Genomic DNA, 57,671 nt, shown 5'->3' on the forward strand with positions numbered 1-57,671 from the left:
AGAGTTTGACACCCGGGTTAGGCCCTGTCCATACAGGATTAGAAGTTCCTGTAGCATACCAATTGTCACCTACTTTGCTGATCATATAATCCCGCATAGAAAGTATGGAATCTCTCGTTATGGGATTGGTATATTTAAATACTTTTTCGACGTTATTGGTTTTCAATCCTTTGGTCATGTCTTTTTTTTGCGCAAATGAAACAGCGCAAAAAATCATAAACAATGTAATAAACTGGTTTCGCATATTATTATTTTTAATCGTTTACAATTCTTAATTGATAAAACATGGGGCTGTTGATCAGGTTTTTGGCTATTATTTTAATATTTACTACTTCCATTTTATTTATATTTAACCGGATTACTTTGTTTTCTGCCGCAACTATCTGAGCGGGTTTTTCATTTATAAGAATTGAAATGTTATCCATTTTAAGCTCTTCTAAAACCGTTATATCCAAAAAATTACCCAACTTGTTTTTATTTAATAACTGGTACGAAATATATGAACTCGTATTTCTCCAGAACTTCCCGTCCTCATAGCCAAAATTACTTTTCTCGCCTTTATAGAGATGATCTGCTTCCGACTGCTGTTCCCCACAATTAATCTTGTCTATTGTTTTCGCTTCAAGAGCCCTTGCCTCAATTTCCTGCCGGATCAGTAAATCATGTTTTTCTTTGAACTGCTCTTTGGAATAGTTCTGAAAATACATCTGATAACGTGTGTCATGTACTTCAAAAAAAGGTTCTAACTCTAATGAATCCAGACGAAAATGCAGGTTGCCTAATTCCTTAAGTCTTGAGAGATAATCTGCCTTTTCCCCTATAAATGTGTAAGCCTGATCCAGGGGATAATATTTACCGGCTGCGATATGTCCCATACGGCTGTCATCGGCAAATAATCCGTCTAAATCTTTATTGGATGTTTTCGCAGCCAATACAATAGGCCCGTTTACAAAAGCACTCCAGTTGGAACCGTCTGGCAAATTTTCCAGATGTGTCGAAGTTTTAAATGTAACCCTGATCTGATCTCCGGATTTCCATTTTCTATTGAGCATTATATAACTGGATGGCTTTGCTTCTGTTTTTTGAATTTTTCCATTAATTGAAATTTCAAAATTTTCTGCCCATTCCGGGCAGCGGATATTCATCGAAAATGTCTCGCTTTTCTTTAATTTCAAAACAAGATCTGTACTATTTTGATAGGGAAATTTTGTGCTTTGTTCGATGTAAATATTCTTTTCTTTCCAATCTAAAACAGACGGAATAAAAAGATTTACAAAAACATCATTTTCCGCATGGCTGTAAATTAATTCTCCATATTTAGAATGATTTTCAAGCCCTGACCCCACACAACACCACATGCTTGTTTCGGGCTTGGAATAAACGCGATAATGATTGGGTCTGATGGGCGTAAAATAAACAAAACCGCCTTTTCCAGGATGCTGGCTCGAAAGAATATGATTGTAAAGCGTGCGCTCATAAAAATCAAGGTAACTTACCTTGTTTTTATCCAAAAATAAAGCTTTGCTCAAACGCTCCATGTTATAAGAATTACACGTTTCCGGTCCCTGATTTGATTTTAACATACCGCTAAAATCCTCGGTTGGATTAAAATGCTCGGCAAAACTGTTTCCACCAAAAGCTACGCTTCGCTTCTGAGTAACATTTTCCCAGAAAAACTGTGCAGCATCTGTCATGTCTTTGTTTCCGGAAAGTACGCCAATTTTCTCAAAACCAATCACTTTTGGTATTTGGGTATTGGCATGCAATCCTGTTAGTTTATCTTCTTTTTTCTCCAGCGGATTTAATATGGCTAAGTGAGAAACTTTTTCGGCAGTTTCCAGATATTTTTTGTCCTTGGTGATAATGTATAAATCGGCAAAAGATTCGCTTATTCCACCGTGTTCGGTTTTTAATATATTTTGAATCTGCTCATCAGAAAGCGGACGAATTAATTCGATAAACCAATCGCCTAGTTTTATTAAAACCTCTTTTGCTTTTTCATTTCCTGTGTAATGATATGTATCGGTTAAACCGGCAAAAAGCTTGTGAATATTGTACAGCGGAACCCAGGTATTGTTTAATCCAAAATTGCTTCCGTCAATGTCTCCGTTATGAATTCGGTCCCAAAAAACTTTTCCCTGCGGAATTCCTCCCACATAACCATTACCGTTTTTTTGCTGACATTTCTCCAATTCCGAAATCATATAATCCAATCGGTTTTTAACTTCCATATTTCCTGTCGAAGCATACATCATAGCCAAAGCAGAAAGATAATGTCCGGCAATGTGCCCGTCAAGTCCTATGCTTTCCCAATTGCCGTAACGTTCTGCTTTTACGGGTATTCCAGACGTGATGAGATACGGCGCTAAAAGCCGGTCTGGATTGAGTTCTAAAATATACTTGAGATCTACATCCTGAGCATTTTTAAAAGGGCCTTCTTTTAGTCTTACCTCTTTTAAATCAAACAATTGCATTTGAGCTTCTGCCACATGGGACAGTAACAGTGTACAAAAACAAAATATAAAGCTGTATTTCATTCTAATTTTTTTTTAATCTTTTAGATATTTTTCCTTTTTCTTAATAACAGATTGACCCTATTTATTTTTTAAAACAAGAATAAGACTAAAGAATACTATTCTTAAAACTAGAAAATGAACTAGTTCTATCGGTTGTTTGTTAAAAGTGTAAAAATAACACTTTTTAAAACGTGAAAAATAATTCTTCAATAAAAAAGCTATATTTTTATCATTTATGTTTTTAAATCAAATATTTTCAAGAAAACAACTCAAAATAAAAAGAAATCATTTATATATTACATTTTAATTCAAATACCAGGCAAATAAAATTTTGCTTCCTGCGCAGATAATGAAAATCCGAAAACCTACGATAATTTAATATCGCAGGGTAAATATTCTTGTAGTCCAGCTCTAAAGCCACCATTATTTTAGGAGGCTTTGCAACTCTTTTCTTATCCTGTTATCCTGAATTCTAATCTTATTTTTTTACAAATTTTCTACTTATTTTAGATTTATCGTTTGTTCCATTAATAAAATAAACTCCTGCAGGCAGTGATTCTATTTTTATTCTGGTATTACCGTTTTTCAAAGTCCCTGAATTCACTAAAGTGCCCTGAACATTAAAAATTTTATAATCAAAATCAGCAGTCATCTTATCAACAAAAATTTCCTCCACCGCAGGATTTGGATATAATGTGAAACTAGCTTCATTCAATTCATTTTGAACAATGCCTAATGTGGTAAACTCCAACGGAAGCACAGTCGCATTATATCCGCTTTTTTCACTTAAGTAAAAATTAAATGATGAAATTAAAGGTTCACTTCCTGCAGTTACAGGATAAAATGCAGTAACATTATTTACTGTCTTCAATGTATAACTTCCTGCAGGCGCTTTAACCCCAATGTAAACCGGATTCATTTGATCAACTGTTAAGGCTTTTGGTGTTGAAACATTTCCTGTACCACTAAAAACAAATGTACCGGAACCACTCAGTAAAACAGGTGTATTTGCCGGAATTACACCTTCAATTTTATTACAGATTATTTTAGCAGAGGAAGGTTGTAGCGTGTACGCTATTACCCCTTGAGGTATACTGGCTTCATATGGAAGAACCAGAACATCATTACCTGCAATAGTTTTGGTAAAAGACGCCGCTAAAGCTGAAAAACCGAAAGGAACATTAAAATCTCCTCCCTGATCCATAAGTTTTAGATTGTTACACGTTGTTCCTGATATTACATTGTTAGCAGTATTATTATCAGCCACATAAAAAATACTGTTTTTATTTACTGATTTGGCATGCCAATCGGGAGAGGAACTGATACCGGTGGCGTTTCTAAAATCTAATGATACATAGTTGGGGCTTTGCAGTGCGTCCATCAAAAGGCTATCATCATCTGAATATATTCCTCCAAATTCGGCTGCTTTTTCATCGGCAATATTAAAATATACATCACCCAAATTTAAAGTAAGTACCGAACTGTAATTTGAATTTCGCAAACCAATAATTCCGGTACATCCATCTGTAAGAACGGATTTAGAAATATCAAATGTCAAATCAAATTCGACCCCGGTTGGGAAATTAAATTTTCCATAATTTTTAGATTTTACTTCGCCATTGTCATTGATATAATATAGTGTTGTATTATCAGTATTGGCTTGATTTGCAGTAGTAAAACTTTTAACATGCAGTATAAATTTATTGTAACGGTTGTCTAATTTCAAATATCCGTTAGAACCGTCCATATTGGTACTTATCAGAGGATTTGCGTTTGCAAATGTCACTGTTTTACCGCTCATCTGATGGGTTGTTCCAAATGCAGGACTTGTAACAGGCTGATTTTCAATTTTAGCATAATGCACTTCTTTACTGGTCATTTGTGAAGGCACTCTTTCCTTACTTTTTTCAAATATTAAAGTAATAAAACTGGAAGGGTTAATACTCACTACCGGACGAAATGTTTCTGCGAAACCTATTGCAGTACTTTGTATATCAATACTTTGGCTAGTAATGGTTTTAGTCCCTTTTACAGAATAAAATGGCAAATCTACAGTAAGATTATAGTTGTTTTGTGATGGATTAATTATAGTAAGAACAATTTTATCACCTGCATCATTTATGTATGAGGAACCTTTAAGCTGTGCAGTGGCATCACTCCACGTTGATTCTACACGTGTTGTACCTGTAGTGAATTTTGCATATTGCGAAAGTATATGCCCTCTTTTTGTCATTTCTCCGGATACCGTTCCGTTTGTTCCATCACCCATTAATGCGTAATATCGCTTAGTGGCATAATGAATCCAGGCATTGACATTTCCTAACATGGCATCATTTACACTGTTTGCGAAACTAAAAGCATCAATTCCCCAGTTAAAATCACGAACCGTGCCTCCGGAATTCCAGTTAATAAGGTATTCTGTCATCCAGATCTCCTTGTTATAATTCTGGAATTGTTTGTATTTAGACTGAATACCACCATACTGATGAACTCCGTAAACTTCAAAATTCTGCATGACATCAGTATCCAGAAAAGCATTTGAAAAAGTATCTGAATAGCCAACACTTTCAGGCGCAATAACCTTACAATTAATAAGATGACCGTAATTTTTAACAAATGTAGCTATTTGTACAGGTGTCCATATACAGCCTTGATAAGTCGCTTTTTCATCAGGTTCATTTTGAATTGAAATATAATCGAGTTCTACTCCATTATCATGAAGATAAGTTACATAACGATTAAGATACAAAGCATAATCTTCATAATGTTCTTCTTTCAGGTAGCCAATTTGCTGAACTCCATTTTCATCTGTGTAAACTGCAACTTCACTGTTGTTCGTTTTCCATTCTGCAGGCATTGTCCAGGGCTTGCAAAAATCTTTAATTCCAAATCATTTTTGGCTAATTTTGCAGTTTCAAGCGTTGAGGACCAGTTAATCTCTCCCGGAATGTAAAGACGCATAATGTTATAACCGCCTTCACTGTTTGTTCCCCACATTTTTTTGATTTCGTCAGTAGACATGTAATTATAACCAAACTGGGGACTGCATACAAAACCTCCAAAACCAGTAACTTTTTGATATGTCTTATTTTTATCAATTTGTACTTTCGCATTTTGTGCACTTAACTGAGCAGATGACACAAATAAAACTGCAAACAATATTGAACTTAATTGGTATAATTTTTTCATATTCTTTCCTATTGTTAGTTAGTAAAATTTAATCAATTAAAAAATTTAGAATTTATTCTGGTGAAATAATATTACTCTCAGGCGGACCGAGATAAGACGGTTTTAATCCTCCCGTATTGATTACAATTTTCTCCAGCACAATTCCAGGATCTAAAACACGAAAGCGTAAAATATGTTTTCCGGGTTTCGAAATGGTATGTTTAGTGTTCGAATGAATTAAATGTTCGGCCTGCCATTTTCCTAATTCACCACGGTAATGTCCGTTAAAATTTATTATTTGCGGTTTTTCTCCATCAAAAGAAACTTCATAACGAAGGCCTTTGTTGCTGTTAAAATTAAGTGTAGGAGCCAAAAGCAGTTCTACATTAAATTCTCCGGTTGAAGCAAAATCAATTTCATATTCCACAAAAACATTCTCGTTTTTGTCCGGATATTTATTCTGCGGAAAAGTAGTAATCCCGCTTTTTGTTTTTCCAAAATCAGGAATCACTTCCCAGTGAATAGTATTTGAATTATTTACTTTAGAAAAATGTTCTGCTTCGATGGAAACATAACCGTCTTTTTCTGCGAATACTTTTCTTTTAATCTGCTCTTTTTCTGCAACATAACTGATTTCAGGCAAAATGTTTTTCGGAGTATCGTGCCATGCCTTATATCCAATTCGCATCTGATCCATAATATGTGTCCATTTTCCTCCAGAAATTTCATTGTTGTATTTGTTTTGAAGCACAGAATCTCTGGCAAAATTGGTTTTCACCTGATCTGCAAAAGCATTAGCAAGAGTGTTTTTCTCTGCCGCCAGTTTTCTGTTATTGGCTTGTGCAAAATACATTTCATAAAGATTGCTGCAGGCATCTATAGGATACAAAACCAATTGAAAATAAGCATCCTGATATTCTTTTGGAATATCATCGTAAATTCGATACGCATCAAGTGCCAGATTTTTATACTCATTGACAACCGTCTGAAATTCATTGTAATTCTCCAGACTGTAGGTTTCGCTGTCCAGCATTTCGGGCGTCACTCTTCTGTTGAATTTTGGATAGGTGTTTAATAATCTTGCGATTTTTTTGGCATGTTTTGTTCCGAATTGATCAGCCGCCCATTTTTCTGTAAATTCAAAAAGATTCTGAGAATTGAACTTTTTAGGATTCCACGCCATTTCTAAAAAGAAACTAATTGGAAATTCCATCGGTTTAAGATCTCCAACATTTACAATCCAGATCTTATCAACGCCATGTTCGTAGCTCAGATTCATCTGTTCCCAAACTCTTTGTATCGGACTAATATTGATCCATTTCGAATTTCTTGGCCCTCCCACATAATCAAAATGATAATACATACCGTAACCCCCTTTGTGCAAAGGTTTTGTGAGGTCTGGAAGCTTGCGCACATTTCCCCAATTGTCATCACAGAAAAGCAAAATTACATCATCGGGAACACGCATTCCCTGATCATAATAATCCTGAACTTCTTTATACAGAGCCCAAACCTGAGGTGTTTTTCCGGCTTTTTTTTGTGTAACGTCAGCAATAATTTTTCGTTGTTCTTTTACTATATTTTCCAGCAAAGCGATGTTGGTTCCTTCGCTCATGGCTTCATCGCCGTCGCCGCGCATTCCTACCGTTACCATCTTTTCCCAATTTTTGCTGCGCTCTATTCCGCCTTTCCAGAATTCATCGAGAACGGTTTTATTTTTAGCATAATCCCAAACATTCGGGAGATTATTTTTTTTAATATACCGATGCCAGTCTGTTTGCGCCAAAGCCATTGGTTCGTGATGCGATGTACCAATGACAATTCCCATTTCATTGGCAAGAGGTCCGCTGGCGGAATCATCATCATAAAATGCATTTCCCCACATCGCCGGCCAGATGTAATTGGCTTTTAACCTAAGCAGTAATTCAAAGACTTTTTCGTAAAACTTACTGTTAAAGCCACCAAATGTTGCTTTCGACCAGCCACTTAATGCAGGTGCTTCATCGTTGATGAAAATTCCCCTGTATTTTACTGCAGGTTCGCCATCGCTATAAATTCCTTTTACAAAATAAAGATTCTCTTTTTTATCGACAGGCACATCAGCCCAATAATACCAAGGTGAAACACCTATTTGCTTCGATAATTCGTAAATGCCGTAAATCGTCCCGCGTTTGTCGCTTCCGGCAATTACAATGGCATCTTCTACTCCGCTAAATGGATTTTTAATGTTTTGAATACTAAATTTTTCATTTTTGCCTTTGAGCTGTTTTCCGTCGATTTTATTCGCTTTAATTAAATGATCAATAACAGAATTGGTTCCGACTGTTCCAATAATAATTAATGGTGATGAAGCATTTGGTTTCTGATTTAAGATTGATGGTTTTTCTCCCGTAACTTTCTCAAAATCAAATTGTAAATTAGTTATAGCGCGAAAAACACCTGCATCAGATCCGTTGCTAACAAGGAAAGACAACTGTGAAGATTTCTCTTTCAGTACAATAACGTTGTCCGCTTTTTGAGTTGTAATAAACGACTGCGCTTTTAAAAAAGTACAACTAAAAACGATAAGAAGTGTGAAGATATATTTTGAAAATGTATTCATGAACTTTATTTATTATACGATTCAATTAGTATTTTTTTCTTGAAATTATCGTTTTTAATTTGAAGATATTGTGTGACGTAGTAAGTCTCACAAAATAGTATAACATGCAAAATTTGACGGATCGACAGGCTTAAATAAAAACTGCGAAAACATATACAAACCATTTTTCCAGACCTTAAAATCATGCACTCCGGGTTCGATATAATAGATGTGCGGAACATCATTTTTATATAAATAATCGTGCGTTCTCTTACTATTTTCGATAAGCCAGTCTTTATCTCCACACGAAATCCAAAGTAATTTTAATTTCTTTTTTGCTGTTTCCGGATCAGGAAGTAATTCTTCCGGTATTTTAGTATTTGGAGCCGCTGAGAAAGCACCAACCCAGGCAAATTTATCTAAATTCCCTAATCCGAAATTTAACGATTGCCCGCCTCCCATTGACAATCCGGCGATGGCGCGGTGTTCTCTGTCTTTCAGAACCGGGTATTTTTTTTCGATAAACGGAATCAGGTCGTTTAATAAATCTTTTTCGAAAGCAGCAAAAGCCTGCACTTTATCGGGTGCCATTATGTTCCCGGCTGCACTGTCAGCTTTCATTGCCCTTCCGTTTGGCATGACCACAATCATAGGTTCAATTTTTCCTTCTGCGAAAAGATTATCTAATATAATCTGTGGATTTGCTCCGTTTAGCCATTCTTTTTCATCGCCGCCTATTCCGTGTAAAAGATACAATACAGGATATCTTTTCTTTTTAGTGAATCCCGCAGGTGTATAAACCGTTGCTTTTCTTGCAGAACCAACCGTTTTAGATTCATAACTGATCGTTTCTATTTTTCCTGCCGGAATAGTAACGTTTAGCTGATCAAAACCAAGGGGAGCCTGAACTATAAAAGGCGTTTTTCCGTCAAAGAATTTATATCCCAATAACGAAAGCATTTTATCGGCATAACGGCGTCCTAATTCTCTGTAACCTGCGGCATTAAAATGTAAAAAATCAGGTTCAGCTGTGCATCCTTTCGATGAAATAACATAAGAATTGGGAATCGTTTTTGGCAGTGTCGCAATAATTTTATTCATGCTTCCGCATTTACCGTTCTGGTCTTCGTTTACGGTTTCTCCCGATAGCAACGGCACTTTTTTCGGATCCAGATTTAAATCTTTCATTAAATTATCGTAGACAATTTTGACCTTTTTTGTCCAAAGTGTATCTCCTGTATTCGATTCTCCCTGGTGCAGTAAAATGCCTTTAATGACGCCTTTTTTCTGTGCTATTCTAGCCAGCTCCACCAGTCTTTCATAAGGATTTCCTTCGTATTCCTTAAGAATTACTTTCATCCAGTCTGGCGCTGTTGCTACATATTCTGCTACTTTATTTTTATCAAAAAGTTCAATTTTACAGCCTCCAACCGCTACATTGATAACGCCTACTTTCACATTTTCAGGGAGATTGGACACCAGATTTCTACCAAAATAATCAACCGGTGTTAGTCCCGTATTACAACGACACAATGGCGGGATGGCGGTATACCAATTTCCTTTTTCCCGTTTAAGATCAGGGCAATTGACTGCCTGTAAAACCTGAAAACGATCATCGACGCCCACTTTATCCTGTGTTTCTATTTTGGCATATCCTGCCATATTGGACTGACCAAAACTCAGATAAACATGAAAATCAGGATCTTGAGAATATCCTTTTTGGACTATTGAAAAAAGAACTACAAATGCGCAAAACCTAATTATTGATTTCATTATTGATCTGTTTTTTATTATCAAAAAATAATTTAAATCTGGGATTGAAATTGGTAAAGAATTGAAAGAAAAGCAATTATTTAAATAAATCGAGGTTGATTGCTTCTCCCATTTTAACATAACCTGCTTCGTTTGGATGTAAAAAATCACCGTCGTGCAGGTTAGATAAAATTGTTTTGGAACCTTCTTCTGAAACCATTTCTTTATCAAAATCAATCACGGCATCAAAGGCTTTACTATTTCGAATCCAGGCATTTACAATATCACGAGCTTCTTGTTTGTATGGAGCATCATAAAATGATTTGGCAAATGGCAAAATGGTACAGCCGTAGACTTTAATTCCTTTTGCATGCGCTTTGTTAATCATGACTTTATACGCTTCAATAAGTTCCTGCGCTTTTATTGGTGCATCTTCGGGATTTTTAATTCCTCCAATATCGTTTATGCCTTCCAGAAGTATCAGCCATTTTACCCCTTTTTGGGAGAGTACATCTCTGTTAAAACGATTTAAAGCCGTAGGACCTAATCCGCCTTTAACGACACAATTCCCTCCAATACCCAAATTCAAAACACCTGTTTTTTCTGTTTTTTTATTAGCCGATAATCGTGCCGATAAAATATCTGTCCAGCGATTTTGTTTGTTGGTTCCTGAGCCACGGCCGTCTGTAATGGAATTTCCCAAACAAACGATATTCGCACCCCATTTATCAGCCACAACATTCAATCCCATAATGGAGTACCAATGATCTGTTTTTATGGCACCATCAAAAGCTGCATTTTGAATTTGATCCCCTTCAAGAATATAAGAAGTGGTGCGTGAACCGGGATGTCCCGATATTTTTTGGGATGTATTTCCGTAATGAATAGTAATCGCTAAAAGCTGTCCGGATTGTAATTCAAAATCAAAAGCATCTGAAAAAACTTCTTGTTCGTGATTTATGGTGATGCCGGGTTTTCCATTAAAACTAAGTTCTTTTTGTGTTTTAAGATCAACAATCGGCGCATTGACAACATTGGCCACGCTAACCGATTTTAAAACCGTTGACTGATCGCTGAAAATATTAGAAAAACGCAATCTCATACGTTTTCCGCCAATTGAAACCCTGATAATTTGTCGAAGTGTATTTTCTGAAAGTCCCGGAGCGGGCGGCATATTGTTGGGTTCGACCAGCATTTGCGCGCAGGCCCAGGTACCGACCCAATTCTCCGTTTTTGATTTGTCCTGCGCCATTACCAGCGACTGATTGGACTGACAACCCAAAACCAAAAAGAAGAGTTGTACAAACAACAACCATTTAAAATGTTCCTTTTTCATATTTCATTTTTATTGTGGCTGAGCATCATTTGCAGCCGTTGCATACAATCCAACCAAAGCTCCTGTAAAACCTCCGGCCATGTTTGTTGAAAGAATATCGCCTGAAACACTTTCGCCTAAATTTTTAAAATCAGTGCCGTTTAAAGCATAACTAAATTCGTAATTGTCTCCGTTGGCTTTTACCTGAAGTCGAATGTTTTTTTTGATTTCGATTTTAGCGCTTACAATTATTTTAGATTGTCCTTTTTCTGTTCTTTGTAATAAAATATAAGTGTCTTTTCCTTTTTTTGTGATGCCAAATACATAATTAAAACGCTCGTTTTGCAGACATACAATTCCGGCAAGATCTTTTTCAGATTCTGGCCTGTAATCTATTGTTGTGGCAAAAGAAAACGTGTTGTGCATTTGTCTGTAAAAAAGTGTCGAAGTGGGTTTAACTTCTTTAATATTGACTTCGAAAGGATTAATCTGAAGTCCTTTTTTAGTTATTGAAATAAAATTTTCACGAGGGCCTCTCAATCCGATCCATCGATAATCTAATTTATCAGAGGTAAAATTTTCGGTAAACGTAAAATTCCCATTTGGGAAAAATCCGTCTTTGCCTGTTTTGTTTTCGGTAACGCCTTTTGGCATTTTAATTTTTGGTTCTAAAGGCACTAATCCGTTTTCAAAAACGGGAAAAGTTCCTGACCAGTCTACCGGAAGCATAAAAGTTTCACGTCCTGTATTTACTCGGTCTTTATCATTCGGGCGAATGCCTAAAAATACACCATAATATTTATTATCAGGTCCAAGTACTAAATCGGCATGTCCGGCCCAGTCTACTTTATCGGTTCTGTTTTGAGGAAAATATCTTTGGGTAAGAATCGGATTGTTTGATGCCGGTTTAAAAGGCCCTTTCGGACTGTCACTGATAAAAATAACTTCACTATGATTTCCTCCTGTCCCGCCTTCGGCACACATTAAATAATAATGACCGTCTTTTTTATACAAATGAGGCGCTTCTATCCAGATTGGTTTTTTAGAAAGATCTACTCCACCATCTACAATAATTTTATCCGTTCCCGGAATGACCTGATCTTTTTCCAGATCATATTCCCAAACTTTAATAACACGATGTCCCTGATAGCGTTCTTTTCCTTTATCGGGAGCGTCATTATGAACGATGTATCCTTTTCCGTTATCATCAAAAAAGATACAAGGATCAATTCCGTCAAAACCTAATTTTATCGGACTTCCCCAGCCTCTCATGGGATCTTTTGTTTTTACTATAATATTGCCCAAACCTCCTGAAAATGCTGTTACAATCATATAGAAAGTGTCATTGTGAGGATTATAGGTTATTCCCGGAGCATATACACCCTGGCTGATACCTGTGTCATGCGGATTGAATTCTGAAACGTTATTTAATACCCCTCCCATGTCAGTCCAATTGACTAAATCTTTAGAATGGAAAATGGGTACCCCTGGAAACATAGCAAATGAAGAACACACCATAAAATAATCATCGCCTTTTCTGGTAATGGCCGGATCCGGATAACATCCCTGTAAAACGGGAGAATAAAACTCATCTGGTTTTAAGGGATTCTTTTTATAAATGTCGTCGTTTCCCTGATAAATAACATTAGAAAAAACAGGCGGCTTTTTGCTTTGTTTTTTTACAAGAGTGTCATTTGCACCTATTATTTTGAAAGAGAAAAGAAACAATAATGGTAATAAGAAAAATATTTTTTGTGGCTTCATTTGTAACTGTTCATTAATTATTAAAAGCTCTTAAAAACTAAAATGTAAATTTAAGAGACCTGAATATTGTAACTGAATTCATAATTTAAAAGCCGAGGGAATTCCCCCGGCTTCAAACTAAAGCAAATTTACAAACCAACTTATAAGCTATTCTGTAAAATTAACACCTATAATTACTGTAAAATTTGCTTCTTTTACCAAGATATTAATATCCTGGATTTTGATAAGCAGTCTTGTCTGCTGCTGACATTTCCATACCATCTATCTGACCCTGAGGTATTGGGCGCAAGTAATGATACGGTTGTATAGTTCTTGTAACAATCTCTGGTGTATGCTGACCGTAGTTAGATCCTCCAATTGAATATTTACCTGCAATTTCATTCCATTTTTGAGTTCTTACCAAATCGTACCAACGGTAACCTTCACCATAAAATTCACGCGAACGTTCAGCCAGAATATAATTTATATCGATTAATGCCGGAGTTGCGCTGGTTAATACATTACTATAGTCTGTAGTTTTTGCCTTTTGACCATTATTATCCCAACGCCATTTTCCTGCACGGGCTCTTATTACATTGATAAGAGCTCTGGCACTCATAGTACCAGTTGCTCCTTTTACTGCAGCTTCTGCGGCCACAAAATAGAGTTCTGAAAATTTAGCCACCGGATAAGGTCTTGTGCTTCCTGCATTTGGCTGTCCTAAACCTCCTGCATTATCTGTACGGTATGGTCCTAACTTCCATAAACCAGGGTATACTATTCTGCTTATTCCATTTGGAGAAATTACATAATCTGATCTGCCTGGTAAAACTCCGGCACCCACACCATTATCGCCTGCTCCTGCAGGATATGTAATGGGTGTCGCTGGCTCATCATTAAGAAACGTTACAATGGCATCGCCTGGTTTTACCGCCAATCCGTTTGCATTATACAAGGTTGCTACATCTGTTAAACCAGTTCCCTGTAAATTCCAATTTCCACGATATACGGCTGCAAATGTTCCGTCGTATCTTGAATCGTTTGTTTTATCTGCAAATGTTTTGGTAAAGACTTCGATAGGTGGTACCATTCTCACCCAGGGACGTCCTAAAAACTGATCTGCTGCTCTTTGTACAGTCGAAACTGCAGCTCCCGAAGCATTTTTACTTCTTATCGAAGTGTAATTAAAAGTTCCCATCCAGCCTGCAAAATTATCAGGCGAACCGCCACTTCCGTACGTAAGACTTGCTCCATTGTAATATTCGCTTTCCTCGGTATGATCTGCGTAAAGCATTACTTCTTTGTTACGATCATTAGATCCCAGGTTTACATCATAATAGTAAGGTAACAATCCATAAGAACCCGGATTATTGATTCCTTCTAAAGCGATGTTGTAAGCTTGTTGAAAATACCATTGAGCGTTGTGTCCATCAGGATCTGTTCTTGGTGTATCCGGATAGGTTGGAATATTGTTTGGATTTTCTAACCACCAGGCATATGTTAGATATGCTTTTGATAACATTAAACGAGCCAACGTTTTAGTTGCTGTTCCTGTTAATCTTGAAGCATCTGGCAGTTCGTTTACTGCTGCTACTAAATCTGGAAAAATAGCTTTGGTGTAAACCTCAGGTACGGTATTTCGTTTTGAAGATCTCGATGGTCTGCTGTTAAATTTTAACTCGCCAGCTCCTAAATCTAAAGGAACTCCTCCAAAATTTTGTACCAATAAAAAGTAATCAAAAGCTCTAAAGAATTTAGATTCTGCAATTAAGTTACTGGCGATACCTACTGCGGCAGCGTTTTCGATAATTCCGCTTGCGGTGTTAATATCGTTATACGAATTATTCCATACCACATCGGCTCTGCTTGAGGTAGCATTTATAACCCCAACTCCGGATAAATCATGATCTTTGAAATTTCCGTCGGCTTGCTGCCCATATGTATTTTCATCTGTACCGGTTTGAACTGAGTTGTAGTAATAAGCCTGCCCGTATATCCAGCGTAAATGTGCGTAATGTGACGTTAATCCCTGTATAACTCCCTGTTCAGTTTTAAAATAGCCAGGTTCATAAAAATCATGTGGTTTTTCTTCTAAAATATCAGAGCAGCCCGCAAAGGAGAACAAAACTGCTGATCCTATAATTAATCTTTTAAAAATATATCGTTTCATAGTTCTTTTGATTAAAATGTGAAATTAAGTCCGAATAAAAAGTCTCTGGTAGAAGGTGTATTGGTTCCAATAACCAAAAACCTGCGTTGGTAAGTACCTGTTACTGCCTGGTTTTCATCTCCAAAAGAATTGGTTTCAGGATCCATCCCTGATTTTCTGTTGTAAGGAGAGAAAAGTACAAACGGATTTTGAGCTGTAAAATAAAGTCTCAGTTTCTGAATCCCTAAATTTCTCATAAATTCCTGATCTAAAGTATATCCAAGCGTTAAGGCTCTAATTTTTACATAAGATGCATCAAAATATCCCATTGTAGAAATGTATTTTGGATTATCACTGCTTCTGATACCTCTTGGGTTAGGAAATTCTGCATCTCTGTTATCCGGTGTCCAGTAATCTACATCGACATTACTTCTTCTTCCGTTAAGAAGATTCAGGTAACTGTTCCCTCCGTAAAGTGTACTAATTAAAACACCGCCACTTTTAAAGGCTCCAACAGCAGAAAAATCAAAACCTTTATACGTTAAGTTCGTATTAAAACCTCCCTGAAAATCAGGATCAGTTTCAATGATTTGTCTGTCGGTTGCGTTAATAGCACGCGTTGGTGTACCGTCCGGGTTAAAATCTCCTGTATATTTCACTTTGATAGATCCTACTACTGTTCCTTGCTGGTTTACACCAGTTGGTCCAGGTTCTAATGTAGACATGTACGGATCGCCTTCCTGCCAGATTCCTACTTTTTCATAATCGTAAATTGAGTTGATATTATAACCTACAAACCAAGAGTTTGCCTCATCTCTTTGTGCTCCGGAAGCCAGTTTAACTAACTTGTTTTCGTTGGCATAAAAGTTAACTCCAACCGTCCAGCTTAATCCTTTTGGATTATCCAGAATTACTCCGTTTAAAGCAATTTCGTATCCTTTATTTTCAGTTTCACCAACATTGCCAACATAACTGCTAACTCCTGATGTTGCGGGAAGATTTACGCGTTGCAGCAAATCTTTTGTATTTGTTTTGTAATATTCGATTGTTCCTGATAAACGATTATTAAGAAATGCGAAATCCAATCCGTAATTCCATGTTGTCGAATATTCCCATCCTAAATCCGGATTAGGCAATGTTGTAACATATACACCTGTAGAATTTGTAGTTCCAAAATTATAAGGTCTTGTACTTAAAGCTCCCAAAGTTTGATAAGGATCTACGGCCTGATTGGATGTTTCACCATATCCTGCGCGTAATTTTACTAAATTAACCCATGAAAGTTTTTTCATAAAAGATTCATTTGAGACTGTCCATCCTGCAGAAACCGCCGGATAAGTTACCCATTTATTTCCTTGTGATAATCTTGATGAACCGTCTGAACGAATTGTTCCTGAGATAAAGTATTTATTATCGTAAGAATACATGGCTCTTGCCATATACGAACTTAAACCCCATTGCGTATAATCCTGATCTGCCGGATTTATAACTGCTTCTTCTTCACTCTGCCCTAAGTTGTAAAACTGAAATGCATCAGAAGTGATTCCGTTTCTGGTGATTCTGGAAGTATTTCCCGTAAACTGCTCATTTGAATACAATCCCACAAAATTTACCGTATGTTTTTCGGCAAAAGTTTTATCGTATGAAATCAAATTCTCAATTAACCATTGTGTTGACAATGTATTGGTAATAGACGCATTTGAGATTGTCGTTGGATTTACATCAAAAACACCTTGTCCTTCGTAGTAACCGCCATTCGATAAACGTAAATTTAATCCGGTATTCATACGGTATTTTAAACCTTCTACCCCCGGTATTTTAACTTCAGCAAAAATATTATTGTAAGAACTAAAAGCTCTGGTTTGATTTACATAAGAATCTCCCAAATTATTGATGGTATTTCTGGTATAAACCCAGTTTTCATCTCCACCCATTCTCACGGTTCTTTTTAAGGATCCGTCCGGATTATAAGGATTTGCCAAAGGAGAAGTTGCTAAGGCTGTACCTGTACCAATGTTATCTCCATTTGTAACGGCGTAGTTACTGTTTGTATTAAATCCCATGCGAAAAGCGCTTCCTAACTGCTGATCTAAACCTGCTCTTAGGCTGAAACGCTCGTATTTTTGACCAGGTAAAACAGACTCTTCTTTATAATATCCTAAACCTGCATTATAAGCACCGTTTTCACTACCTCCTGAAACACTAACATCATGACTAATCATTTCGCCAGCTCCGTAAAGTGAATCCTGCCAATCTGTATTGGTGTTTCTCGATTCATCAATACCATCTGTATATAAAGTTGAATAATCACGAAGTGCTGCAAATTTAGCAGCATCCATCATATCGTATTTACCAAAAACCTGCTTAATACCGCTAAATCCGTTGTAATTAAAAGTAGCTTTTTGATTTTTACGTCCTTTATTACTTGTTATCAATATTACCCCGTTGGCTCCACGTGAACCGTAAATAGCCGTTGCAGAAGCGTCTTTTAAAACGTCTACCGATTTAATATCTACCGGATTTATATCACCTATTGAACCTGCAAAAGGAACACCATCTAAAACAATTAAAGGATCGTTACTTCCGGTTAAAGATCTTGTACCACGTATACGAATCTGCATTGCTGCTCCCGGTTTTGTAGAAGTTTGTGTTAAGTCGACACCCGCAAGTCTCCCTTGTAAAGCCTGAGTTACGTTTGCAGCCGGAACTTCATTTAATTCCTTTCCTCCAATAGAAGCTACAGATCCTGTTACGGCTTCTTTCCTTTGCGTTCCGTACCCAATAACAACCACTTCTTTTAATTGAGCCGAATCTTCTTCAAGACTTACATTAATTTGGGTTTGTCCATTTACTATTACTTCTTTGTTCGTTAAACCTATAAAGCTAAAAACAAGAACACCGTTAGAAGGTACATTGATAGTATAAGTACCGTCGAAACCGGTGCTTACTCCATTTTTTGTTCCTTTTAAATTTACATTAGCTCCCGGAATTGGGCCATTGGCATCCGATACAGTTCCTGTAACTTTTGTCTGGGCACTTGAATGGAGTGATAACGCAAACATTAAGATCAAAAAACAAAAGCATTTGAGATGCTTTGCTTTACTTATAACAAAAGAGTTAGTCATAAAAATTGATTTAGATAGTTAAAATTTAATTTGGTTTAGTTAATAAGTGTATTTAAAACAAATATAAAAAAAAGCAATTAATACACAATCGGTTGTTTGTTATTTTTTTAGATAATCAATAAAAAAACACAGTTTAAAAAACATTGTAAATAATTATAAGCTTAAAATAATGAAAAATATCTATTATTAGAATTGGTTTTAACCAGAATTTTGATAATATTACCATATTATTTCTATTTAGTTAAAAAAAAGATAAAAGAAAAAAAAGTAAGGAGGCTAACGTCAAACATGCAAAAAATGATAGTTTTTAAAGTAAAAATATTATTAAAATAAAAAACAATCGAGGAGTAAACGTGGTATTTGCTTCTGATCACTAAATATTTAGCCACAGAAATTATTAAAAAAGCACTAAAAGCAATCGGTTGTTATAAAAAACAGAAAAACTCCTTTCAAATTTAACTTCAAAAGGAGCTTTAAGACATAATATTTAATAAATCACTAAAATTGAAGTTATCAAACTGGTATTAAGGACATTATAATTTTACTTTTTGCATCTTCAATAAATTGATTTATCCCAATATCAGTTACTGTATGTTTTAATAATCCTTTGATAGCAGAAAGAAAGTGGTCCCGTCATAACATCAGAGCCTGCTTTTGCACAATTTACAATATGCATCGTATGTCTGATCGAAGCCGACAGAATATGAGTTTTGTATCTATGATTATCATAATTTCCCGTATGTCTTCAATTAAGTGCCTACCATCTGCTGAGATATCATCAAGCCTTCCTGAAAAAGGCGAAACGTAGGTTGCACCTGCTTTTGTAGCTAATACTGCCTGTCCCGCAGAAAATATTAAAGCAACATAGGTTTTGATTCCTTTTGATGAAAAATACTTACCTGCTTTTACAAAGCTGTCGTCACTGTGAATAGTTATTGTGTAATCTTTGTCAAAATTTTAAAATTTGACAAAGATTACACACAAAATAGTTATCAAAATCATTATTCAGATTTTAACTTTCTATAACTATCACATCAATTATATATATTGATTAATAATATTCTCAAACAATTCCTGTTTACCGCTTTTTAATGACAATTCACCATTTTGGTTTGCGATATCATACAAATCCTTAAGGTTTAATTTTCCATCTGCAAAATCTTTTCCTTTTCCGGAATCGAACGAACTGTATCTTTCTTTTCTTAATTTTTCATATGGAGAAGAAGTAATAATTTTGTCAGCCGTTAATAATGCTCTTGCAAAAGTATCGGCACCACCAATATGCGCTAAGAAAACATCTTCGAGATCTGTAGAGTTTCTTCTGATTTTTGCATCAAAATTTACTCCACCGCCTTGCAATCCGCCCGCTTTCAAGAAAACCAGCATCGCTTCTGTAGTTTCCTGAATATTGTTTGGGAATTGATCCGTATCCCAACCGTTTTGGTAATCGCCTCTGTTGGCATCAATACTTCCTAACATCCCTGCTTTTGCAGCCACTTCAAGTTCATGCTGAAAAGTATGTTGCGCCAATGTTGCATGGTTTACTTCAATATTGATTTTAAAATCTTTATCCAGGCCATATTCTTTTAAGAATCCAATGGCGGTTGCCGAATCAAAATCGTATTGGTGTTTTGATGGTTCCATTGGTTTTGGCTCGATAAAGAAAGTTCCTTTAAAACCCTGCGCTCTTGCGTAATCTCTGGACATCGTTAAGAATTGTGCCATATGGTCTAATTCTCTTCCCATGTCGGTATTTAAAAGAGACATATACCCTTCTCTTCCTCCCCAGAATACATAGTTTTCACCGTTTAATGCAATTGTTGCATCCAAAGCTAGTTTTACTTGTCCGCCCGCTCTTGCCACTACATTAAAATCAGGATTTGTAGCGGCTCCGTTCATAAATCTTGGGTTCGAAAAACAGTTTGAAGTCCCCCAAAGTAATTTAATTCCAGATTCTGCTTTTTTCTGTTTTAGATATTCCACAATCGTTGCCAGACGTTTTTCAGATTCTGCGAAAGTTGGTCCTTCAGCGACCAAATCATAATCGTGAAAACAGAAATAATCAAATCCCATTTTACTGATAAATTCAAAAGCAGCATCGGCCTTATCTTTTGCAGCCTGAATTGGATCTGGTGATTGATCCCATGCAAAATTTTGAGTGCCCGGTCCAAATGGGTCACTTCCTTGTCCGCAGAAGGTGTGCCAGTAGGCGATTGCAAACTTAAAATGTTCGCGCATTGTTTTTCCGGCCACAACCTGATCCGGGTTGTAATATTTAAATGCCAAAGGATTATCAGATTCCTTGCCTTCAAATTTTATCTGGCCAATGCCTTTGTAATATTCTTTATTTCCTAAAACTACCATTTCTTTATTTTTTATGTGTTAATATCAATTCTAATTCCTGTTTCCATTTTTGATATGCCTTTGCATACGGTGCTGCATTTTTTAGTGGTAAAAAGGTCATTACGTGATCGTTGGTCGTAATACTTGAACCAAATTTATTGTAATCACCATCTTTTAAGCCAACAGCTCTCGCCGCTCCTACCGCACCGGTTGTATTGTAAATTTCGATTTCGTGACCAATTAAAGTGGCCACCGTATTCGAAAAAATCTCTGAACGAAATAAATTATCATTCCCGGCTCTGATCACATTAATCGTCGCATTATCGTCTTTTAAACATTCCATTCCGTAAACAAAAGAAAAAGCAATTCCTTCAAGAGAAGCCCTAAACAAATGTGCGCTGTTGTGAATATTTAAGTTGAGATTTAAAAAATGTGTTCCGATGTTTTTATTATTGAACATACGCTCTGCACCATTGCCAAACGGAATCACGACAACTCCATCAGAACCCACATCAATTTTTGAAGCTTTACGGTTCATCGATTCATATGTTTCGTCGCCCATATTATTACGCAGCCAGCGATACTGAATTCCGGCACCGTTTATGTTTAAAAGTTTTCCAACTCGTGGTGTTTTTTCTTCGTAATTAACATGAACAAAATTGTTTACCCGTGTACTTTTCCCGGATGACATTTCGCTAACAGCATAAAATACTCCCGAAGTTCCACCGGTCGCAGCTACTTCTCCCGGATTCAAAACATTTAAAGCCAGTGCATTATTCGGCTGATCTCCGGCTCTGTAAACTATCGGAATACCAACCGGAAGTACGGATTCTTTAGCACCTTTTTCGCTTAAAACTCCCTGATCGGTAAAATTCTCAACAATATCTGCCGTTAAGGAGGGATCGATTCCGTAATAATCCAATAACCAGCTCGCTACTTTATTTTCTTTATAATCCCAGAGCATTCCTTCGGATAAACCATTTTTTGTGGTTGTAATTTGTCCTGTCAGTTTAAGCGCAATAAAATCGCCCGGCAACATGTATTTGTAAATCTTATTGTAGATTTCAGGTTCGTTTTCTTTGACCCATTTTAGTTTTGAAGCCGTAAAATTTCCCGGTGAATTCAGCAAATGTTCCATGCATTTTTCTTTACCAATTTCAGAGAAAGCCTTGTTCCCAATTTCAACCGCACGGCTGTCGCACCAAATAATCGAGTTTCGCAATGCATTTCCGTCTTTATCCACAATAACCAATCCGTGCATTTGGTACGAAATTCCAACTCCGGTAATTTTTGAAGCCTCGATATTCGCTTCACGAATCGCTCTTTTTGTTGCAGTGCAAATGTGTTGCCACCAAATTTCGGGATCCTGTTCCGCCCAATCAGAATGAAGGGCAACAATTTCCATTTCGTTTTGAGGCTCGTTCAAAACAATAATTTTTTTCCCTGTCTCGGCTTCGACTAAAGCTACTTTTACAGACGAACTTCCAATATCATATCCTATATAATACATAACTTATAATGATTCTCTTAAAATTAAATTTTTGAATTCAATTGCTCTCTTTTAAATCCGCGTTAAAAATTAAAATTGATTTCCCTTTGAGATAAAACTTCGTGCTGCTGCATATTCAAACTGTAAAATCTTGCGGCTCTGTGCGATACATCTTCTTCTTTTTCATTTGAATCATGTACGATTCCGGTTTGCAAAAGCTTTCTTCTGAAATTTGATTTGTTTATTTCGATTCCAAGGATTTCTTCATACAGGTTTATAACCTGCAACAAGGTGAATTTTTCCGGTAATAAATTAAAACCTACGACGCTTTTGCAAATATTTCGGCGTAATTCTTTTAAACTAAAATCCAGGATTATTTTATGTTTATCGTTTAAACCGGCAATTTCATTAATACCAACCCATTTAACATCAGTATTAAGCATATTATCTTTGCTGTCATCTCTTTTTACTAAAGCATAATAAGCAATCGAAATATCTTCCTGCAACGAAGAAGATGACTGATAACTGAATGCTTTCAGCTGCTCTAAGAAAAATTGATCGCCGCCAATATAATTTTTCAAAATATTATGAGCTGTACTCAATATCGTTTCGCCTTTTTTGATATAATCGCTAGCCAATTTCCAGGATACAATTCCTTCATTGTCTTGCTGTTTCACCAATAAAACCTTAAGAGTGTTGTTTTCAAAATTGAATATTACACAATCAATTTCTATTTTGTTTGTACTATATTGTCTGGCGATTTTTCTAATTTTTTCATCTCCTCTTTTCATAGAAAATAAAATTTAAACCTATTACTGTTCTTCCACTTAATCTTCTGATCTTCTCATGCGTAAGGATCTATTGTAATGATTGAACCATCTTCCAGATAATCAATTTTGGTTACTTTCATACTTCGCAAATGCGTTACGCCTTTTGATAAACTCGAATCATGATAAAACAAATACCATTCATCTTCGACTTTACAAACAGAATGGTGCGAGGTCCAGCCTACAACCGGATTTAAAATTCTACCCTGATACGTAAATGGCCCATAAGGATTATCGCCGATTGCGTAACAAATAAAATGCGTGTCACCTGTTGAGTACGAAAAATAATATTTATCATTGTATTTATGTACCCACGAAGCTTCAAAAAAGCGACGATCGTTATCTCCGGCTAATAAAATTTTTCCGTTTTCATCCAGAATTTTAATCTCTTTTGGTTCTTCTGCAAATTCCAGCATATCATCTTTAAGCAATGCTACAATTGGTCCTAAAGCAGATTCATTTGCCAGAGGTTCTTCATGATTTACATCATAATTATTGTTTCTGTATTTTTGAAGCTGGCCGCCCCAAATTCCGCCAAAATAAATATAATGTTTCCCATCTGTATCTTCAAAAACCGCCGGATCAATACTATAACTTCCTTTAATAGCTTCTGGTTCAGGCAAAAACGGTCCAATTGGAGAATCACTTACCGCAACGCCAATCTGGAAAATTCCGTTGGAACGTTTTGCCGGAAAATACAAGTAGAATTTTCCGTTTTTACAGGCTGCATCGGGTGCCCACATTTGCTTTTCGGCCCAGGCCACATCATCGACATGTAAAGCAATTCCGTTATCAACCGTTTCTGCCTTAATGTTTTCCATTGAAAATACATGATAATCTTCCATTCCAAAATGGTCACCATTATCGTTAAACGGAATCCCGGCATCAATATCATGAGACGGATAAATATAAATTTTGCCATTAAAAACATGTGCCGATGGATCTGCGGTGTAAATATGAGAAACCAAAGGCTGAGAGATGGCTTTTTTATTAATTTGCTCGAAATTAATTTGTTCAGTACTATCTTCAGGCATAGTCGTTTTTTTGTTTTATAAAATAATTTAAGTTCTTCTTTCTTTTAAATCAGTTTCGATTTTCACTTCCATATTTTTATCGATTTTATAGAAAAATAATAGCGTAACACCTATCAAAAAGGGTATCGCAGGAAAAACACTTACCAATAATTTGATTCCGTTTATAGCCATATCGGTTTGGCTTAGAGAGTTTGGCACGTAATGAAAATAACCTAAAAATGAAGTGGTTAAAGCGCCGCCAATACTCAATCCTGCTTTTAATCCCACCATCATGGCTGAGAAAATAATGGCAGTTGCACGACGGTTATTCAACCATTCTGAATAATCGGCCACATCTGCAATCATTGCCCAGAGAAGTGGAATTGTTATTCCGTAGAAAAACCCATGTAAAATTTGAGAGAAAAACATAAAACTGATTGCCGTTGCCGGAAAGAAATAAAATGCAATAATAAACAAGGTCGAAATGAATAAAAACAATCCGAAAATATTTCGTTTGCCGTATTTATCAGCCAGACTTTTAGACAATGTGATTCCAACAATCATAAAGATAATTCCGCCTGCATTAAACAATCCAAAACCAGCAGAAACAGGATCACTTCCAAAATAATTCAGTTTTAAAGCTGATAGTACCTCTAAAATGGGCTGGATAAAAATTGCAAGCTGGTCTTTGTCTGCATAATTTTCAAAATAATATACATAGGAACCGCCTTTCATTGCCAAAGTAATGAATACTAATGTGGTAAGACTCAGCATAATTACCCAGGGCTTGTTTTTCATTAAATCGCTCAAATCTTCTTTAATGCTTGATTTTTGTTCCGGCTTTGGAATAATACGTTCTTTTGTAGTTAAGAATGTGATTAATAGCATGATCGTTCCAATGATTGCTAAAACAGTCATTACTTTTTCGATACCAATGGCTTTATCGCCATTTCCGGCACTTTTAATAATGCCAAGCATAAAAACCTGGACAAAAAACTGCGCAAACATTACGGCCACAAAGCGATAAGATGACATACTGTTTCTTTCGCCCATATCACCTGTGATAACCCCGCTTAAAGCAGAATAGGGTAAATTATTACTGGCATAAAAAAGCAGCAATAACGTATAAGTGACAACGGCATAAATTACTTTTCCGTGATAGGAGAAATTTGGTGTTGTAAAAGCCAGTAAAGCAATAGCACCAAGTGGAATTGCTGTTATTAAAATCCAAGGTCTAAATTTTCCCCATTTTGTGCGGGTCCTGTCTGCCAAAACACCAATAATTGGATTAAATACAAAAGCAGCAATCAAGCCTACTAACAGCATAATTATAGAAGAATCTGTTGGAGATAATCCGTAGATATCAGTATAAAAATAAGCGAGGTAGGTCATTAATGTCTGGAAAACAAGATTTGCGGCCAAGTCGCCTAAGCTGTATCCGATTTTTTCTTTAATGGATAATTTTTGTGAAATGTAATTCATTATTTATGTGGTTATTTTTGGCTTGAAATTAGATTTTCTTTTTCCAATTCCGGATAGTTATGTGATGTTTTACACCATTAGACGTTAAAACAATCGGTTGTGTAAAATTATATAAAAAAAGAGGATTTGCAAGTCCGTTTTCAATTATTTCATTATATAAACCAAAAGACACATTCGGTTGTTTAGTTCGCAAAAAAAACTTTTTTTACGGCACAAATTTTATTGTTTTATTTCTTTTAATTGTATTACACTGTTATACGCTTTTTTGGGTTTTAAGTCTTTATCAAATAACAATGGATAATTTGTCCTTCCTTTTACAGGCCAGTCGTTTAACCACGATTGCCCATCATGAACACCCCAAAATGTTACACGGCTAATTTTGTCTTTATGTTTTAAAAACAATTTAAAAATAGAAGCATAACGTGCTGCAAGTTTAACCTGTACAGAATCCGGAAGCGTTTTAGGATACGGATTCATTTTAGGATCTCCTTCGAAATTCTGATTTACATCAGCGCCATTTAAATCCTTTGGATTTGGGAGGACAGAAATATCAAGTTCCGTAAAAGCAACTTTAACACCAAGGGCCGAATATTCTAAAATGCTTTTTTCAATTTCTTCTAATGACGGATAAGTCAATTTCCAGTGGGCCTGAATCCCAACACCATCAATTTTACCGCCGGCTGCCTTTATTTTTTTGATCAAATCAATATTTCCAGCTCTTTTGGCCGGTTCCTCATTATTATAATCATTGTAATACAAATCTACTTTTGGATCCGCAGCTGCGGCATATTTAAAAGCATCTGCAAGATATTTTTCGCCAAGTGTATTTAAAAAGATTGATTTTCTTAAGGTGCCATCTTCGTTTAAAGCTTCATTGACTACATCCCAGGAACCTATCCTGCCTTTGTATTTCGTAACAATTGTAGTGACATGATCTTTCATAAAAGCGCGCATTTCTGTGCTGTCTTTAATTTTTTCGATCCATGGTGCAAGCTGGCTGTGCCATATTAAAGTATGACCATGAATAAACATTTTATTTTTTTCACCATACGCCACAAATTTATCCGCAAGAGCAAAATCATATTTGTCTTTTTGCGGATGAATAAACATTGATTTCATGATATTTTCTGCCGTAATCGCATTAAATTCATTCTGGATCAATGAGTCTTCTTTGGCATTTTTTTCTTCAATCTGATCAGCGCTCAGGGCAGTCCCGATATAAAAATCATTTTTATAGCTGTCTTTTAAAGAAACAGCATTTTTTTCTTTTTCTTTTTTTGCATTACAGCTGCTTAAAATTACAACGGATAAGAGCAGTAAAGAGCGGTTAATTAATCTCATTTTTATTGGTTTAAGGTTAGTAGTAATTATTAATTCCTAAAATAGATAGGCTTATATCAATTCTTTTAGTTTGTAAGCTATACCCGCTTCTAATCCTCTTAATTCAGCAAGACCTTTTAATCTTCCTGTCAAAGAATAACCGGGATAAGTTTCTTTTTCTTTATCCACTTCGTGTAAAAAACCGTGATCAGGACGCATTGGCAAACTTATTTTTCTGGCATTCATTAGCAGCAGAATTTTTTCGACAATCGTTTCCATTTTTGTATCGCCTTTTAAATGTTCTGATTCCCTAAAAATAGTTTCGCTTTCGCGGAAAGTGTTCCGAAGATGCAAAAAGTGAATCCGGTCTCCGCAATCATCAATAATTCTTTCCAGATTATTTTTCGGATCTGCTCCCAAAGAACCGGTACAAAAACACAATCCATTTGAATTAAACGGAACTGCAAGCAATAGGGTTTTAATATCTTCTTCCGTAGAAACAATTCGGGGCAGACCTAAAACTGAAAACGGCGGATCATCAGGATGTATGGCCAGCTTAGCATCATATGCAGCAGCGACCGGAGCAACTTCTGCTAAAAAGCAGATCAGGTTTTCTCTTAGTTTTTCATTATCGATATTGGCGTAATTATCTAATAAAGAAAGAATTTGTTCTGCTGTAAAGTTGCTTTTACTTCCCGGTAACCCTAATAAAACATTTTTAAATAATAATGCTTTTTCATCTTCTGAAAGTTTATTTCCAAACTGTAATGCGTTTTCTTTCTCTTTTGCAGAATAATCATTTTCAGCATTTGGTCTTTTCAACAGGAAAACATCAAAATAAGTAAAAGCATCCTGATTGTATAAAAGTACCTTACTTCCGTCTTCATTAATAAAATTGTGATCGGTCCGAACCCAGTCTAATATCGGCATAAAATTATACGTGATGATCTTAATACCGCAATCTGCCAGGTTTCTGATACTTATTTTATAGTTGTCAATGTATTTTAAATAATTTCCGGTGGCGCGTTTGATCTCTTCATGAACCGGCAGACTTTCTACTACTGCCCATTCAAGTCCGGCATTTTTAATAATTTGCTGTCTTTCCTTAATATCTTCAAGTGTCCAGATTTCTCCTACAGCAATCTGATGCAAAGCCGTAACAACTCCAGTTGCCCCGGCTTGTTTTATATCTAATAAACTTACGTTGTCCTGAGGCCCAAACCAACGCATCGTTTGCTGCATTTTTATCATACCATTATTCTTAATTTGTGCTGAATTATTTTAACCACATAGACACATAACTTACTTTGTGATGTGAAAACTTCGACAAAGCTATAATACTCGCCGAGACAATTAGAACCCAATACTATTTCCACCATCAACTGGCAAAACGGTTCCGGTTGTGTATTTTGATTCGCTAAGGGCGAAATAATAAACGGCATCTGCAATGTCTGAGGGTTCTCCCAAAAAGCCCATCGGCGTTCTCCCAAGCACTTTATTTTTTCTTTCAGGATCGTTATCAAGTGCCGCAGAAGACATTTTAGTTTTGATAAATCCCGGCGCAATGCAATTGACACGAATACCAAAAGGCGCCAATTCTACGGCCATTGCTCTGGTCATCGACTCGATCGCGCCTTTACTGGCCGAGTATGCAATTACTTTTGGAATTCCGTATTGCGATGCCATCGAACTGATATTGACGATACTTCCTCCGTTTTTTTCTTTCATGTTTTTCACAACGGCTTTACTTACAGCAAAAACGCTCAAAAGATTGGTATGAATTACAGATAAAAAATCTTCATCGGTAACATCGGTAAATTCTTTTTTCAGATTGATTCCGGCGTTGTTTACCAAAATATCAATTGGGTTTTCTTTAGTTAACTTTTCAATCATTTCCGGAATTCCGCCCAAATTATTTAGATCATAAATAACCGGAATGGCATTTTTGCCAATTTCTTTGCAAGCCTCTTCTGTTTTTTCTTTTGACCTTCCGATTATATAGGTTTTAATACCATTATCACATAATTTTTTTGCTGTTGCAAATCCCAAACCCGAATTTCCTCCGGTTACAATGGCTGTTTTTGTACTCATATTTTCTTTAATTTGAATATTAATTTCCTGGTGCAAAAGGAAATTTCAATGATTTAAAATAGTCTAAAGACTGTGTTGCTTTTTCGACGCCTAAAGGTAATTCCCTTCCTGAATATTGCTGAAAATAGAGCAAACACGCATCCCGCCACCATTTTGCTTCTTTATGCTGAATTTCCAGCAACATCTGAACCTCCGTAAAACGTTCATCATCAACATATTTTTGCGATTTATTCCAGACGTTTTTCATTGCTGCTACCTGATTTACGCCTTCCTGATATTTCAATGCCAAACCATTCCAAAGTGTCTGACCGTTTTTTAATTTATAATCCCAGGAAGCATGATGAAACCATAACAAATCCTTTTCAGGACAGGTTTCGAGATTATCAAACATTTTTTGAACTTCGGGAGCGTATTGCGCTGTAGCATTGGTTCCGGTTTTGGAGCGGTCGAAACCAATTCCGTTTTTATCGGCTTTGTGATAATAAACGGGATTCCATTCTGGTCTTGACAAATTTGAAACCCACGGCCCCGGACCGTAATGATGTCCCGTATCCATAATGTGATGCAAACCAAGCGGTGTCATATAACTTGCAACGGCTTCCCGTGATTGCATCATCATTTCTTTTACCGGTTTTATAAAATTTACATCGTTAGAAAAAGTGCATCGCAGCCATTCATCAGCAATGGTTTCCGAGTCTAAATACGGATTCCAGGCCAATCTTCCAAAGCCGTACCAATTTGCCTGCGCAAAGGGATGTCCCGTCCAGTTTAAATCATTCCCAATATTAGAAACTCCGGCAATTCCGGTTAGTTTTGTTTTTGTTAAAGAACCATCAATAACTTTAGCGACAGTTGTCCCTTTTCCTTTTTGATAGGTATCTGATTCTAAAACTTCCTGAAATAATTTGGGCAGAAAAACCAGATGTGTGCTAAAACCCAAATATTCCTGAGTGATTTGAAATTCCATCATCAAAGGTGTTTTTGGCATCGCGCCAAACATGGGATGAAAAGGTTCACGAGGCTGAAAATCAATTGCTCCGTTTTTTACCTGAACAATTACATTGTCTTTAAATTTTCCATCATAAGGCACAAATTCGGCGTAAGCCTGTTTGGCACGATCGTTTGCATCATGTTCAGAATAGACAAAAGCACGCCACATAATGACACCTCCAAAAGGGGCAACAGCATTGGCCAGCATATTGGCGCCATCTACGTGATCTCTGTTATAATTTTGCGGTCCGGGTTGTCCTTCTGAATTTGCTTTTACCAGAAACCCTCCAAAATCAGGAATCCTTTTATAAATTTCTTTGGCTTTATTTTCCCACCAGGTAATGACTTGTGTATCTTTGGGATCGGCTGTTTTTAAACCTCCAATTTCTATTGGTGCCGAAAATCGTGCGGTTAAATAGACTTTTATTCCGTATGGTCTGAAAACATTGGCCAAAGCTTCAACTTTTTCTAAATATTGAGGCGTCAGAATTAGAGCGTTTGCATTTACATTCGTTAAAACCGTTCCGTTAATCCCGATTGAGGCATTTGCCCTGGCATAATCGATATAGCGCTGATCGATAAAATCAGGCAATTTTTGCCAGTTCCATAACGAAAATCCGGCGTAACCCCGCTCTACAGTTCTGTCTAAATTATCCCAATGATTTAAGATTCTGATGTTTGTTATGGGTGAATCAGTAACGTTTAAATTTTTAATGGATTTGTGGGTTTGAATCAATCTCAGGAAATTGTAAACGCCATATAATACGCCAATATCTTTTTTTCCTGTAATGACAAGTTGTTTTTTGTTTTTTATCGAAATGGATTTAAGGATAAAACCTTCGTCATTTATTTGATCGAAATCCCCGATTTCCTTTTGAATTTCAGGAGTTAAAAATTCTTTTGAACCGATAATAATGTTATGATCTCCCGTAATTACTGAATTATTTTCAAATTTCTTTCCTAACATTTCCTCCAAACCTGATTGCAATTCTGTAAAGGCAATTTTTACAGTCCCTGATTTTTCCAGAGAAACAATTTCTTTAATAGTAGCAAGGTATTCTGTTTTTAAATTGGCGTTAGCAACCTTATTGTATTGCAGCCATAATTTATAATCTTTTTGAGCTGATGAAGACCAGCAAACTATAAAAAATAGGGAGATAAATTGGAGAAGTTTATTTTTAAGATGTGCCATTTTGCTTTTCTATCAATTTAATATTAAAGTGCAAATCACAAATTCTATTCAAAATAATTATAATTAGCAAAAAAAGTGCTAAAAAATATGATTTTATAAAAAAATAAGTTAATTGCAATCGGTTGTGCTAAAATACAAAAATATGGGAATAAAAAAATAAAAATTGATTTTTTTAATTTTGATCAGCTTATTTATAAATAGAAAATGAAAATCTCAGCAAAAGAATTATAAGAGAATTTGACATAAAAAAACCTGCCAATATTTAAATTAACAGGCTTACAGTATATTTAAAAAGAGAATATTATATTCTTCTGGAGGATTCACGTATAAGAACTTGTGTATTTAAAAATGTAATTTCTTTAGCATCTTCTTCCTTCACCGATTTTAAATTTTTAATAATAAGTTCTGCTGCCGCTTTCCCCATTTTTTCGGCTGGATGCGTTATAGTAGAGATATTGGGTTCAATAATTTTAGAGATTGGATCGTCGTTAAAACCAATAACCGCAAACTCTTCCGGTATTTTAATTCCTCTTTTTTTAGCTGTCTGTACGGCACTTACAGCCAAAATATCTCCGGGCGCAAAAAGACCATCGGGACGCGTTTTTAAATCAAATAATTGATTACAGGCCTTTACCCCATCTTCATAAGTCATTTCCTTTAGATTTATAATCAGCTTATCGTCGATAGGAAGTTCGTGTTCTAATAAAGCATCGACATATCCCCTTTTTCGCTCATTATAAAGTGTACCAAATTCTGATCCTGCAGTTAAATGTGCAATTCTTTTACAGCCTTGTTCAATAAGATGTTTCGTTGCTTTGTAGCCCGCCAGGTAATTATTTATTACTACACGAAACGTATCATAATCTCTGGGAACTCTGTCTACAAATACAAGGGGAATATTATTATTAGAAAATTGTTTAAAATGAGATGTATCCTTCGTCTCCATGGCAAGAGAGCAGATCACTCCGCTTACTCTGTTACTATATAAAGATTTAGCCAGATTCACTTCCATTTCGTAGGAATCATGCGATTGCATAATAATAACTGAATATTCAGATTTTTGAGCCGTAATTTCGATACCACTGATTAAAGAAGACAAAAAAGGCTGTGTTATGGTTGGAATTAAAATACCAATAGTTTTTGATGTGTTGCCACGCAAACCTGCCGCCAGAGTATTGGGAACAAACCCCATTTCCTTCGCCGTCTGCTTAACTTTTTTAATGGTCTTATCACTAATAGTATGATGATCTTTTAAAGCCCTTGAAATCGTTGATGTCGCAAGATTAAGCTTCTCTGCAATATCATATATCGTTACATGTCTGTGTTCTTCCATCATTATAATACTAAGATCGTAAATGTAATTATTTTAATGATATATTAATACATTCTGTACGGATTTTGCATATTGCAAACCTCTAATTGGTTGCCTGATACAATGTCCTTTTTTAAATATTTCACCAAACATAATTTTTTTATTTTAAAAAAAGTTATTTCTTTACACAATCGGTTGTTTTTTTACTTAAATTTATAATGCTGCATTTTTAATATTAAAAACTAAAAAGTTTATGAAATCACCAAAATCCAGATACCTTTTATTATTTTTTATCACCTGTTTTTGCTTTGGACAAGAAAAATCAGGAAAATTTTTATTTCAGGACCCTAACCTCTCTTTTGAAGAACGGGTAAATGATCTCGTGGGCCGGTTGACACTGGAAGAAAAAGTGTCTCAAATGCTCAATTCAGCTCCTGCAATTCCTCGTTTGGGAATAATTGCCTATGACTGGTGGAATGAAACCTTACATGGTGTAGCCAGAACTCCTTTTAAAACAACGGTTTACCCGCAGGCAATTGCTATGGCGGCAACATTCGATAAAAATGCTCTTTTTAAAATGGCCGATTATTCCGCGCTGGAAGGCCGCGCCATTTACAATAAGGCTTTGGAATTAAACAGAACCAATGAGCGTTATATGGGTCTTACTTACTGGACGCCTAATATTAATATTTTTCGCGATCCACGCTGGGGACGCGGACAGGAAACCTATGGTGAAGATCCTTATCTAACGAGTATTTTGGGTGATTCATTTGTGAGAGGGCTTCAGGGAGACGATCCTAAATATTTAAAAGCAGCGGCATGTGCCAAACATTATGCCGTACACAGCGGTCCGGAATCGTTGCGACATACCTTTGATGTTGACGTAACGCCTTATGAACTTTGGGATACTTATCTTCCTGCTTTTCAAAAATTAATAACAGACTCAAAAGTAGCGGGCGTGATGTGTGCTTACAATGCCTTTAGAACACAGCCGTGCTGCGCCAATGACGTTCTGATGACAGATATTTTACGTAATCAATGGAAATTTGATGGTTACGTAACCTCAGACTGCTGGGCAATTGACGACTTTTTTAAGAACCATAAAACGCACCCTGATGCAGAATCAGCTTCAGCAGATGCTGTTTTTCATGGCACTGATATTGACTGTGGTACAGATGCTTACAAAGCTTTGGTTCAGGCAGTGCAACATGGAAAAATCAGTGAAAAACAAATTGATATTTCTGTTAAAAGGCTCTTTATGATCCGTTTCAGACTCGGAATGTTTGATCCTGTTGCCATGGTTAAATATGCGCAGACACCTGCATCGGTTCTCGAAAGCCCTGAGCATGGTCAGCATGCGTTAAAAATGGCCAGAGAATCAATGGTTTTACTGCGCAATGAAAAAGATATATTGCCGCTGAGCAAAAAATTAAAAAAGATTGTAGTTCTCGGTCCCAATGCAGATAATGCTATTTCAATATTAGGAAATTACAATGGAACTCCCAGTAAATTGACAACGGTTTTAAATGGCATCAAAGAAAAGCTGGGAAATAATACGGAAGTTGTTTATGAGCAAGCTATTAATTTTACCAATGATACTTTGTTAGTATACCAAAATCTAAAAAATCAATATCATTACGAAGGAAAAGCGGGGTTTAAGGCAGAATATTTTGACAATGTCGATTTGTCCGGGAATCCTGCTGCGGCAAGAATTGAACCGGAAATTAATAACTTTTGGCAGGAAGGTGAAGCTGTTCTGAAAAACATTAAGGCCAATCATTTCTCTGCCCGTTATACTACAAATTTTACAGCAGACAATGATGGCTCGATTACATTTGAACTCAGCGCTGACGATGGCTACCGTTTTTTAATTGATGGAAAGGAAGTGATTAATGCATGGAAAAAAAACAGATGGGGAGAAAAAACATTTCAATTAACTACCAAAAAAAATACAGTTTATAAGCTAGTTTTAGAATACTGGCAGGGCGAAGGAAAAGCAAACGTAGCCTTACGTACCGGAAATTTTGTAAAAACTGATTTTGCGAAATTAACAGACCGAAACAAAGATGCCGATGCTTTTATATTTGTTGGCGGAATATCACCTCAGCTCGAAGGCGAAGAAATGCCAGTTAATTTTCCAGGCTTTTCTGGTGGTGACCGTACCTCTATCCTGCTTCCTGAAGTACAAACTCAATTAATGAAAGCGCTAAAAGCCTCAGGAAAACCAGTCGTTTTTGTAATGATGACAGGAAGTGCCATCGCAATTCCGTGGGAAGCAGAAAACATTCCTGCAGTGCTGAATGCGTGGTACGGAGGTCAGGCAACAGGAACTGCAGTCGCTGATATTCTATTTGGAGATTATAATCCGGCGGGCAGACTACCTGTAACTTTTTACAAAAGCGATTCAGACTTGCCTGCTTTTGTTGATTACAGCATGAACAACAAAACTTATCGCTATTTTAAGGCGAGTCCGCTTTTTGGTTTTGGATATGGCTTGAGCTATACTTCTTTTAAATACGATCAATTAACTATTCCTTCTAAAATAAAAAAGAATGAAATTGTTCCGGTCTCGGTAAAAATAACCAATACCGGCAAAACAGAAGGCGAAGAAGTGGCCCAATTGTATATCATCAATCAGAATCCGGCTGTAAAAGCACCACTGAAAAGCCTAAAAGGATTTGAACGTTTTAATTTAAAACCAGGCGAAAGCAAGACCGTCACTTTTAATCTTTCTCCCGAAGACCTTTCTTATGTTACTGCCGAAGGAAATTTACAGCAATACGAAGGTAAAGTTAAGCTTGCTATTGGCGGTGCCCAGCCAGATGAAAAAAATCAAATGAAAAGTAACATCCTGTCTCAAATGATTCTGATAGAGAAATAAGCAGGCATAACAAAATCGAATGGTCTTCTTTAAGGTTATGAGTTGTCCTGAAAAAGGTTGACTGGTTAGTAATAATAAAATTAGTTAAATCGGAGCAGAATTAGTTTCGCTGAGAACAGCGCCCTAGGTTTTCCTTCTTTATCGTTAAAATGATCCTATAGAAAAAGCAAAAAAAAGCAAAACAGAATAACTTCCATTTTGCTTTTTCGTACTTAAAAGTGACCGTTATTTTTTAAATCTTAGATTTTTCTGGTTTTGTTCAGCTCGTCAATAAAGGGAATAGTATCCTGTATTTCGGCCCTGATAGCGGTTTGAAAATAAACTTCCAATTGAATGAACTTAGCGGCATCTTTGGCACCAATTACTTTTTTAGCCTTTTTGTACGTCTTGGTGTAGAGCTTTTCATACTCCAGGTTATTTTTTAGGGCAGCTGTCGCCAGCTCGTCTGCTTTTTCATCGGTAAGCTGTAAATAATTCGCACCATAATTTTCAATAATCTGCAATTTCTTAACTCCAAGATTGGTGCGTTCTGTTTCATAATCCTTGTAGATTTTATCGAAAAGGCTCAATTTAGGTTCTGTTAACTGCATGACTTCGTTGATAATCTCAGCCTTTGAGTGGCCGTATAAATTTTGGATTACCGTGATGTCATCCTGTGTCTGGGCGCTTAGGGTATACGAAAAAGCGAATACCAATAATAAAAGTAATTTTTTCATAATTTTTAATATTTAAAAAGTGAATAATAATTGAATCCTCTTCTAACCGCTACTGAAGTATCTCCTGCGTATCGGTTTCAGGTGTATCGGTTTCGTTCAGCCAGGCAATAAATAATTTATATCCAATTGAAAATACAATAGGTCCGACAAACAATCCAATAAATCCTGACATGATAAAACCTCCAATGACTCCCAAAAAGATGATCAGCATGGGAACCAAAGCACCTTTTCCCAATAAAAGCGGTTTTAAGACATTATCAGAAAGTCCGCTGATAATAAAGAAGACCGTCCAGAAAATCGCATAACCGGAATCCCCCGTTGAAAAAAGATAGGCAATAACACCGATATTAATAATAATTGGTCCTATCTGTAAAATGGAAAAAATCAGGCATAGCAATGTAAGTATCCCGGCATACGGAATTCCTGCCAGATAGAAGCCAAAAGCCTGGATAATGGTCTGAATGATGGCCACTCCAAGAATGCCTTTTACCACCTGATGAATAGTCGAAACCGCTATAACCAGAATTTCATCTCCCTGTTCTCCGGCAATTCTTCGAACAAACTTTGTCATTAGATTTTTGGCACTAGTAGAAACCAATAAAATCCCGGCAATGATTACAGACAGGAGAAACTGCAAAAAAGCCATTGTTGAACTCAGCACATTACCCATAATTCGGGAAGAGACTTCTTTTATTTGCACTTGATATTTTAATAAGCCCTGCTGCAGGTCAGTTGACAGTGAATGTAAAAACTCATATGCCGATTTGCCGATTACAGGCCAGTCTTTGATTTTATCGGCAGGTGGTGCCACTTTAAGTGTTCCGGCTTCAAAACTGTTTTTCAATTCCGAAAAATTAGCTGTCGCGGCATTTAAAAAATAAACCACAGGCAGGAGCATCAATGCAATTATGGCAATTGTAATGAGTATGGAAGCCAAAGTTTTACGGCCTTTTAGTATTTTTTGAAGGAAATTAAAAAGAGGATAAAAAGCCACAGCCAGAATCGCTGCCCAAATCAGGGGCATAACAAATGGCAGCATCAGTCTGAAACAAAAACCGACAATCAGGATTATAAAAAACAATTGTATAATTGTTTCCAAAAGTTCTTTTCGTTTATTCAAATTAGTATTTTTCATTGTTTATATTTTTATAAAACATTAAAATATTATTGATTTACTATTCTTTATTCTGGAAAAAATTAGCGTCAGAAACCAGTCGGCCTATCAGAATTACGGGGAATAAAACACCAATAAACGCTTCAATCTGAACGAGTGATCTTGCAACAGGATGTAACGGCACAATTTCCCCAAAACCTGTAGAGGTTATAGTAACATAACTGAAATACATAAAATTAGCCTGATCACTATTTATTTTAAATTGGGAAGGCGTTAACTGAAAAGATCCTTCTATTTGTTCAAAAAGAAATAAATAAGCAACACACCAAAGATTAGCGAGTAACATATACACGGCTATGGAACCAATAATTTTATAAGCCGTTACAGGCCCCGGCTCAAAAACTTTAATTAAAACTAATACAATGAGTAAGGAAAGTGTGGCGATTGTTAAAACAAAATCGGCAACCAGTATAACAGTACTTTTGTTAAACATGCTGATCCATTGACAGACTATAAACAAAAACGGCAGGATTGAAATACGAATGGCCTGTTGTTTATTTTTGGCTAAGGAGTAAATTCCTGCCAACAGCAATAACATCCAAAAGAGGTTTAAAATCACCATAAAAGAGGCACGACTGCCAAACAACGGAATTACTATAAAATGCATGATAAACAGAAGTATTAGCATACCGCTAAGTCCGCTTTCTTTGATCCAGAAACAATAGAAAAACCGATTTTCTTTTGGCTTTATCATGATGAGCTGATTTAAATAGGTATTGGCTCCAACTCCACTCTTCTAAGTGGTCTGCGCCAGAGTTTAAAAAGCAGGATTATAAAAATGGGTAAAAAACAAACGGCCGACATGACCAGATAAATGTCTTTGTACGCCAGTAAAATGGATGCCTGCGAAGTTTTATTGGACAGACTTTTCTCTGCTTTTTTCTGTGCTTCCGCTTCCGACAATCCCATAAATAAATAATTTCTTTTGGTATTGGCCAGTTGTTTCTGCGCTAATTGATTCACTGCTGTTAATTGCTGGCTAAGCCCTGTTTTATGCTGCACATTCAAATTGGAAATAAAAGTTCCTAAAATGGCACTTCCGAGTAAACCTGCAAAAACGGCTTGTGCAATGATTCCGGTCATCATGCGCGAAGCACTGAGTTTTGGAGGAACCCCTTCTGAAATATAAAGCAATGAGATCGGAAAAAGAAACCCCATTCCGAGTCCTTTAAAAATCAAGGGAAGAAAGAAATCCGAGGAATCAATTCCGGGATAAAACCTGAAAAAAAGAATCATATGATAAAATCCATAACAGGCAAAACCCATAATCCAGATCGTGGCAAGATAGGTTCTTTTGTATAGGAGATAAGTCGATAACGGAATCGAAATGCACAAACCAATCAGTAAGGCCAGGTGTGTTCTGGCTCCGGACACTGAATCAAATCCGAGAACATTGGTCATATATCCGGTGACTACACTTCCGGTTCCGTTCATGACGCCAATATAAAACATTAAAAAAGCGCCTATAACCACATTTTTATATTTATAGACACCGGGATCAATTACAGGATCTTCGGTAAAACGGGCATGTATGAGATAAATGCCGAGAATTAGGAATAATAACGCTACTGCCAGGCCTATTTTAGGATCGCTAAACCAGTTTCGGCTTTGTCCTTCGGCACTTAGAAAAAGGACAACGGTAAAAAATAGAATCAGGATAATCCAGCCCCGCCAGTCAAATTGAAAATTAGTTTTCATGGGCGCAACATCGGCTTTATAAAAATACCACGCCAGAATAATACAAATTAAAAAGTTGATATTCAGAAAATAAATTCCAAAAGTCCAATTGTAAAAACTGGTAAAATGTGCCCCAAAATACTGGTAAACATGCTGACTTCCTTTTTGAATAAACTGCAGGATTCCGTATAGCAAAGCCATATTAAAAGCCGGATTGTATTTTAGCAAAATAGGCACCATCGAAGCAAATATGCCTATTACCGAAATAATTGCCAGAAGAGAGCGCCAAAACGTAAACCACTCGATACTACCTGCAAACAAAGAAGCCGTATTGAATATAATCGATAAAAAACTTGCCGATAATATCATGGTGCGTACCTTAATTTGTTTCCCCAATTTTAACCCCAAAGGCATAAAAGCAAGCATTACAAAAATTGGAATGTAGATAGAATATGTAAAAACGGTGGTAGATTCGCCGAAATGACCCAGAATCTGAGAATTATCATAAGCAGTCACATTCAATCCGTTAAAAAAAGGAATGGTCAGGACATATAATCCGATGAGAGTAAAAATGCTTCCTTTTTTTCCTGCGAACATCTTTTATTTTTTTACGTCGACTGTTACATTCATTCCCGGTTTCACTTCTTCCAAATCCTTGGATGAAGCCTCAAAATCAATTCTAACCGGGATTCTCTGTGTGATTTTTACGAAATTTCCGGTGGAGTTATCCGGCGCAACCATCGAAAATTTAGCACCGGTCGCGGGAGAAAAACCGGTTACTTTTCCTTTAAATTCTTTACCGTTAAGGGCATCTATGGTTATGGTAACGAGTTGTCCCTGTTTTATCTTCTCTATCTGTGTTTCTTTAAAATTGGCGGAAACCCATAATTTCTGTGTCATTACAATGGTAGCAATTGTTTGGTTGGCGTTTATCAATTCTCCGATAGACAAATTGCGCTCGCCCACAAAACCATCGGACGGAGCCAAAATAGCGGTATAAGACAATTGCAGTTTTGCGGCATCCAGATCTGCTTTTCTTCTGGCTACGGTTGCCCGCGAGGCTTCCAGATTAATGCTGCTTTGTCTCGTAACAGAGCTGCTGGCCTCTACTCCTTTTTCGCCTGCTTTCAGATAGGCTTCTTCAGCTCGTAATTTTGATACTACCTGATCGTATTGGTTTCGTGTTACGGCTGAATCGGCATACATTTTTTTGAAACGTTCATAGTCTTTTTGGGCTTTTTCCAAACCAGCCCTGTCTCCGGCCAGTTTTTCTCTTCCGGCGGCCTGATTGGATGCCGACGTCGTTATGGTTTGTTCCATCGAATGAAGGTTTCCTTCGGCTATAGCCAAATCTGCCTCGGCCTGTTTTACCTTAATAAGATATTCCTCAGTATCCAGAATTACAAGTGTATCTCCTTTATGAACCAACTGATTGGATTCAAATCTTATTTCCTTTATATGACCCGTTGCCCGTGCCGAAACATTATTAATATAGGCTTCGACCTGAGCATTATTGGTCGTTTCATACGTATTGAAATCAAAAAATAAACTCAAAATCCAGAAACCTCCTGCGATCAAAAAAATAAAAGAAAGAATCGTTAAGATCTTATTTCGCTTTTTTTCTTTTTGAATGGTTTCATTTTGTAAGTCTTCCTCGCTCATAATATTCTTTTATTAAAGTTTACCCATTGCAAATTGCAGGGAATAATACTGAATGATTAAATCTAAATTGGCATTGACAAGTGAAATTTTTGAATTATTTAGTTGTAGTTCAGCATCTACCATATCGCTGATTAACGCAAAATCATTTTCGTATCTGCTTTTTACAATTTTATAATTGCTTAATGACAGCTCAACATCTTTTTTATAGGTTGCTATGTTCCTTTTACTTTCGGCATACTTGACAAACGCAGTTTTGACTTCTCGATCGATTTGATCTTTTGCAGCGCCTAAAGCAATATTGCTTTTCTCAATTTGCAATTTATCTCCTTTAATACGATGTTTTAAATTATAAAAACTGGAGATGTCCCAATTTAAGGAAATGCCTGCAGCCCAATAATTAATAATATTGACATAATTAGGCCATTGCGCAGGGTACTCGGTATTCAGAATCAGATTGGCATTTAAAGTCGGTTTAAATCCGCCTTTTGTGATATCTAAGGAGGATTGGGAGAGTTCTATCCCTATTTCAGCCCGTTTTATTTCTTCCCTGTTTTGATAGGCTTCGTCTAAACTTTTTTGCAGGTCGACTTCTTCTAATGGGATTGTATTTTCAGAAACTTGTGGTTTTAAAATGGTATTTGTCGGAAGGCCAATTAAGATATCCAGATAGTTGCTGACCAATTCTATATCGTTTGTATTCCTGAAAACCGAAACTTTAAAATTCGATTGCTGTAATTCGCTTCTGAGTAAATCGCTTTTTAGATTCTGTCCATTTTCTACACGGGATTTCAACTGATTAATTCTAAGATCTGTATTGATAATATTTTGCTTCGTAACTTCTATTTGTCTGTATAATTTTTCAAGCGTAAAATAATATTGCGTTATAGCATGCTTGACATCTGCCTGCGTCATTCGAACCACTGATTCCTGCATCCTGGTAATCAGTTTTTGCTGTTCGATTTTGCTGTTAATTACACCACCGCTATAAATAGGCATTGTAGAAACGATATTGGCAAAAGCCTGCTGATTATAATAATCTACCCGAATGCTCCTTTCATAAAACCCTTCGTATATTTTAGGATCTCCAATATAAGTGTAGCCTCCGCTTAATCCCAGACGGGGAACTTTGGCGATTTTTGACTGACTGACATTTTCCTGTGCAATGGCAACATCTGCGTTAGCCATTTTAAGTTGCCGATTATTTTGAATCCCTAATTGAATTGCTTCCTCCAATCTGATGTTTTTTAGTTGGCCAGGACTATCATTCTGGGCAAAATTTTTCGCGCAGGTGAAAAAAAATAAAATTAAAATTACAGGTTGAAATTGTAGTTTTTTTAATAACAATAGATTCATCGATTCTTTCATTTTAACAAGGGTCATGTATTACATAAAACAAATAACTATTATTATGCGTAAAAGAGTTAAAAAACACAGACAACGATTATTCGTTTCATCAATAAAGACTAGATTAACACAATTTTATGTTAATTTTTACGAATATAAAAGTAGTAAAAATTTCGTTATATAAAAATAAATTACTAATATTGAGGTACTTAAAAAAATTAAAACTATGCTAATAGAACTTGCTTTAACAGGAAAATTCATTGTTGACATTGTGAAAAGATTAAGAAATGACAAAACATTTCGAACTTTAGGTTTTTTACTTTTTGTACTTATTTTGGTCGGTACCATGTTTTTTTGGCTGGTCGAAGATTTGCCTTTTCTAAAAGCAGTCGCCTATTCTGTAGGAACGCTTTCCATGAACAGTCCTTATGACAGTACCGTAACATTCTCGACCATAGGTGTCGTTTTTAATATCATTTACATTTTTATTGGTGTTGGTGTTTACTTAATTTTTGTGATTGAAGCCGGAAGAACCATTATTGCGGCACATGAAGATTTTGAGAAAAAACAGGCTGAAAAAAAAGCCCTGAAAAAAGCCCAAAAAGAAGCGGGACTACAGAAATAATTCAATCTATTTTTTGTTTAGATAATATAGATAATGATTTTAAAGATACCTTTTTGGTTTGTTTTGCTGTTCCTATTAAGTTGTTCTCTTGATAATTTTTAAATAAGAGAAAGCTTTTAATTTCAGTACTATTAATTCTTGTTTTATCGCTCTTACCGTATTCGTATTATAGCACTACAGAAAAAAGAAGCCGGATTTTAAGGTTAAAATATATTGAATTAGGTCTCTGGCTGTTGTCTCACAAATTCGTCAATTAAAGTTTCTATGTAATCATGAAAAAAATAATTTTGTTCTATTGTATCGTAGCGACAATCTTCCTTGTACAGCCTGCCTTTTGCCAGACTGATGAAGATACTCCGCTACTGGGTCTTCCGGGTGATAATCTGGATCTGTATGCTGTTTTGGATTTATTTCAAAAATCAAAAACCATCGAAGATTTTGAGAAATCCTTAAATGAAAAAAAATCAGAGGTAAACAATCTCGATTTGGATCTTGACAAAAAAGTCGATTTTATCAAAGTAGTTACCAAAAAAGAAGAATCTTCTTTTACCTTTATTCTTCAGGTAGCGGTCAGCAAAACCGAAACACAGGATGTAGCGGTTATTTTAGTAGACAAGGATAAGGATGGGAAAGTCAGTCTGCAGATGGTCGGTGACGAAGATCTTTATGGCAAAAATTATATTATTGAACCTAAAGCAACAGGATCTTCTGCCGTTACAGCCAATCCTGCTTATTCAGGGCCCGAGCCTGTAACCAAAAGTGTTCCGGCCACAACAACAGTCATAGTTGAAACGGTTCCCATTGTACAGTATGTCTATTCACCGGCTTACGTACCGTATTATCCGCCTTACTATTACGGATATTACCCCCCTTATTTTGCAGCCTTTACAGTAATGGCTGTTGGAATTTATCGCCATCATCATTATCATCATCATGGGGGTTATCACGGAGGTCATTACGGAGGAGGCAACACCGTAATTATCAACAATAAAAACATCTACAACAACTACAATAATAACAAAATGAGATCCGCCACTGTGACCAACAACAGGACCAACGGCAGATACAATAACGGAAACAGTGCCACTAATCGCGCAGCAACAAGACCTTCCGCAGGAACATCAAATCGGGCATCAACAGGAACGTCTGCCTCTAAACGTAATTCTAATCGTGCATCGAACAGTCCTTCTGCAGGAACTTCCAACCGGGCATCCTCAAGGGCTTCAGCTACTAACCGTGCCTCGGCTAAAGGTTCCTCAACGGGAGCAGGCCGAACCAGAATCAATGGGGGTGCAGGTGCAAGATCGGGAGGACGCAGAAGATAAAACAATTATCATACATACAAGGAAAGCCGGACAAATTTTGCCCGGCTTTTTTATGACTGATTATCCCGTTGGTTGAATCCACTATTTTAAATACCCGCCCACAACCTGCATCACCTGATACAACTCTTATTGTCGTGTTTCAAATGGTTTTCTTTTCCCAAAAGCATACGAAGCGGTTATCGTTGGTCCGTTATACCCCCATTTAAGGAAACCTTCCGTTCTGGTTTTGAGCACATCAACAGTAAAATTCATTCCTGTATACCCTAAGGCCAGACTAAGATCCGGAATTACCTGATACATCATTGACAGGTTATAGCTGACGATTTTACCGTCGATATCATTTATTTTTATTGAAAAATAATTTACGTTTCCGTTCAGAGCCAGTTTGTCTGTAAAGGCATACCCGCCCCAAATTCCGATATCAGGAAGAGGCGCTGTAAAATCAAATTTGTCATTGTAACCTACACCTGCAGTCTCTCCTATCAGATTAATACCAACACCTGTTGACAGGGTATGTATTCCCAACTGAAGACCCAATTCATATTTTGGCCCCAGAAAAAAAGCATAGCCGTAAGAGAACTGATAAATATCGACTTTGAAATACGAACTTACCGTTGCATTTACCGGATAAGTATGATCTCCAAATTCAATAGTCTTTTGTAACTGCTTGCTGGTGTTGCGGTCGAGATGAAAAAAACCCAGATCAAATCTTGACCTGCGGGAAGCGCGCCATTGGAAATTCCCTAAAAAGGTAGTAGTTGACTTTTTAAAACCCAAATCATCTTCAAAATCAATCTCTGTTCCAAAAGACCCGTCGCGATTTCCAACTTCAATTTTGGTATTGTTCACCGGAAAAAAGACTCCGGCTGTAAGCTTAAATCGTCTGACAAACCATGGTGGTGTCGGTTTTGGCTTTTTATATAAATTCAGATCATCCGTAGTATTGTCTGTTAAGATGGAATTTTGATCCTGCTCTGCTACAGTATTTCCAAATTTCGCTGAAGTATCAGCCGTTTCCTGTGAAAAAGATTCTGCAGAGATTAACAAAATCCCAAGAATCAAAATGCTTTTAAATGTAGTGGTACCGTTCATGATTTCTTTTTTTTTTTGCACCAAACCAACTCTTACAGAATTGGTTGTAGTGATGTGAATAATAAAAATAGATGGTTAACAGCTTATAAAATATTTATAATAATATCAAAAAGAATATTCAACCGTTGCATAATAAGCGATGGTTCTTTCCTTTTTTATTCAGATAATCTCTTTTGTCGCCATAGACAAATTCAAACCCCACTGCCACATTTTATATGGGGTTAAAAAACATATTTATTTGTATACTCTCAATATTAATTGTTGACTCTTCCTTGCGCCAATCAACGTTTTTTTTTAAAAGGTCTCTCCCGCATTCAGATAAAATCCTTTTGAATGTCGCCCCCATGCATAATCAACTATCAGGTTGGTGCGGGTTGCTTTATCAATTAAAATGCGAAGACCAATTCCTACTGCAGGCTGGATATAATCAAATAACCTGACATTCGTATCGATATTACTTGCTGTCACAAAATTGGTAAAAACAGTTCCACTCAATAATTCATTACAGGTAATGGGAAAACGAAATTCAGTGGAGAGATAAATCATATTGCTTCCACGGAATAAACCCTGCGTATATCCCTCACCGCTTCTGCTTCTTTGGTCCCAGCCAATTGCCGGAAGGTTCAGATAGGGAACCTTACCGCTGGTAAGAAATTGCCCGTATACCCAGAGTCCTAATATATAGCGGCTGCTTTTGGAACTTAGCGGAATAAATTGGCGATATTCGGAATATAACACTGAACTGCTTTGCTGATCGTTGAATAAATCCGGATTAATCCGGTAATTAATGTTAGCAAACGTTCCGCGGGTAGCATTTACCTGATTGTCCCTGGAATCATAAACTAAGTTAAGACTGAAACCATTTAAAAAATATTCCAAATCATTGAATCCGTACTTTTGACTGTAAGTGTAATGATAGGTATATGCTCCGTTTAGCACATCCAGATTTTTATCTTTAATAGACGAATACCAATCAATGTCAATCCCGGCACCTACATAAAAATTTTCCCGGACCTCCCATGAAACGGATTGATGAAATTTAAAATAATTATAATCCATTGGCTGCCCGATACTTTCCAACGCAAAATCCGGATTTTCCCTTTCCGTAGGAATAATGTTTGTACCAAGTCCATAATTCGACTGAGAAAAAAGATACAGGCGATAATCTCCGTTTAAATAGATTTTATTGTTGCGCAGCAATACGCTGTTTTTGGCATTTATCAGAAGTTGCTTTTTAGTCGTATAGGTCACCCCTAAGTTTATTATAGAATATTTATCCTTAAGTTCTTTACCTTTAAATGTATATTGTGCAACACCACCAAACACAAATCCTGTGGCCGGCTGAGATCCGATAACAGGAATGATTAGAAAAAAACTGTTTTTTACAGGCTTTACAACAAGCAGCGAATCTTTTTTCTTAAAAAGTTCAAATAACGTTTTAGGTTCACATGAAATACTATCATGCACCTTTTCCTGAGCTTCTACTACAGTATGAATACATAAAATAAAAATCACGACCGTGACAATGAAAAATTCACTTTTAAATTTTAATAGCATACAAAATACTGTTTTTAGATAAACATTATTAAATATTTAAAATGACAGAAAGCGTAATTTTGTAGTAGTAATAAAACAAATATAATAATATTTTGTTAAAAATGTTAAAATTTTATATAAAAAATAAAATTACATTAACACTTGTTAAGTGAATTTATAAAGATTGTATTGGGCGAAAAAAAGGTACTTTACGATTGTTATCCTTTAAAGATTATAATAATTTAAAACGTATACCAAGAAGGGCTCAGTAAATTAATTGAATAATTATTATTTTTCACTCTTGGAATAGTTGATATCGGTTTCAAACTTTGTGCCTGTGGTATGTGCCACTACGGTCATTCTCTTCTTTTTAATTGACACTGTTATCTTTCTCCCATCGTCATGAAGAAGCTCATAGGTTTTGACTGTCGTCTGAGGATCTTTATTTTCACTTACTATTTTAAAAATTTGTGGCTCTTTATAATCTATACGGACACTGCAGGTTTTAGCTTCTTCATTAAGAAGTACTGCTATTTCATGTTTTTCAACGCTGCTGGTACCATCAGCTTTTTTTACATATAATTTACCAACTTCATAATAATGCTCCTGAGAATAGGAAATCATCCCCACTAATAAAAAAACCATGACTAATAATTTATTTTTCATAATTAATTTTTAATACAAATATACAATTATAATAGATTTATAATCAACACTTTAAATAAAATATTTTTGTTTATTTTTTGTAATTTTTAACTTTAATCTTTTAAAATATACAATCCGGTAATTTAAAATTTAAAAAAATTATACCCCGAAAGTTAAATATGTTAGTGTGTGTTTTTTGCTTAAATTGCTGTACTATATCCAAAATCATCACTCTAAAAATAAATAAAATGGATGCAAGTATCTTAAATCAGACGGAAGCCTGGATTATCGCCCTTATACTTTTTACATCGATGCTTATTTCAAGCTTTATTGGGAAGCTTACGGGAAATTATATTAAGAATAAAGAGAACACGGAAGAAAAATCGACTGAAACCTCTGCACTCATTGCATTGCTTTTTTTCTTACTGGCATTTACATTTGGAATGAGCGGGGATCGTTACGATTCGCGAAGAAAAATTGTTGTCGAAGAGGCCAATAATATTGGTACTGCTATATTGCGAAGCGATTTATATCCTGACTCCACAAGAACTTTATTCCGTAAAGATTTCAAAGAATATGTGGAAACGAGAATATCTTATTACGAGGTGCGCGCAGATGCAAAAGGAATTGTAAAGGCTGATAGTTTATCTCAGGTTATTTCCTCAAAATTGTGGAAACGCGCTACCCAATTATCTCACGATCCTGCTAACCTTGCTGCAACGCAACAGATGATTCCCGCTTTAAACGACATGATTGACGTAACCACTTCCCGTCTTGCCGGAGAGAAAGCAAAAGTTCCTCAGAGCATTTTAGTCATGTTGTTTTTTTTGGCTAGCATAATCGCATTTTACGGCGGTTACTCGGAAGGCCGAAAAGGAAAAATTGACTGGTTAGTCCAAATCGGATTTTGTCTTATCGTGTCTTTAGTTGTTTTATTTACAATAGATTTGGACAGACCCAGAAGAGGCTTCGTAAATTTAGACGTACCCAATCAGACCATAATTGATTTGAGAAAGAATTTTGAGTAATTTTTCCATAAACCCTGAGCCCGTATTTTTTTAATACCTGACATCCTTTTGAAAAACACAGAAGGAATGATTTTCTTTACGATCCTTAATTCAATTTTAATCTGTATTTTAGTTTTAAAGAAAATTCAAAAGCCTTAAAATAATCTTTAAATTTTAAAAATATGCGTGCTATACTCATTCTAACATTCTCGTTACTCTTGTTCTCTTGTAAAAATGAAACAAAAACGGAAACTCTTTTCGACTATTTTACATACAAAGAAAATGACCCGATAGAGTCAGCCGGAGTAAAAATGATTCCAATTAAAACTCCTGTCGGAGAATTCAAAGTCTGGACAAAACGTTTTGGTAACAATCCAAAAATAAAAATATTGCTTTTACATGGAGGCCCGGCAATGACTCATGAGTACATGGAATGTTTTGAGACATTTTTTCAGCGTGAAGGATTTGAATTTTACGAGTATGACCAACTGGGATCCTATTACAGCGATCAGCCAAAAGACAGCAGTTTATGGACTACTGAGAGATTTGTTGAGGAAGTCGAACAAGTCCGAAAAGCTATCGGTGCTGATAAAAATAATTTTTATGTATTAGGAAATTCATGGGGAGGAATCTTGGCCATGGAATATGCACTAAAATATCAAAAAAACCTTAAAGGACTCTTAGTTTCCAATATGGTAGCAAGTGCCCCGGAATACGGTAAATATGCCGATGAAGTCTTAGCCAAACAAATGAAACCAGAGATATTGGCAGAAATTAGAGCTTTAGAAGCTAAAAAAGACTTCAATAATCCACGCTATATGGAACTTTTAATTCCTAATTTCTATAAAGAACATCTGTGCAGATTAAAAGAATGGCCAGATGGATTAAATCGCGCAAGTAAACATGTCAACGGAGAAATCTATACATTAATGCAGGGACCAAGCGAATTTGGAATAAGCGGCCGTTTAGCCAAATGGGACATTAAGAATCGCCTGCATGAAATTACAATTCCAACCCTAATGATTGGTGCCAAATATGACACTATGGATCCCAAAGCAATGGAAGCACAAAGTAAATTAGTTCAAAATGGACGTTACTTATATTGTCCAAATGGAAGTCATCTGGCGATGTGGGACGATCAAAAAGTTTTTATGAGCGGTGTTATCCAGTTCATAAATGATGTTAACGAAAATAAGCTATAAAATCTTAGTAAAAAAATAATCAAACAGTTACAAAAATATTGTAACTGTTTTTTTTTTAACCTTACATTTAAATTCTATTTTGAGAATGGTTTTAATTTACTTTTTACGTATCCCTAAATTACTGCGCCTGAGGATATCAAAAAAAACTACTGCATAATTTAAAAGAACGAACCTCAGTTATTGTTTGTGGGCGTTTCCCTGTGGGTCGGGCTCTACGCTAAATCTTTTGCGGGATTGGTTTGGGGTGCTTTTAGAGATTTACGTTCCCCGCAAAAGGATACCGCTGCGATCCCTAACGCACCTTTAAGGGTAATTTGAGATCTGTTTTCCAAAAGAATCCCAAAACAGCCCCTCCAGCCTTGCGCCCCTTGCAATTTAATTTTTACTGCTCCTCAGGTTTTCGTATTGATCGTCTTAAACAAAGAAATCTAGTCAAGGAAATCACCCTGGATATGGCTGGAAATATGGGATTGATAGCTAAAAAGTGTTTTCCTAATGCTACTCGCGTTACAGACCGATTCCATGTTCAAAAGCTAGCTACAGAGGCCCTGCAGGAAATCAGGATTAAACATCGTTGGGAAGTTATCGATCAGGAAAATGATGCTAGTGAAAAAGCCAAAAAATCAAAAGTAAATTTCGAATCTATAATACTTTCAAATGGGGATACTCTTAAACAATTACTGGCCAGAAGTCGCTATTTCTTGTACAAAACCAAATCGAAATGGACTCAAAATCAAACAGAACGTGCTGCGTTACTATTTGAATTGTATCCTGATATTCAAAAAGGATACAATCTAACTCAAGAGCTCCGTAGCATCTTTGAGAATACAAAAGACAAAGTCATTGGTTTTGCAAAATTAGCCAAATGGCATGAAAAAGTAAATCAATCTGGGTTTAAGTCTTTCGGTACAATTTCTCGTACCATTATGAATCATTATCAAACCATATTAAATTATTTTGACAACAGAAGCACTAATGCCTCTGCAGAATCATTCAATGCTAAAATAAAAGCATTCAGATCAAAATTCAGAGGTGTTAGAAATATAGAATACTTCCTTTTTAGACTAACTAATATTTATGCGTAATTTTTACTGCTCCTCAGGTTTTCGTATTGATCGTCAAAAACTCCTTTGCGGGCTTTGCGTTTAAATTCCACGATTCAACATAAAACAAAAAACCCTGTTTCGTTTGAAACAGGGCTTTTAAAAAGAAAGGCGACGACATACTCTCCCACATAACTGCAGTACCATCTGCGCAGGCGGGCTTAACTACTCTGTTCGGGATGGGAAGAGGTGAGCCCCGCCGCAATAACCACCTTAAGGTCGTTGTTACTTGAGGTAACTTGCAATTAATTAAAAATTTAGAATTAAAAATTAAAAAAATTGCAATAATATCTTAACATACTGAGATAAAGAAAGTTTTTTATTTTAGAAAGTTTCTCCCCGAGCCTTGCGGCCCGGGAAAAGGGTGTACATAAGCTTACGGATTATTAGTACTACTCGACTATGACATTACTGCCTTTACATCTATAGCCTATCAACGTGGTCATCTTCCACGATCCTTAAAAGAAATCTCATCTTGTGGTGGGTTTCGCGCTTATATGCTTTCAGCGCTTATCCCTTCCAAACGTAGCTACTCTGCGATGCTCCTGGCGGAACAACAGATACACTAGAGGTTTGTCCAATTCGGTCCTCTCGTACTAGAATCAGATCCACTCAAATTTCTAACGCCCACAGTAGATAGAGACCGAACTGTCTCACGACGTTCTGAACCCAGCTCGCGTGCCACTTTAATGGGCGAACAGCCCAACCCTTGGGACCTTCTCCAGCCCCAGGATGTGACGAGCCGACATCGAGGTGCCAAACCCCCCCGTCGATATGAGCTCTTGGGGGAGATCAGCCTGTTATCCCCGGCGTACCTTTTATCCTTTGAGCGATGGCCCTTCCATGCGGAACCACCGGATCACTATGCTCTACTTTCGTACCTGATCGACCTGTATGTCTCTCAGTCAAGCTCCCTTATGCCATTGCACTCTACGCACGGTTACCAAGCGTACTGAGGGAACCTTTAGAAGCCTCCGTTACTCTTTTGGAGGCGACCACCCCAGTCAAACTACCCACCAAGCAATGTCCCCCACGTTTGTGGGGTTAGGCCTCAGATAAACAAAGGGTTGTATTTCAACAATGACTCCACAACGCCTGGCGACGCCACTTCACAGTCTCCAACCTATCCTACACATCATTTATCCAAGGTCAATACTAAGCTATAGTAAAGGTGCACAGGGTCTTTTCGTCCCACTGCGGGTAAACGGCATCTTCACCGTTACTACAATTTCACCGAGCTCATGGCTGAGACAGTGTCCAGATCGTTACACCATTCGTGCAGGTCGGAACTTACCCGACAAGGAATTTCGCTACCTTAGGACCGTTATAGTTACGGCCGCCGTTTACTGGGGCTTCAATTCAATGCTTCTCCGAAGATAACATCTCCTCTTAACCTTCCAGCACCGGGCAGGTGTCAGGCCCTATACTTCATCTTACGATTTTGCAGAGCCCTGTGTTTTTGATAAACAGTCGCCTGGACCTCTTCACTGCGGCCCTGTATTGCTACAGGGCGACCCTTCTCCCGAAGTTACGGGTCTATTTTGCCTAATTCCTTAGCCATGAATCTCTCGAGCACCTTAGGATTCTCTCCTCAACTACCTGTGTCGGTTTACGGTACTGGTACTAATTACCTGAAGTTTAGAGGTTTTTCTTGGAAGCCCTTAGGCGCACTATCTCTTTGTCCGAAGACTCCGAGTACTATCGTATTTCCCCAAGCCGCGTGGATTTGCCTGCGCAGCTTATAGGTAGGTACTTCAACGAACTATTCCGTCAGTTCGCGGCGCTTTCATCACTCCGTCACCCCATCACAGTAATTAGTAGTACGGGAATATTAACCCGTTAGCCATCGACTGTCCCTTTCGGGTTCGCCTTAGGACCAGACTAACCCACAGCTGATTAGCATAGCTGTGGAAACCTTAGTTTTTCGGTGTGCGGGTTTCTCGCCCGCATTATCGTTACTTATGCCTACATTTTCTTTTCTAACCAGTCCAGCATACCTTACGATACACCTTCAACCCTGTTAGAATGCTCCCCTACCACTTAGAGTAAACTCTAAATCCATAGCTTCGGTAATATACTTATGCCCGATTATTATCCATGCTCGTCCGCTCGACTAGTGAGCTGTTACGCACTCTTTAAATGAATGGCTGCTTCCAAGCCAACATCCTAGCTGTCTGGGCAGACAAACCTCGTTCTTTCAACTTAGTATATATTTGGGGACCTTAGCTGATGGTCTGGGTTCTTTCCCTCTCGGACTTGGACCTTAGCACCCAAGCCCTCACTGTTATCAATCATTATATAGCATTCGGAGTTTGTCAGGAATTGGTAGGCGGTGAAGCCCCCGCATCCAATCAGTAGCTCTACCTCTATATAACTAAAATAACGCTGCACCTAAATGCATTTCGGGGAGTACGAGCTATTTCCGAGTTTGATTGGCCTTTCACCCCTACCCACAGGTCATCCGAAGACTTTTCAACGTCAACCGGTTCGGACCTCCACTGTGTGTTACCACAGCTTCATCCTGCCCATGGGTAGATCACACGGTTTCGCGTCTAACACTACTGACTAAAGCGCCCTATTCAGACTCGCTTTCGCTACGGATCCGTGACTTAACCACTTATCCTTGCCAGCAACGTTAACTCGTAGGCTCATTATGCAAAAGGCACGCCGTCACCCCACGAAAGGGCTCCGACCGCTTGTAAGCGTATGGTTTCAGGATCTATTTCACTCCGTTATTCACGGTTCTTTTCACCTTTCCCTCACGGTACTGGTTCACTATCGGTCTCTCAGGAGTATTTAGCCTTAGCGGATGGTCCCGCCAAATTCAGACAGGGTTTCACGTGCCCCGCCCTACTCAGGATACCACTATCTATTATACTCATTACTTATACAGGGCTATCACCTTCTCCGGCTTTACTTTCCAGTAAATTCTAATTCTTTGTACATAAAATGTCGTGGTCCTACAACCCCAACATTGCCGTAACAACATTGGTTTGGGCTAATCCGCGTTCGCTCGCCACTACTTACGGAATCACTTTTGTTTTCTTCTCCTCCGCCTACTTAGATGTTTCAGTTCAGCGGGTTTGCCCACCTATCGGTGTACTATGTCTTCAACATAGTGGGTTGCCCCATTCAGGTATCTACGGATCAATCGGTGTGTGCCCGTCCCCGTAGCTTTTCGCAGCTTATCACGCCTTTCATCGCCTCTGAGAGCCAAGGCATCCCCCATACGCCCTTATTTTGCTTATTGTACCAATCATAAAATCAATTATGACCGTTTTTTTTGTCTTTTACTATAAATAGTAAAAAACGCTTTCTACTTTTTATTATTTCTTATCTCAATATGTCAATGAACTTTGTTTAGCTATAAGCTTTAGGCATTACGCCTTAGGCTTTTTTGCTTACGGCTTAAAGCATATAGCTTAAAACCTTTTGTGGAGAATAACGGAGTCGAACCGTTGACCTCCTGCGTGCAAGGCAGGCGCTCTAGCCAGCTGAGCTAATCCCCCTTTTTAATTAAAAATTAAAAATCGTGAATTAAAAATTATGAACTTTTTGATCCTTAATCTTTCAACTTCTAAAATTTCCTTTTTTTAAGTTTAAATAGTTGTCTCGGACAGACTCGAACTGTCGACCCCTACATTATCAGTGTAGTACTCTAACCAGCTGAGCTACGAGACACTCTTATTCCTAAAATTTATTATTTGAACTAACAGCAAGAGTAAAATAGTCTTAAAATTAAAACCTTTAAAGCTTCTTCTTTTTTCCTCAGCGTGCACAAGTGCTAACACTAAGGCTCTAGAAAGGAGGTGTTCCAGCCGCACCTTCCGGTACGGCTACCTTGTTACGACTTAGCCCTAGTTACCAGTTTTACCCTAGGCAGCTCCTTGCGGTCACCGACTTCAGGCACCCCCAGCTTCCATGGCTTGACGGGCGGTGTGTACAAGGCCCGGGAACGTATTCACCGGATCATGGCTGATATCCGATTACTAGCGATTCCAGCTTCACGGAGTCGAGTTGCAGACTCCGATCCGAACTGTGACCGGTTTTATAGATTCGCTCCTGGTCGCCCAGTGGCTGCTCTCTGTACCGGCCATTGTAGCACGTGTGTAGCCCAAGGCGTAAGGGCCGTGATGATTTGACGTCATCCCCACCTTCCTCACAGTTTGCACTGGCAGTCTTGTTAGAGTTCCCGACACGACTCGCTGGCAACTAACAACAGGGGTTGCGCTCGTTATAGGACTTAACCTGACACCTCACGGCACGAGCTGACGACAACCATGCAGCACCTTGTAAATTGTCTTGCGAAAGATCTGTTTCCAAACCGGTCAATCTACATTTAAGCCTTGGTAAGGTTCCTCGCGTATCATCGAATTAAACCACATGCTCCACCGCTTGTGCGGGCCCCCGTCAATTCCTTTGAGTTTCATTCTTGCGAACGTACTCCCCAGGTGGGATACTTATCACTTTCGCTTAGCCACTGAAATTGCTTCCAACAGCTAGTATCCATCGTTTACGGCGTGGACTACCAGGGTATCTAATCCTGTTCGCTACCCACGCTTTCGTCCATCAGCGTCAATCAATTAGTAGTAACCTGCCTTCGCAATTGGTATTCCATGTAATCTCTAAGCATTTCACCGCTACACTACATATTCTAGTTACTTCCTAATAATTCAAGTTCAGCAGTATCAATGGCCGTTCCACCGTTGAGCGATGGGCTTTCACCACTGACTTACTAAACCGCCTACGGACCCTTTAAACCCAATGATTCCGGATAACGCTTGGATCCTCCGTATTACCGCGGCTGCTGGCACGGAGTTAGCCGATCCTTATTCTTACAGTACCGTCAAGCTGGTTCACGAACCAGTGTTTCTTCCTGTACAAAAGCAGTTTACAATCCATAGGACCGTCATCCTGCACGCGGCATGGCTGGATCAGGCTTGCGCCCATTGTCCAATATTCCTCACTGCTGCCTCCCGTAGGAGTCTGGTCCGTGTCTCAGTACCAGTGTGGGGGATCTCCCTCTCAGGACCCCTACCCATCGTAGCCTTGGTAAGCCGTTACCTTACCAACTAGCTAATGGGACGCATGCTCATCTTTTACCGTTGTGACTTTAATAATATCTCGATGCCGAGTCATTATACTATGAGGTATTAATCCAAATTTCTCTGGGCTATCCCTCTGTAAAAGGTAGATTGCATACGCGTTACGCACCCGTGCGCCGGTCTCTGGTTCCGAAGAACCATACCCCTCGACTTGCATGTGTTAAGCCTGCCGCTAGCGTTCATCCTGAGCCAGGATCAAACTCTTCATCGTATATTGTTGATCTGATTAATCAGATCGTTTTGTTATTCGAATCAGTCTCTATCGGTTCTTTCTAATCTCTCGATTATCTTACTCTTTATTCTTTTGCCTTAACATCTCTGTTAAAGCGGCTGTCAATTCAATATGTCTACGAACGTGTATTTCTTCTTTTCGCTTGTTTCTCAAAGCGGGTGCAAAACTACAACTTCTTTTTTAATTAGCAAGAACTTTATGAAGATTTTTTTTGAAACTTTTTTCAAGTCTCGCATCCTCCAAATCCCTACCAATCTATCAATGAACTTTCCGTGTTTTGCGGGGTGCAAATGTAACATCTGTTTTCAAATCTCACAAGCTTTTTTAAATCTTTTTTGAAAATAAATTTTCCCTTTGATTTGTAATGCCTGTCAGTATTTCGATGAACGCCCGTCGCTGTTGCGGGTGCAAAAGTAGCCCCTTTATTTACATTTACAAGGCTTTTTATAAACTATTTTTAATCTTTTTTCTAAGTTACTGGTTTTATGTTTTTTACAAACCGATCTTTTTTCCCTTTTGGTTGATTTTTGATGGTTCTGTCAATTTTGGCCGGATTTGCCATGAAGGTTTTAAGAAGAGAAGTTTTTTTTTAAACCACATTTACCCCCTTTCACGTAAAGTCGCAAGGGCGCAAAGTTTATTCTTTATACTTATATATAGGTATACCTCTTATGAAAACCACTGCCCTAGCCCCGATGGAAGTGGAAATCCTTTTGATTTTTGCTGCCAAAAAGCAAAAGATTGGAACGGACAGCGGGATTAAGCTCCTCATTTAAACTAAATTCCAAATACCTAAATTCCAATACTCTTCATTATATACGTATAAAAACAAACCCGAGAGGTTTTGAAAACCTATCGGGGTGGATATTCGAAATAGTACCTTATATATAGGAGTGAGAAAACCGTCCTTAATATATAGGTATACTATTTAGTTCATACTGTCTATTACTTCTTTTGTAATACGGATACTTTTTAGTTTTGCCTGATGATCAAAAACTGGACTGGTTGCCATTAGTTCATCTACACGCGAGTAGTCGATGAATTTTTTAAGATCTGTTTTCAGTTGTTCTTTGTTTCCTGTGAAGGTACATGCGGTCATTTGATCGACATGAAAACGTTCTTCTTCGCTCATGATATCATCCAGAGAATCTACGGGCGGCTGCAAACCTTTGCGATCGTTTCTAATTAAGTTGAGAAACATCTGATACAGGCTTGTAGATAGTCTCTCGGCTTCTTCATTTGTATCGGCTGCAATGATATTAACGCAGGCCATGGTTTTGGGTTTCTCTAAAACTTCGGAAGGCTGAAAGTTTTCGCGGTAAAACTCAAAAGCCTGAATCATTTGGCGTGGTGCAAAATGTCCGGCGAATGCATAGGGTAATCCGTAAGCGGCGGCAAGAGCTGCACTTTCCATGCTTGAACCTAAAATCCAGATGGGAACATTTGTGCCTTCAGCTGGAAATGCTCTTACTTTTGCTGTTGCATTTTCGGCGGAAAAATAGTCCTGAAGCTTCGTTACATTTTGAGGAAAACGTTGTGCCTGCTCAAAAAAGTCTTTTCGGATGGCTTCGGCTGTTGGCTGATCTGTTCCCGGTGCTCTTCCTAATCCTAAATCGATTCGGTTTGGATAGAGTGTCTCCAGTGTTCCGAATTGCTCGGCTACTATTAAAGGAGAATGATTCGGCAACATGATTCCGCCTGAACCTACCCGGATATCTTGGGTCTGACTGGCGATGTAACCAATCAAAACGACTGTTGCAGAACTGGCCACATGTGCCATATTGTGATGTTCGGCCAGCCAAAAACGCTTGTAACCTAAGGTATCTGCCTCTTGTGCTATTTCTTTTGTTTTCTTAAATGTTTCAGTTGCGTTGCTATCTTGTGTAATGATAGCGAGTTCTAATATGGAGATTGAAATTGGGTTTTTCATATATAAT

36 protein-coding genes, 2 tRNA genes, 3 rRNA genes and 1 pseudogene (1 of these 42 only partly in view) are annotated in these 57,671 nt (G+C 37.2%); 6 read left to right on the top strand and 36 right to left on the bottom strand.

Features of this window, described 5'->3' with window-relative positions; translation table 11 throughout:
• The 21 genes and pseudogenes from HAV12_RS18470 to HAV12_RS18565 form a co-directional block, all read right to left on the bottom strand.
• Positions 1-244, bottom strand: partial view of a glycoside hydrolase family 43 protein gene (locus HAV12_RS18470; protein WP_171570948.1) — the start only. 887 nt of this gene lie to the left of the window's left edge; 244 of the gene's 1,131 nt are visible here — the first part of the coding sequence; it begins with the start codon at positions 242-244; the stop codon falls past the left edge of the window.
• 10 nt (positions 245-254) lie between these two features.
• Entirely contained in the window at positions 255-2,537 is a 2,283-nt protein-coding gene (locus HAV12_RS18475) for a glycoside hydrolase family 127 protein (protein WP_171570949.1), read from the bottom strand.
• A gap of 457 nt (positions 2,538-2,994) precedes the next feature.
• Positions 2,995-5,373, bottom strand: coding sequence for a T9SS type A sorting domain-containing protein (locus HAV12_RS18480; protein ID WP_240345188.1), 2,379 nt, complete (start codon positions 5,371-5,373; stop codon positions 2,995-2,997).
• Positions 5,292-5,705: a hypothetical protein gene (locus HAV12_RS22950; protein ID WP_240345189.1), complete on the bottom strand. Its 414-nt coding sequence runs from the start codon at positions 5,703-5,705 to the stop codon at positions 5,292-5,294. Before HAV12_RS22950 ends, HAV12_RS18480 begins: the two co-directional genes overlap by 82 nt.
• Positions 5,706-5,757: 52 nt before the next feature.
• On the bottom strand, positions 5,758-8,286 hold the full coding sequence (locus HAV12_RS18485; RefSeq protein WP_171570950.1) for a glycosyl hydrolase 115 family protein: 2,529 nt from the start codon (positions 8,284-8,286) through the stop codon (positions 5,758-5,760).
• Positions 8,287-8,373: 87 nt separating this feature from the next.
• A complete protein-coding gene (locus tag HAV12_RS18490; RefSeq protein WP_197984817.1) occupies positions 8,374-10,038 on the bottom strand; it encodes a sialate O-acetylesterase in 1,665 nt (554 codons plus the stop codon).
• Between the two features lie 76 nt (positions 10,039-10,114).
• On the bottom strand, positions 10,115-11,353 hold the full coding sequence (locus HAV12_RS18495; RefSeq protein ID WP_171570951.1) for an SGNH/GDSL hydrolase family protein: 1,239 nt from the start codon (positions 11,351-11,353) through the stop codon (positions 10,115-10,117).
• Positions 11,354-11,362: 9 nt separating this feature from the next.
• The gene (locus tag HAV12_RS18500) at positions 11,363-13,096 is read right to left on the bottom strand and encodes a glycoside hydrolase family 43 protein (protein WP_171570952.1); all 1,734 of its coding nucleotides are present in this window, start codon (positions 13,094-13,096) and stop codon (positions 11,363-11,365) included.
• A 205-nt stretch (positions 13,097-13,301) separates the two neighbouring features.
• The gene (locus HAV12_RS18505) at positions 13,302-15,245 is read right to left on the bottom strand and encodes a RagB/SusD family nutrient uptake outer membrane protein (RefSeq protein WP_171570953.1); all 1,944 of its coding nucleotides are present in this window, start codon (positions 15,243-15,245) and stop codon (positions 13,302-13,304) included.
• 11 nt (positions 15,246-15,256) lie between these two features.
• Positions 15,257-18,349, bottom strand: coding sequence for a TonB-dependent receptor (locus tag HAV12_RS18510; protein WP_171570954.1), 3,093 nt, complete (start codon positions 18,347-18,349; stop codon positions 15,257-15,259).
• Positions 18,350-18,862: 513 nt separating this feature from the next.
• Positions 18,863-19,258, bottom strand: a pseudogene (locus tag HAV12_RS18515) (transaldolase family protein); the annotation flags it as partial.
• A gap of 129 nt (positions 19,259-19,387) precedes the next feature.
• On the bottom strand, positions 19,388-20,713 hold the full coding sequence (xylA, locus tag HAV12_RS18520; RefSeq protein ID WP_132038267.1) for a xylose isomerase: 1,326 nt from the start codon (positions 20,711-20,713) through the stop codon (positions 19,388-19,390).
• Positions 20,714-20,717: 4 nt separating this feature from the next.
• Positions 20,718-22,202, bottom strand: a complete 1,485-nt coding sequence (locus tag HAV12_RS18525; RefSeq protein ID WP_171570955.1) for a xylulokinase — start codon at positions 22,200-22,202, stop codon at positions 20,718-20,720.
• 62 nt (positions 22,203-22,264) lie between these two features.
• Positions 22,265-22,972, bottom strand: coding sequence for an NUDIX hydrolase (locus HAV12_RS18530; protein WP_171570956.1), 708 nt, complete (start codon positions 22,970-22,972; stop codon positions 22,265-22,267).
• Positions 22,973-23,025: 53 nt separating this feature from the next.
• Entirely contained in the window at positions 23,026-24,042 is a 1,017-nt protein-coding gene (locus tag HAV12_RS18535) for a glycoside hydrolase family 43 protein (protein ID WP_171570957.1), read from the bottom strand.
• Between the two features lie 27 nt (positions 24,043-24,069).
• Complete coding sequence (locus tag HAV12_RS18540) at positions 24,070-25,503, bottom strand: MFS transporter (RefSeq protein ID WP_171570958.1); 1,434 nt, start codon at positions 25,501-25,503, stop codon at positions 24,070-24,072.
• 219 nt (positions 25,504-25,722) lie between these two features.
• The gene (locus tag HAV12_RS18545) at positions 25,723-26,844 is read right to left on the bottom strand and encodes an endo-1,4-beta-xylanase (protein WP_171570959.1); all 1,122 of its coding nucleotides are present in this window, start codon (positions 26,842-26,844) and stop codon (positions 25,723-25,725) included.
• A gap of 51 nt (positions 26,845-26,895) precedes the next feature.
• Positions 26,896-28,065, bottom strand: coding sequence for a mannonate dehydratase (gene uxuA / locus HAV12_RS18550; protein WP_197984833.1), 1,170 nt, complete (start codon positions 28,063-28,065; stop codon positions 26,896-26,898).
• A gap of 111 nt (positions 28,066-28,176) precedes the next feature.
• Positions 28,177-28,914, bottom strand: coding sequence for an SDR family NAD(P)-dependent oxidoreductase (locus tag HAV12_RS18555; RefSeq protein WP_171570961.1), 738 nt, complete (start codon positions 28,912-28,914; stop codon positions 28,177-28,179).
• 19 nt (positions 28,915-28,933) lie between these two features.
• On the bottom strand, positions 28,934-31,096 hold the full coding sequence (locus tag HAV12_RS18560; protein WP_171570962.1) for an alpha-glucuronidase family glycosyl hydrolase: 2,163 nt from the start codon (positions 31,094-31,096) through the stop codon (positions 28,934-28,936).
• A gap of 301 nt (positions 31,097-31,397) precedes the next feature.
• Entirely contained in the window at positions 31,398-32,429 is a 1,032-nt protein-coding gene (locus tag HAV12_RS18565; protein ID WP_132038259.1) for a LacI family DNA-binding transcriptional regulator, read from the bottom strand.
• Positions 32,430-32,661: 232 nt separating this feature from the next.
• Between HAV12_RS18565 and HAV12_RS18570 the strand changes: the two genes are divergently transcribed.
• Positions 32,662-35,289, top strand: coding sequence for a beta-glucosidase (locus HAV12_RS18570; RefSeq protein ID WP_171570963.1), 2,628 nt, complete (start codon positions 32,662-32,664; stop codon positions 35,287-35,289).
• A gap of 239 nt (positions 35,290-35,528) precedes the next feature.
• Here HAV12_RS18570 and HAV12_RS18575 read toward each other — a convergent pair whose 3' ends face one another.
• Genes HAV12_RS18575 through HAV12_RS18600 form a run of 6 tightly spaced genes read right to left on the bottom strand, consistent with a single transcriptional unit; the run spans position 35,529 to position 41,751 of the window.
• Entirely contained in the window at positions 35,529-36,005 is a 477-nt protein-coding gene (locus HAV12_RS18575) for a hypothetical protein (RefSeq protein WP_171570964.1), read from the bottom strand.
• A 49-nt stretch (positions 36,006-36,054) separates the two neighbouring features.
• Positions 36,055-37,140, bottom strand: a complete 1,086-nt coding sequence (locus tag HAV12_RS18580; protein ID WP_171570965.1) for an AI-2E family transporter — start codon at positions 37,138-37,140, stop codon at positions 36,055-36,057.
• A gap of 40 nt (positions 37,141-37,180) precedes the next feature.
• Entirely contained in the window at positions 37,181-37,873 is a 693-nt protein-coding gene (locus tag HAV12_RS18585) for a potassium channel family protein (protein ID WP_171570966.1), read from the bottom strand.
• A gap of 11 nt (positions 37,874-37,884) precedes the next feature.
• On the bottom strand, positions 37,885-39,453 hold the full coding sequence (locus HAV12_RS18590; protein WP_171570967.1) for an MFS transporter: 1,569 nt from the start codon (positions 39,451-39,453) through the stop codon (positions 37,885-37,887).
• 3 nt (positions 39,454-39,456) lie between these two features.
• The gene (locus HAV12_RS18595) at positions 39,457-40,518 is read right to left on the bottom strand and encodes an HlyD family secretion protein (protein WP_171570968.1); all 1,062 of its coding nucleotides are present in this window, start codon (positions 40,516-40,518) and stop codon (positions 39,457-39,459) included.
• A gap of 12 nt (positions 40,519-40,530) precedes the next feature.
• Positions 40,531-41,751, bottom strand: coding sequence for a TolC family protein (locus HAV12_RS18600; protein ID WP_171570969.1), 1,221 nt, complete (start codon positions 41,749-41,751; stop codon positions 40,531-40,533).
• A gap of 337 nt (positions 41,752-42,088) precedes the next feature.
• Between HAV12_RS18600 and HAV12_RS18605 the strand changes: the two genes are divergently transcribed.
• On the top strand, positions 42,089-42,487 hold the full coding sequence (locus HAV12_RS18605) for a hypothetical protein (protein ID WP_171570970.1): 399 nt from the start codon (positions 42,089-42,091) through the stop codon (positions 42,485-42,487).
• Between the two features lie 272 nt (positions 42,488-42,759).
• Positions 42,760-43,812 carry a hypothetical protein gene (locus HAV12_RS18610; RefSeq protein WP_197984818.1) on the top strand — a complete coding sequence of 351 codons (1,053 nt, stop codon included), beginning with the start codon at positions 42,760-42,762 and terminating at the stop codon, positions 43,810-43,812.
• Between the two features lie 126 nt (positions 43,813-43,938).
• Here HAV12_RS18610 and HAV12_RS18615 read toward each other — a convergent pair whose 3' ends face one another.
• From HAV12_RS18615 to HAV12_RS18625, 3 genes are all read right to left on the bottom strand, one after another.
• Positions 43,939-44,904, bottom strand: a complete 966-nt coding sequence (locus tag HAV12_RS18615; RefSeq protein WP_171570971.1) for a hypothetical protein — start codon at positions 44,902-44,904, stop codon at positions 43,939-43,941.
• 294 nt (positions 44,905-45,198) lie between these two features.
• Entirely contained in the window at positions 45,199-46,461 is a 1,263-nt protein-coding gene (locus HAV12_RS18620; RefSeq protein WP_171570972.1) for a BamA/TamA family outer membrane protein, read from the bottom strand.
• 267 nt (positions 46,462-46,728) lie between these two features.
• On the bottom strand, positions 46,729-47,106 hold the full coding sequence (locus HAV12_RS18625) for a hypothetical protein (RefSeq protein WP_171570973.1): 378 nt from the start codon (positions 47,104-47,106) through the stop codon (positions 46,729-46,731).
• Between the two features lie 227 nt (positions 47,107-47,333).
• Here HAV12_RS18625 and HAV12_RS18630 point away from each other — a divergent pair, with 227 nt between their 5' ends.
• The 3 genes from HAV12_RS18630 to HAV12_RS18640 all read left to right on the top strand — a co-directional run bounded on the left by HAV12_RS18630 (position 47,334) and on the right by HAV12_RS18640 (position 50,379).
• The gene (locus HAV12_RS18630) at positions 47,334-48,113 is read left to right on the top strand and encodes a hypothetical protein (RefSeq protein WP_171570974.1); all 780 of its coding nucleotides are present in this window, start codon (positions 47,334-47,336) and stop codon (positions 48,111-48,113) included.
• A 161-nt stretch (positions 48,114-48,274) separates the two neighbouring features.
• Positions 48,275-49,294 (top strand): proline-specific peptidase family protein, encoded by a 1,020-nt coding sequence (locus HAV12_RS18635; RefSeq protein WP_171570975.1) that lies wholly within the window; start codon positions 48,275-48,277, stop codon positions 49,292-49,294.
• 314 nt (positions 49,295-49,608) lie between these two features.
• On the top strand, positions 49,609-50,379 hold the full coding sequence (locus tag HAV12_RS18640) for a transposase (protein ID WP_240345190.1): 771 nt from the start codon (positions 49,609-49,611) through the stop codon (positions 50,377-50,379).
• A gap of 124 nt (positions 50,380-50,503) precedes the next feature.
• Here the strand turns inward: HAV12_RS18640 and rrf are convergent.
• The 6 genes from rrf to HAV12_RS18670 all read right to left on the bottom strand — a co-directional run bounded on the left by rrf (position 50,504) and on the right by HAV12_RS18670 (position 57,664).
• Positions 50,504-50,613: ribosomal RNA gene (rrf, locus tag HAV12_RS18645) — 5S ribosomal RNA — on the bottom strand.
• Positions 50,614-50,763: 150 nt separating this feature from the next.
• Positions 50,764-53,647 (bottom strand): 23S ribosomal RNA (locus tag HAV12_RS18650).
• Positions 53,648-53,832: 185 nt separating this feature from the next.
• Positions 53,833-53,906 (bottom strand) — tRNA-Ala (locus tag HAV12_RS18655).
• 98 nt (positions 53,907-54,004) lie between these two features.
• Positions 54,005-54,078 (bottom strand) — tRNA-Ile (locus tag HAV12_RS18660).
• A 121-nt stretch (positions 54,079-54,199) separates the two neighbouring features.
• Positions 54,200-55,713, bottom strand: a 16S ribosomal RNA gene (locus HAV12_RS18665).
• The 16S, 23S and 5S rRNA genes sit together here with 2 tRNA genes alongside, the layout of an rRNA operon.
• Before the next feature lie 949 nt (positions 55,714-56,662).
• The gene (locus HAV12_RS18670; RefSeq protein ID WP_171570976.1) at positions 56,663-57,664 is read right to left on the bottom strand and encodes an LLM class flavin-dependent oxidoreductase; all 1,002 of its coding nucleotides are present in this window, start codon (positions 57,662-57,664) and stop codon (positions 56,663-56,665) included.
• Positions 57,665-57,671 lie beyond the last annotated feature (7 nt).

The sequence above is a fragment of the Flavobacterium sp. CLA17 genome, from assembly GCF_013112255.2.
GTDB classification, from domain to species: domain Bacteria; phylum Bacteroidota; class Bacteroidia; order Flavobacteriales; family Flavobacteriaceae; genus Flavobacterium; species Flavobacterium circumlabens.

Excerpts from the sequence above, each read along its gene's own strand:
- HAV12_RS18545 (WP_171570959.1), bottom strand. The coding sequence starts at position 26,844 with ATGAGATTAATTAACCGCTCTTTACTGCTCTTATCCGTTGTAATTTTA.
- HAV12_RS18575 (WP_171570964.1), bottom strand. The coding sequence starts at position 36,005 with ATGAAAAAATTACTTTTATTATTGGTATTCGCTTTTTCGTATACCCTA.
- HAV12_RS18595 (WP_171570968.1), bottom strand. The coding sequence starts at position 40,518 with ATGAGCGAGGAAGACTTACAAAATGAAACCATTCAAAAAGAAAAAAAG.
- xylA (WP_132038267.1), bottom strand. The coding sequence starts at position 20,713 with ATGGTAGTTTTAGGAAATAAAGAATATTACAAAGGCATTGGCCAGATA.
- HAV12_RS18540 (WP_171570958.1), bottom strand. The coding sequence starts at position 25,503 with ATGAATTACATTTCACAAAAATTATCCATTAAAGAAAAAATCGGATAC.
- HAV12_RS18525 (WP_171570955.1), bottom strand. The coding sequence starts at position 22,202 with ATGTATTATATAGGATATGATATTGGAAGTTCGTCTGTAAAAGTAGCT.
- HAV12_RS18585 (WP_171570966.1), bottom strand. The coding sequence starts at position 37,873 with ATGATAAAGCCAAAAGAAAATCGGTTTTTCTATTGTTTCTGGATCAAA.
- HAV12_RS18565 (WP_132038259.1), bottom strand. The coding sequence starts at position 32,429 with ATGGAAGAACACAGACATGTAACGATATATGATATTGCAGAGAAGCTT.
- HAV12_RS18615 (WP_171570971.1), bottom strand. The coding sequence starts at position 44,904 with ATGAACGGTACCACTACATTTAAAAGCATTTTGATTCTTGGGATTTTG.
- HAV12_RS18475 (WP_171570949.1), bottom strand. The coding sequence starts at position 2,537 with ATGAAATACAGCTTTATATTTTGTTTTTGTACACTGTTACTGTCCCAT.
- HAV12_RS18610 (WP_197984818.1), top strand. The coding sequence starts at position 42,760 with ATGAAAAAAATAATTTTGTTCTATTGTATCGTAGCGACAATCTTCCTT.
- HAV12_RS18500 (WP_171570952.1), bottom strand. The coding sequence starts at position 13,096 with ATGAAGCCACAAAAAATATTTTTCTTATTACCATTATTGTTTCTTTTC.
- HAV12_RS18530 (WP_171570956.1), bottom strand. The coding sequence starts at position 22,972 with ATGAAAAGAGGAGATGAAAAAATTAGAAAAATCGCCAGACAATATAGT.
- HAV12_RS18555 (WP_171570961.1), bottom strand. The coding sequence starts at position 28,914 with ATGAGTACAAAAACAGCCATTGTAACCGGAGGAAATTCGGGTTTGGGA.
- HAV12_RS18485 (WP_171570950.1), bottom strand. The coding sequence starts at position 8,286 with ATGAATACATTTTCAAAATATATCTTCACACTTCTTATCGTTTTTAGT.
- HAV12_RS18625 (WP_171570973.1), bottom strand. The coding sequence starts at position 47,106 with ATGAAAAATAAATTATTAGTCATGGTTTTTTTATTAGTGGGGATGATT.
- HAV12_RS18635 (WP_171570975.1), top strand. The coding sequence starts at position 48,275 with ATGCGTGCTATACTCATTCTAACATTCTCGTTACTCTTGTTCTCTTGT.
- HAV12_RS18560 (WP_171570962.1), bottom strand. The coding sequence starts at position 31,096 with ATGGCACATCTTAAAAATAAACTTCTCCAATTTATCTCCCTATTTTTT.
- HAV12_RS18620 (WP_171570972.1), bottom strand. The coding sequence starts at position 46,461 with ATGCTATTAAAATTTAAAAGTGAATTTTTCATTGTCACGGTCGTGATT.
- HAV12_RS18495 (WP_171570951.1), bottom strand. The coding sequence starts at position 11,353 with ATGAAAAAGGAACATTTTAAATGGTTGTTGTTTGTACAACTCTTCTTT.
- HAV12_RS18630 (WP_171570974.1), top strand. The coding sequence starts at position 47,334 with ATGGATGCAAGTATCTTAAATCAGACGGAAGCCTGGATTATCGCCCTT.
- HAV12_RS18510 (WP_171570954.1), bottom strand. The coding sequence starts at position 18,349 with ATGACTAACTCTTTTGTTATAAGTAAAGCAAAGCATCTCAAATGCTTT.
- HAV12_RS18580 (WP_171570965.1), bottom strand. The coding sequence starts at position 37,140 with ATGAAAAATACTAATTTGAATAAACGAAAAGAACTTTTGGAAACAATT.
- HAV12_RS18535 (WP_171570957.1), bottom strand. The coding sequence starts at position 24,042 with ATGCCTGAAGATAGTACTGAACAAATTAATTTCGAGCAAATTAATAAA.
- HAV12_RS18590 (WP_171570967.1), bottom strand. The coding sequence starts at position 39,453 with ATGTTCGCAGGAAAAAAAGGAAGCATTTTTACTCTCATCGGATTATAT.
- uxuA (WP_197984833.1), bottom strand. The coding sequence starts at position 28,065 with ATGCAGCAAACGATGCGTTGGTTTGGGCCTCAGGACAACGTAAGTTTA.
- HAV12_RS18670 (WP_171570976.1), bottom strand. The coding sequence starts at position 57,664 with ATGAAAAACCCAATTTCAATCTCCATATTAGAACTCGCTATCATTACA.
- HAV12_RS18490 (WP_197984817.1), bottom strand. The coding sequence starts at position 10,038 with ATGAAATCAATAATTAGGTTTTGCGCATTTGTAGTTCTTTTTTCAATA.
- HAV12_RS18605 (WP_171570970.1), top strand. The coding sequence starts at position 42,089 with ATGCTAATAGAACTTGCTTTAACAGGAAAATTCATTGTTGACATTGTG.
- HAV12_RS22950 (WP_240345189.1), bottom strand. The coding sequence starts at position 5,705 with ATGAAAAAATTATACCAATTAAGTTCAATATTGTTTGCAGTTTTATTT.
- HAV12_RS18480 (WP_240345188.1), bottom strand. The coding sequence starts at position 5,373 with ATGCCTGCAGAATGGAAAACGAACAACAGTGAAGTTGCAGTTTACACA.
- HAV12_RS18570 (WP_171570963.1), top strand. The coding sequence starts at position 32,662 with ATGAAATCACCAAAATCCAGATACCTTTTATTATTTTTTATCACCTGT.
- HAV12_RS18505 (WP_171570953.1), bottom strand. The coding sequence starts at position 15,245 with ATGAAACGATATATTTTTAAAAGATTAATTATAGGATCAGCAGTTTTG.